General features: G+C 37.2%; 56 protein-coding genes, 3 tRNA genes and 2 pseudogenes (1 of these 61 running past the window's edge). 32 read left to right on the forward strand and 29 right to left on the reverse strand.

The window, feature by feature from the left end; genetic code table 11:
- The first annotated feature begins 448 nt into the window (after positions 1–448).
- Genes HDT10_RS06975 through HDT10_RS06995 form a run of 5 tightly spaced genes read left to right on the forward strand, consistent with a single transcriptional unit; the run spans position 449 to position 6,301 of the window.
- Complete coding sequence (locus HDT10_RS06975) at positions 449–1,594, forward strand: hydrogenase small subunit (RefSeq protein WP_290881596.1); 1,146 nt, start codon at positions 449–451, stop codon at positions 1,592–1,594.
- Between the two features lie 15 nt (positions 1,595–1,609).
- Positions 1,610–3,346 (forward strand): nickel-dependent hydrogenase large subunit, encoded by a 1,737-nt coding sequence (locus tag HDT10_RS06980; RefSeq protein WP_290881599.1) that lies wholly within the window; start codon positions 1,610–1,612, stop codon positions 3,344–3,346.
- Between the two features lie 9 nt (positions 3,347–3,355).
- Entirely contained in the window at positions 3,356–4,033 is a 678-nt protein-coding gene (gene cybH, locus HDT10_RS06985; protein WP_290881600.1) for a Ni/Fe-hydrogenase, b-type cytochrome subunit, read from the forward strand.
- 45 nt (positions 4,034–4,078) lie between these two features.
- Positions 4,079–4,615 (forward strand): HyaD/HybD family hydrogenase maturation endopeptidase, encoded by a 537-nt coding sequence (locus tag HDT10_RS06990; RefSeq protein WP_290881602.1) that lies wholly within the window; start codon positions 4,079–4,081, stop codon positions 4,613–4,615.
- Positions 4,616–6,301 carry a protein hydE gene (locus tag HDT10_RS06995; protein ID WP_290881603.1) on the forward strand — a complete coding sequence of 562 codons (1,686 nt, stop codon included), beginning with the start codon at positions 4,616–4,618 and terminating at the stop codon, positions 6,299–6,301.
- 81 nt (positions 6,302–6,382) lie between these two features.
- Here HDT10_RS06995 and HDT10_RS07000 read toward each other — a convergent pair whose 3' ends face one another.
- The 9 genes from HDT10_RS07000 to HDT10_RS07040 all read right to left on the reverse strand — a co-directional run bounded on the left by HDT10_RS07000 (position 6,383) and on the right by HDT10_RS07040 (position 14,472).
- Positions 6,383–7,057 (reverse strand): YggS family pyridoxal phosphate-dependent enzyme, encoded by a 675-nt coding sequence (locus HDT10_RS07000; protein WP_290881605.1) that lies wholly within the window; start codon positions 7,055–7,057, stop codon positions 6,383–6,385.
- Positions 7,058–7,066: 9 nt separating this feature from the next.
- Positions 7,067–8,137 (reverse strand): RIP metalloprotease RseP, encoded by a 1,071-nt coding sequence (gene rseP / locus HDT10_RS07005; protein ID WP_290881606.1) that lies wholly within the window; start codon positions 8,135–8,137, stop codon positions 7,067–7,069.
- Entirely contained in the window at positions 8,138–8,680 is a 543-nt protein-coding gene (pgsA, locus tag HDT10_RS07010; protein ID WP_290881737.1) for a CDP-diacylglycerol--glycerol-3-phosphate 3-phosphatidyltransferase, read from the reverse strand.
- Positions 8,681–8,690: 10 nt separating this feature from the next.
- Positions 8,691–9,473: an enoyl-ACP reductase gene (locus HDT10_RS07015; protein WP_290881609.1), complete on the reverse strand. Its 783-nt coding sequence runs from the start codon at positions 9,471–9,473 to the stop codon at positions 8,691–8,693.
- A complete protein-coding gene (dapA, locus tag HDT10_RS07020) occupies positions 9,470–10,384 on the reverse strand; it encodes a 4-hydroxy-tetrahydrodipicolinate synthase (protein ID WP_290881611.1) in 915 nt (304 codons plus the stop codon). The genes HDT10_RS07015 and dapA overlap by 4 nt, the downstream gene beginning before the upstream one ends.
- Before the next feature lie 8 nt (positions 10,385–10,392).
- The gene (locus HDT10_RS07025) at positions 10,393–11,664 is read right to left on the reverse strand and encodes a pitrilysin family protein (protein ID WP_290881613.1); all 1,272 of its coding nucleotides are present in this window, start codon (positions 11,662–11,664) and stop codon (positions 10,393–10,395) included.
- 59 nt (positions 11,665–11,723) lie between these two features.
- Positions 11,724–12,788 carry a dihydroorotate dehydrogenase (quinone) gene (pyrD, locus tag HDT10_RS07030; protein WP_290881616.1) on the reverse strand — a complete coding sequence of 355 codons (1,065 nt, stop codon included), beginning with the start codon at positions 12,786–12,788 and terminating at the stop codon, positions 11,724–11,726.
- A 71-nt stretch (positions 12,789–12,859) separates the two neighbouring features.
- Positions 12,860–14,137, reverse strand: a complete 1,278-nt coding sequence (locus HDT10_RS07035) for a coproporphyrinogen III oxidase family protein (RefSeq protein WP_290881619.1) — start codon at positions 14,135–14,137, stop codon at positions 12,860–12,862.
- Between the two features lie 131 nt (positions 14,138–14,268).
- A complete protein-coding gene (locus tag HDT10_RS07040; protein ID WP_290881620.1) occupies positions 14,269–14,472 on the reverse strand; it encodes a hypothetical protein in 204 nt (67 codons plus the stop codon).
- 181 nt (positions 14,473–14,653) lie between these two features.
- Here HDT10_RS07040 and HDT10_RS07045 point away from each other — a divergent pair, with 181 nt between their 5' ends.
- From HDT10_RS07045 to HDT10_RS07095, 11 genes are all read left to right on the forward strand, one after another.
- A complete protein-coding gene (locus HDT10_RS07045) occupies positions 14,654–17,197 on the forward strand; it encodes an AsmA-like C-terminal region-containing protein (protein WP_290881622.1) in 2,544 nt (847 codons plus the stop codon).
- A complete protein-coding gene (locus HDT10_RS07050; protein WP_290881624.1) occupies positions 17,197–17,880 on the forward strand; it encodes a small multi-drug export protein in 684 nt (227 codons plus the stop codon). The genes HDT10_RS07045 and HDT10_RS07050 overlap by 1 nt, the downstream gene beginning before the upstream one ends.
- The gene (locus HDT10_RS07055; RefSeq protein ID WP_290881626.1) at positions 17,877–18,635 is read left to right on the forward strand and encodes an exodeoxyribonuclease III; all 759 of its coding nucleotides are present in this window, start codon (positions 17,877–17,879) and stop codon (positions 18,633–18,635) included. Before HDT10_RS07050 ends, HDT10_RS07055 begins: the two co-directional genes overlap by 4 nt.
- The gene (gene ybeY / locus HDT10_RS07060; protein ID WP_290881628.1) at positions 18,622–19,080 is read left to right on the forward strand and encodes an rRNA maturation RNase YbeY; all 459 of its coding nucleotides are present in this window, start codon (positions 18,622–18,624) and stop codon (positions 19,078–19,080) included. Before HDT10_RS07055 ends, ybeY begins: the two co-directional genes overlap by 14 nt.
- Before the next feature lie 9 nt (positions 19,081–19,089).
- A complete protein-coding gene (locus HDT10_RS07065; RefSeq protein ID WP_290881631.1) occupies positions 19,090–19,713 on the forward strand; it encodes a metal-dependent hydrolase in 624 nt (207 codons plus the stop codon).
- Positions 19,714–19,922: 209 nt separating this feature from the next.
- The gene (locus HDT10_RS07070; RefSeq protein ID WP_290881633.1) at positions 19,923–20,705 is read left to right on the forward strand and encodes a phosphatidate cytidylyltransferase; all 783 of its coding nucleotides are present in this window, start codon (positions 19,923–19,925) and stop codon (positions 20,703–20,705) included.
- A complete protein-coding gene (gene dxr, locus HDT10_RS07075; protein WP_290881635.1) occupies positions 20,702–21,844 on the forward strand; it encodes a 1-deoxy-D-xylulose-5-phosphate reductoisomerase in 1,143 nt (380 codons plus the stop codon). Before HDT10_RS07070 ends, dxr begins: the two co-directional genes overlap by 4 nt.
- Positions 21,845–21,922: 78 nt before the next feature.
- Positions 21,923–23,338: a Do family serine endopeptidase gene (locus tag HDT10_RS07080; RefSeq protein ID WP_290881636.1), complete on the forward strand. Its 1,416-nt coding sequence runs from the start codon at positions 21,923–21,925 to the stop codon at positions 23,336–23,338.
- Between the two features lie 228 nt (positions 23,339–23,566).
- A complete protein-coding gene (locus tag HDT10_RS07085) occupies positions 23,567–26,140 on the forward strand; it encodes an AAA family ATPase (RefSeq protein ID WP_290881639.1) in 2,574 nt (857 codons plus the stop codon).
- A gap of 111 nt (positions 26,141–26,251) precedes the next feature.
- Positions 26,252–26,329: transfer RNA gene (locus tag HDT10_RS07090), tRNA-Pro, on the forward strand.
- Between the two features lie 53 nt (positions 26,330–26,382).
- Positions 26,383–26,550 carry a hypothetical protein gene (locus HDT10_RS07095; RefSeq protein WP_290881641.1) on the forward strand — a complete coding sequence of 56 codons (168 nt, stop codon included), beginning with the start codon at positions 26,383–26,385 and terminating at the stop codon, positions 26,548–26,550.
- 219 nt (positions 26,551–26,769) lie between these two features.
- Here HDT10_RS07095 and HDT10_RS07100 read toward each other — a convergent pair.
- The 3 genes from HDT10_RS07100 to rpsT all read right to left on the reverse strand — a co-directional run bounded on the left by HDT10_RS07100 (position 26,770) and on the right by rpsT (position 28,378).
- A tRNA-Ser gene (locus HDT10_RS07100) sits at positions 26,770–26,860 on the reverse strand.
- Positions 26,861–26,957: 97 nt separating this feature from the next.
- Complete coding sequence (gene prfA / locus HDT10_RS07105; protein ID WP_290881642.1) at positions 26,958–28,028, reverse strand: peptide chain release factor 1; 1,071 nt, start codon at positions 28,026–28,028, stop codon at positions 26,958–26,960.
- Between the two features lie 74 nt (positions 28,029–28,102).
- A complete protein-coding gene (gene rpsT / locus HDT10_RS07110) occupies positions 28,103–28,378 on the reverse strand; it encodes a 30S ribosomal protein S20 (protein ID WP_290881644.1) in 276 nt (91 codons plus the stop codon).
- Positions 28,379–28,459: 81 nt separating this feature from the next.
- Between rpsT and glmM the strand changes: the two genes are divergently transcribed.
- The 3 genes from glmM to HDT10_RS07125 all read left to right on the forward strand — a co-directional run bounded on the left by glmM (position 28,460) and on the right by HDT10_RS07125 (position 30,372).
- Positions 28,460–29,797: a phosphoglucosamine mutase gene (gene glmM / locus HDT10_RS07115; RefSeq protein ID WP_290881645.1), complete on the forward strand. Its 1,338-nt coding sequence runs from the start codon at positions 28,460–28,462 to the stop codon at positions 29,795–29,797.
- A complete protein-coding gene (lspA, locus tag HDT10_RS07120; RefSeq protein ID WP_290881648.1) occupies positions 29,791–30,270 on the forward strand; it encodes a signal peptidase II in 480 nt (159 codons plus the stop codon). Before glmM ends, lspA begins: the two co-directional genes overlap by 7 nt.
- Positions 30,271–30,296: 26 nt before the next feature.
- Positions 30,297–30,372: transfer RNA gene (locus tag HDT10_RS07125), tRNA-Val, on the forward strand.
- Positions 30,373–30,393: 21 nt separating this feature from the next.
- Here the strand turns inward: HDT10_RS07125 and HDT10_RS07130 are convergent.
- The gene (locus tag HDT10_RS07130; protein WP_290881650.1) at positions 30,394–31,536 is read right to left on the reverse strand and encodes a phospholipase A; all 1,143 of its coding nucleotides are present in this window, start codon (positions 31,534–31,536) and stop codon (positions 30,394–30,396) included.
- Between the two features lie 176 nt (positions 31,537–31,712).
- Here HDT10_RS07130 and HDT10_RS07135 point away from each other — a divergent pair, with 176 nt between their 5' ends.
- Genes HDT10_RS07135 through HDT10_RS07155 form a run of 5 tightly spaced genes read left to right on the forward strand, consistent with a single transcriptional unit; the run spans position 31,713 to position 37,219 of the window.
- Positions 31,713–32,477 carry an ABC transporter permease gene (locus HDT10_RS07135; protein ID WP_290881653.1) on the forward strand — a complete coding sequence of 255 codons (765 nt, stop codon included), beginning with the start codon at positions 31,713–31,715 and terminating at the stop codon, positions 32,475–32,477.
- Entirely contained in the window at positions 32,474–33,130 is a 657-nt protein-coding gene (locus HDT10_RS07140; protein ID WP_290881654.1) for an ABC transporter ATP-binding protein, read from the forward strand. The genes HDT10_RS07135 and HDT10_RS07140 overlap by 4 nt, the downstream gene beginning before the upstream one ends.
- Positions 33,131–33,153: 23 nt before the next feature.
- Positions 33,154–34,260: a capsule biosynthesis protein gene (locus HDT10_RS07145; protein ID WP_290881740.1), complete on the forward strand. Its 1,107-nt coding sequence runs from the start codon at positions 33,154–33,156 to the stop codon at positions 34,258–34,260.
- Entirely contained in the window at positions 34,260–35,963 is a 1,704-nt protein-coding gene (locus HDT10_RS07150; protein WP_290881657.1) for an SLBB domain-containing protein, read from the forward strand. The genes HDT10_RS07145 and HDT10_RS07150 overlap by 1 nt, the downstream gene beginning before the upstream one ends.
- 23 nt (positions 35,964–35,986) lie before the next feature.
- Entirely contained in the window at positions 35,987–37,219 is a 1,233-nt protein-coding gene (locus HDT10_RS07155) for a capsular biosynthesis protein (protein WP_290881659.1), read from the forward strand.
- 49 nt (positions 37,220–37,268) lie between these two features.
- Here HDT10_RS07155 and HDT10_RS07160 read toward each other — a convergent pair whose 3' ends face one another.
- The 5 genes from HDT10_RS07160 to HDT10_RS07180 form a co-directional block, all read right to left on the reverse strand.
- Entirely contained in the window at positions 37,269–37,622 is a 354-nt protein-coding gene (locus HDT10_RS07160) for a hypothetical protein (protein ID WP_290881661.1), read from the reverse strand.
- On the reverse strand, positions 37,622–38,998 hold the full coding sequence (locus tag HDT10_RS07165) for a cytochrome P450 (protein WP_290881663.1): 1,377 nt from the start codon (positions 38,996–38,998) through the stop codon (positions 37,622–37,624). Before HDT10_RS07165 ends, HDT10_RS07160 begins: the two co-directional genes overlap by 1 nt.
- Positions 38,998–40,128, reverse strand: a complete 1,131-nt coding sequence (locus tag HDT10_RS07170) for a hypothetical protein (protein WP_290881667.1) — start codon at positions 40,126–40,128, stop codon at positions 38,998–39,000. Before HDT10_RS07170 ends, HDT10_RS07165 begins: the two co-directional genes overlap by 1 nt.
- 101 nt (positions 40,129–40,229) lie before the next feature.
- Complete coding sequence (locus tag HDT10_RS07175) at positions 40,230–40,907, reverse strand: response regulator (RefSeq protein WP_290881670.1); 678 nt, start codon at positions 40,905–40,907, stop codon at positions 40,230–40,232.
- 9 nt (positions 40,908–40,916) lie between these two features.
- The gene (locus HDT10_RS07180) at positions 40,917–42,518 is read right to left on the reverse strand and encodes a HAMP domain-containing sensor histidine kinase (RefSeq protein WP_290881671.1); all 1,602 of its coding nucleotides are present in this window, start codon (positions 42,516–42,518) and stop codon (positions 40,917–40,919) included.
- 201 nt (positions 42,519–42,719) lie between these two features.
- Between HDT10_RS07180 and HDT10_RS07185 the strand changes: the two genes are divergently transcribed.
- Positions 42,720–43,040, forward strand: coding sequence for a c-type cytochrome (locus tag HDT10_RS07185; RefSeq protein WP_290881672.1), 321 nt, complete (start codon positions 42,720–42,722; stop codon positions 43,038–43,040).
- A 32-nt stretch (positions 43,041–43,072) separates the two neighbouring features.
- Entirely contained in the window at positions 43,073–44,149 is a 1,077-nt protein-coding gene (locus tag HDT10_RS07190; protein WP_290881673.1) for an alanine racemase, read from the forward strand.
- Positions 44,150–44,173: 24 nt separating this feature from the next.
- On the opposite strand, the gene HDT10_RS07195 is transcribed toward HDT10_RS07190, so the two are convergent.
- Positions 44,174–44,557: a thiamine-phosphate pyrophosphorylase gene (locus HDT10_RS07195; protein WP_290881744.1), complete on the reverse strand. Its 384-nt coding sequence runs from the start codon at positions 44,555–44,557 to the stop codon at positions 44,174–44,176.
- 22 nt (positions 44,558–44,579) lie between these two features.
- On the reverse strand, positions 44,580–45,296 hold the full coding sequence (locus tag HDT10_RS07200) for a Bax inhibitor-1/YccA family protein (RefSeq protein ID WP_290881675.1): 717 nt from the start codon (positions 45,294–45,296) through the stop codon (positions 44,580–44,582).
- 109 nt (positions 45,297–45,405) lie between these two features.
- Here HDT10_RS07200 and gap point away from each other — a divergent pair, with 109 nt between their 5' ends.
- The 3 genes from gap to hemH are packed head-to-tail and all read left to right on the forward strand — an operon-like array spanning position 45,406 to position 48,803.
- Complete coding sequence (gene gap, locus HDT10_RS07205) at positions 45,406–46,413, forward strand: type I glyceraldehyde-3-phosphate dehydrogenase (protein ID WP_290881676.1); 1,008 nt, start codon at positions 45,406–45,408, stop codon at positions 46,411–46,413.
- Positions 46,410–47,765 (forward strand): M99 family carboxypeptidase catalytic domain-containing protein, encoded by a 1,356-nt coding sequence (locus HDT10_RS07210; protein WP_290881678.1) that lies wholly within the window; start codon positions 46,410–46,412, stop codon positions 47,763–47,765. The genes gap and HDT10_RS07210 overlap by 4 nt, the downstream gene beginning before the upstream one ends.
- Positions 47,766–47,786: 21 nt before the next feature.
- Entirely contained in the window at positions 47,787–48,803 is a 1,017-nt protein-coding gene (gene hemH / locus HDT10_RS07215; protein WP_290881680.1) for a ferrochelatase, read from the forward strand.
- Positions 48,804–48,861: 58 nt separating this feature from the next.
- Here the strand turns inward: hemH and HDT10_RS07220 are convergent, their stop codons facing one another.
- The 7 genes and pseudogenes from HDT10_RS07220 to HDT10_RS07250 all read right to left on the reverse strand — a co-directional run.
- The gene (locus HDT10_RS07220) at positions 48,862–49,770 is read right to left on the reverse strand and encodes an FkbM family methyltransferase (RefSeq protein ID WP_290881682.1); all 909 of its coding nucleotides are present in this window, start codon (positions 49,768–49,770) and stop codon (positions 48,862–48,864) included.
- Positions 49,771–49,843: 73 nt separating this feature from the next.
- Positions 49,844–49,948 carry a sugar transferase gene (locus HDT10_RS07225; protein WP_290881685.1) on the reverse strand — a complete coding sequence of 35 codons (105 nt, stop codon included), beginning with the start codon at positions 49,946–49,948 and terminating at the stop codon, positions 49,844–49,846.
- A 98-nt stretch (positions 49,949–50,046) separates the two neighbouring features.
- Entirely contained in the window at positions 50,047–50,991 is a 945-nt protein-coding gene (locus HDT10_RS07230; RefSeq protein WP_290881686.1) for a thiamine pyrophosphate-dependent enzyme, read from the reverse strand.
- A gap of 10 nt (positions 50,992–51,001) precedes the next feature.
- Positions 51,002–52,219 carry a 2-oxoacid:ferredoxin oxidoreductase subunit alpha gene (locus tag HDT10_RS07235; RefSeq protein WP_290881688.1) on the reverse strand — a complete coding sequence of 406 codons (1,218 nt, stop codon included), beginning with the start codon at positions 52,217–52,219 and terminating at the stop codon, positions 51,002–51,004.
- A 2-nt stretch (positions 52,220–52,221) separates the two neighbouring features.
- A complete protein-coding gene (locus tag HDT10_RS07240; protein WP_290881691.1) occupies positions 52,222–52,620 on the reverse strand; it encodes a 4Fe-4S dicluster-binding protein in 399 nt (132 codons plus the stop codon).
- Positions 52,621–52,628: 8 nt separating this feature from the next.
- Positions 52,629–53,189 carry a pyruvate flavodoxin oxidoreductase subunit gamma gene (locus tag HDT10_RS07245; protein ID WP_290881693.1) on the reverse strand — a complete coding sequence of 187 codons (561 nt, stop codon included), beginning with the start codon at positions 53,187–53,189 and terminating at the stop codon, positions 52,629–52,631.
- A gap of 206 nt (positions 53,190–53,395) precedes the next feature.
- Positions 53,396–54,166 (reverse strand): annotated as a pseudogene (locus tag HDT10_RS07250) (type VI secretion system baseplate subunit TssG); the annotation flags it as partial.
- A 181-nt stretch (positions 54,167–54,347) separates the two neighbouring features.
- On the opposite strand from HDT10_RS07250, the gene HDT10_RS07255 reads away from it, so the two are divergent.
- The 3 genes and pseudogenes from HDT10_RS07255 (at position 54,348) to icmH (ending at position 56,773) form a co-directional block, all read left to right on the forward strand.
- On the forward strand, positions 54,348–54,494 hold the full coding sequence (locus tag HDT10_RS07255) for a hypothetical protein (protein WP_290881698.1): 147 nt from the start codon (positions 54,348–54,350) through the stop codon (positions 54,492–54,494).
- Positions 54,495–54,616: 122 nt separating this feature from the next.
- Positions 54,617–55,993, forward strand: a pseudogene (gene tssK, locus HDT10_RS07260) (type VI secretion system baseplate subunit TssK).
- A 9-nt stretch (positions 55,994–56,002) separates the two neighbouring features.
- Positions 56,003–56,773: a type IVB secretion system protein IcmH/DotU gene (icmH, locus tag HDT10_RS07265; RefSeq protein WP_290881700.1), complete on the forward strand. Its 771-nt coding sequence runs from the start codon at positions 56,003–56,005 to the stop codon at positions 56,771–56,773.
- Positions 56,774–57,102: 329 nt separating this feature from the next.
- Here icmH and HDT10_RS07270 read toward each other — a convergent pair whose 3' ends face one another.
- Both HDT10_RS07270 and argJ read right to left on the reverse strand, forming a co-directional pair.
- A complete protein-coding gene (locus HDT10_RS07270) occupies positions 57,103–57,330 on the reverse strand; it encodes a YdcH family protein (RefSeq protein ID WP_290881702.1) in 228 nt (75 codons plus the stop codon).
- Positions 57,331–57,428: 98 nt separating this feature from the next.
- Positions 57,429–57,671: the final stretch of a bifunctional glutamate N-acetyltransferase/amino-acid acetyltransferase ArgJ gene (gene argJ / locus HDT10_RS07275; RefSeq protein ID WP_290881704.1), read on the reverse strand. Its footprint extends 948 nt past the window's final position; 243 of the gene's 1,191 nt are visible here — the last part of the coding sequence; its start codon lies off the right edge, out of view; the stop codon is at positions 57,429–57,431.

Here is a 57,671-nt window from a genome sequence, read left to right on the forward strand (position 1 = left end):
TAAATCTATTTTTGGAAATTTGAAGTATAATAACGCAGGGTGTTTGCCACAGGTTCACACCCTGCGGCAAAATCTATGCCCCAATAAAGGAGCTAAGATGGAACTGCTAAGATTCATCTTGTGCGCAATTATACTGCTTTGTATAATTGTTGTCAAGGCTTATTGATTTAGCCTAACCCTGCTTTTGCAGGGTTCAAGATGAATTAACCTGTGGATTCTACTATTTCGTCATTGCGAAACTTCGTAAGAAGTCGTGGCAATCCATAATCTTAAATCTCTATAATAATTTCACAACCTCGTACTTATAAGGACAAAATACAAGAGCAAAAAGAGTAAATTTGCCACATTCCTAAAGTGAATTTCTCAATTAATTTTTATTTTGTAGTGCTTTTTAAGGCAAAAAAGGATAAATTTCGCTTAACTTTAAATCTCAAAATAAAGGAAGGTAATGGAAAGAGAACAAACTCTACTACAACAGGCTCAAGATAGGCTTGCAAATATCGCTAAAATTCCGAGCCTCAAAAAGGGGAATAGCATCAAAAAAATGCTAAAAGAAAAAGGAATCTCAAGAAGAGACTTTATGAAATGGGCGGGAGCAATGACAGCAATGTTATCCTTGCCTGCGAGTTTCACGCCATTGACCGCAAAAGCGGCAGAGATTGCAGACCGCTTACCTGTGATTTGGTTGCATATGGCAGAATGCACAGGTTGTAGTGAAAGCTTGCTTAGGAGCGATGGACCGGGCATTGCGAGTTTGATTTTTGATTATATCTCTTTAGAATACCACGAAACCATTATGGCTGCGGCGGGCTATCAAGCAGAAGAAAACTTAGAATCTGCGATAGAACGTTACAAGGGACGTTATGTCTTAATGGTAGAGGGAGGCATACCTACCGCATTAGAGGGACAATATCTCACGATTGGAGCATTTGGGAAAACAGGATTAGAAAGTGCGAAAGAAGCAAGCGCAAATGCTGAGGCAATCTTTGCGATTGGTTCTTGCTCAAGCTTTGGCGGAATCCAAGCTGCTAATCCAAACCCAACAGCTGCAAAACCACTTAGCGCAATCACCAATAAACCCGTGATTAATGTGCCCGGCTGTCCTCCAAGCGAAAAAAATATCGTAGGAAATGTAATCCACTTCTTGCTTTTTGGCACTTTACCACAATTAGACGCATTCAATCGTCCAAAATGGGCTTATGGCTTGAGAATCCACGATTTGTGCGAGAGACGCGGGCATTTTGACGCAGGCGAATTTGTGCAAAGATTCGGCGATGAGGGAGCGAAAAATGGCTATTGCCTTTATAAAGTCGGCTGTAAAGGACCTTATACCTTTAACAACTGCTCCAAACTTCGCTTCAACTCTCATATTAGCTGGCCTATCCAAGCAGGACACGGCTGTATCGGTTGTAGTGAGCCAAACTTCTGGGACATAATGGGACCTTTTGAAGAACCGCTTGCAAGCAAGCTTTACAATGCACCGCTCTTTAGTGGAGCAGACCGCACCGCAGATAATATCGGAATCACCTTACTTGGTGCAGCGGCAATCGGTATGGCGGCACACGCAATATTAAGCAATTTCAAAAAAGACTGAGCATAAGGAGAATTTATGACAAAAAGAATTATTGTAGATCCTATTACAAGGATTGAGGGGCATTTAAGGATTGAAGTCATCGTAGATGAAAACAATGTCATTACCGATGCTTATTCTAGCTCTACTTTATGGCGTGGTTTGGAAGTGATTGTCAAAAATCGCGACCCTAGAGATGTAGGCTTTATGGTTCAAAGAATCTGTGGGGTTTGCACATTTTCTCATTACAAAGCAGGCATTACTGCGGTAGAAAACGCACTAGGGATTCAGATTCCATTCAATGCACAAATGGTGCGAAGCTTGATGAATGTTTCACTTGTAATGCACGACCATTTAGTGCATTTCTATCACTTGCACGGGCTAGATTGGTGCGACATTACAGAAGCACTCAAAGCAGACCCTAAAAAGGCTTCCGAACTTGCGTTTAAGTATTCTAAAAATCCGATTGCAACAGGTGCAGACGAACTAGCCGCTGTGCAAGAAAAAGTCAAAGCCTTTGCAAGTGCGAAACAAGGTTTAGGACCTTTTGCAAATGCTTATTGGGGACACAAAACCTACAAATTCTCACCAGAGCAAAACCTCATCGTGCTTTCTCACTATCTCAAAGCCCTTGAAGTGCAAAGAGTCGCGGCGCAAATGATGGCGATTTTTGGCGCAAAACAACCCCACCCACAAAGCTTAACCGTAGGGGGTGTAACTTGTGTTGCGGATATTTTAGACCCAAGCAGGCTGGGCGATTGGCTCACAAAATATAAAGAAGTGGGCGATTTCATCAATCGTGCTTATTATGCTGATGTTGTAATGGCGGCTGAAATGTTCAAAAACGAACCAAGCGTGCTTAAAGGTTGTGGCGTGCGCAACTTCATCTCTTATGCTGAAATTCCTGTCAATCACAATGAAACGCTTTATAGTAGCGGTGTCGTGCGAGGCGGAGACATTTCTAAACTCTTAGAAGTCAATGAGGACTTAATCACCGAAGAAGCAACACACTCTTGGTATCAAAACGACAAAGCCTTACACCCTTATGATGGAGAAACCACACCGAATTACACAGGCTTCACAGATGCGGAAACTATCGGACCTGATGGCAACCCAATCAAAACAAAAGCAATTAATATGAGCGGAAAATACAGCTGGATTAAATCCCCTCGCTATAATGGTGAGCCAATGGAAGTGGGACCACTTGCAGCGATAGTGGTAGGCTTGGCTGCAAAAAATCCTCGCATTACCAAAATTGCAACACAATTCTTAGAAGATACAGGATTGCCTCTTGAAGCACTCTTTAGCACATTAGGTAGAACCGCTGCGCGTTTATTAGAGTGCAAACTCTCTACCGATTATGGCATTGAGGCATTTAATTCTTTGGTAGAGAATCTCAAAACAGGAGACCAAACCACTTGCGCACCTTATAAAATTGATAACAAAAAAGAATACAAAGGACGTTATATCGGCAATGTGCCACGCGGTATGCTAAGCCATTGGGTAAGAATCAAAGACGGCGTGGTTTCTAACTATCAAGCCGTTGTGCCAAGCACTTGGAATGCAGGACCAAAAGACGCCAAAAACCAAATGGGACCTTACGAGGCTTCACTTGTCGGAATCAAAGTGCAAGACATTACTAAACCTTTAGAAATTGTGCGCACGATTCATTCATTTGACCCTTGTATCGCTTGTGCCGTGCATTTAATGGACACAAAAGGGAACGAAATTAGCCAATATAGACTTGACCCTATTGCTATGAATTGTAAAATTTAAGGAGAAAATATGGAAACAAAATACAAAGCTGTGCTTGAGTTTTCTAAACTCACACGGATTTTCCATTGGATTAGAGCCTTGGCAATCTTTGGGCTTATCGCAACAGGATTCTATCTTGCTTATCCCTTTTTAGCCCCCAATAATTTCACGGGTGAGCCCACAGGATTCCTCTATGCTTTAATGCGTAGTTGGCATTTGATTCTCGGGTTTTTATTGATTGCGGTAACGATTTTTCGCCTCTATTTGCTTTTAACGCGAGAATGTGCATTTGAACGTCGCTCAATCTTGGATTTTTTCAATCCTTTTGTGTGGTTTGGCGTCCTAAAAAGCTACCTACTTTTTGGCGGACACCCTCATTTAAAAGGTGCTTATAATCCCCTACAACTTGCGACTTATTTAGGAGTCTTTTTCCTTATTATTGCCATTTCTTTAAGTGGGCTTGTCTTATATGCACACGTTTATCACGAGGGATTAGGTGGATTGATTGCCCCCTTAATGAAACCCCTAGAAGTGCTTTGCGGTGGAATCGCAAATGTGCGCTTGATTCACCATATTTTGACTTGGGCATTCATTATCTTTATCCCAATCCATATTTATATGGCGAGTTGGAATAGTGCGAAATTCCCAGGTGCTGGCGTGGATACAATCTTTAGCGGCGTAAAATTTGAAAAAGACGAACACGCATAATTCCTCTAGCGATTCCTTGTGAATCGCTTCTCTTGCATAAAACAAATGAAAATCTTAGTTTTGGGCATTGGCAATATTCTCTTTGGGGACGAGGGTATCGGCGTGCATTTATCCAATTTATTAAAACTCAATTATACTTTCAATGGGGAACATAGCGTAGAAATTGTAGATGGCGGGACAATGGCGCAGCATTTGATTCCGCTCATTACACAATATGATTCCGTGCTAATCATAGATTCTATTGACGCCAAAGACGCTAAAATAGGTGATGTTTATTTCTTTGATTTTTGTGCGATTCCTAATCAAATCACTTGGGCTGGAAGTGCGCACGAAGTAGAAATGCTGCAAACTTTGCGAATGATTGAAATGCTAGGAGACTTGCCTCCAACCAAAATTCTAGGCATTAAACCCTTTATCATTGGTGAAAATCCAACCTTTGAGCTCACGAACGAAGTCAAAGAAGGCGCAAAGTTAATGGAATCCCAAGCAATCACCTATCTAAAATCACTTGGCGTTCAAGTCTCTAAAACTTCGCATCAGGACTTACAAGAAATCGCCCGCTTCTCATACAAAGGATATTAAATGACTCCTCAAACAACAAAGTCGGAATCCCAACTGATTGTTGCTTTTGTTTTCCAACAAATCGCTAAACTTTATATGCCACAAAACATTCAAATTTTCTTGCTCAAAGCCCTATATTTCGCGCTCAAAAAAGCAAATCTACAAGGGCAGTTTATGCAAAATTCTCAAGATTCCTTTAGACTAGAGGTGCAAGGAGAGCAGCAAGAAATTTTGGACTTTAGCGATTCTTTACAAAACTACATTCCGCTTTCTCTGCAATGGGCGTTTAAGGAATTAGTAGTTTTAGAATCCTTTAGCCAAAACAATCTTATCCATTTAAATCATCTCTCTTCAACCAATTTCCTCACGCCTTTAGAATTGCAACAACTTTGCACGAAAGAATCTTCAGATTTTTGTAATTTATGGGGCAAATTTATAGATTTTGAACCAACGAAAATGACGCTTTTAAACAAGGGGCAGAAAAGTGAGATTCAAAATGCACAAGATTTAATAGAATCTCTACAAACCATTGCCACCTATTTAAAACAAAAAGAACGAGTATTCGTCAAAACAATTTTTGGCAAGAGAGAATTAGCACTTTTAGACGAAAAGAATCCGCCAAAGCAAGAGGAAATTGCTGATGATTTCTGCTTTATGCCCAATTCTTTAGAAAATGTTAAATTGCTTTTCAGAGTAGAAAATGAGGAATTACAAGCCCTTGCAACGCTAGAAAAACCCATTTTAAAACTTGCTCCCAAAAGCATTTTTAGCAACTTTTTCCCAAGCCCGTTTGTAAAAGTCATTTTGCCTTTCGAGCCTTATTTGGTTCTTTTAGGAAAATTTTTAGAACCTTATGCGGGCTTGTATTTGTTGCCATTAAACCAAAAAAGAGAGAATGGAATCTGTGAATTTGTCCCTCAAGATTCCAAGCCACTTACCCTAAGTGTCGCTCAAAACTTCATTGTTTTGCCTCATCGTTTCGAGACTTATCAACCCAATTCCTTAACCCACAACTTCAAACAAACAATCCTTAACGAATCGTTAGAGCGCGTAAATATGCTCTATATCGGGCGACACCAAACGCTTTTTTGGGTTTATTTCAATCAGAGTTTCAAAGAAACACTTGAATTTACCTTTGAAAGCAATCTAGGGGCAATACTTGAAACCCTCAAAACCCTAAACCACACGACACAAAATTTACTAAAAAACTTTTCCTCTCATCATTACCACTTAATGCAGACTTTGGAATCCTTGCCCAAAGACTCCGTTCTTTCGCATAATTTATTGGATTTAGTCGGAATGTGTGGTGCTTTATTGGGTTTAGGCAATGCTAGTAATCTCAAGGCTTGCGCTTCTGCTGTAATAGAATGTGCTTGGAAATTTTTAGGCAAAAAAGGTCCGCGTATAGACTTTAGATTAGAACGCAATCCAGAAGGTAAAATCGCACTTGATACTTTGCAAACCTTGCGCTCTGTGATGAGCTTTAAGCTAGCTGATGTAGAACATGAATTGCTTTGTTATGGAATCTTGGATTCCTTAGCGGAGTTTTTTGCTAATTTCAGTCGCGATATGGAGGAAAACTACCAAACAAAAGGAATCATCATCTGTGGTGAATTATTCCTCAACACACAATTTTTAAATCAATTTGTGCATTATCTACCCAAAACCTCCGAAATCTATCCTTGCGAGACAATGGAGTTTGAATGACTTTTTTTCTAAGACTTTATCTCTTTTAAAAATAAAGAAAAGATAAAATCTTGTTTTGCAATGCAAGCCATTAGAATTGCATTATTTAAACAATACGCTTCCTAATCGCACACAATTACTCCCACACGCAATAGCCAATTCAAAGTCATCACTCATTCCCATACTTAGCATTGTCGCCCCTTGAGTTTGTAACTTTTCAAAAATCTTATATGTTGTCTCAAAGCTTTTCTTAATCACCGCATTTTCATTTGTATGTGCTCCAATACTCATTAATCCACAAAGCTGGAGGTTGGGACAAGATTCTTGAATCCTAAGATACATTTCTTGCGCGACTTCTGGCATAAAACCGCTTTTGCTCTCCTCTTTGGCACTATTAACTTGTAGCAAAGTGCGCAAAGTCTTATTTTCTCGTTGCAAACGCATTTGTAATTGCTCTGCTAATTCCAAAGAATGTAGGCTTTGAAACATAAAAGGATTCAAGTTTAAAAGCGCATTGATTTTATTGCTCTGCAAAGAACCAATGAAATGCCACTCTAGCGGGAGAGATTCCAACGATTGCGATTTTGTTTTCAAGTCTTGCACTTTGTTTTCTCCAAAGGCACGTTGCCCACACGCATAAAGTGTGGCGATTTCTTCTTGCGTGGAGTATTTGCTCACCGCCACTAAGCGAACGATTCTATGTCTATCTACTGCGATTCTTGCTTTTTCTATTCTCTCTATTGTTTGGATTAAATTTTGATTGAGTTTCTCTCGCATTCTTTTCCTTTAAAAAGGCATTGTGCCATTGATAATACGCAATATATCATTATACAACCCAAGTCCCATAAGCCCCAATAGTGCAATCCACCCCGCCACACTCAAACGATAAAAGGTATTTTGTGTTGGGATTCTTTTGGTTAGCATTTCATAAAGCGTAAAAAGAATATGCCCTCCGTCTAAAGCAGGAATCGGGAGCAAATTCAAGATTCCAAGATTCACCGAAATCAATGCAGTAAAGGCAAAAAGCGTGATGATTCCAAGTTCGCTTGCTTTCTTTGTAATGCTCACAATAGAAACCACACCCCCCACCTCGCTAAGTGGCACAACACCGGAAAAAATCTTTTCAATACTTTGCAAAATCAACTTGCTAGATTCCAAAGTCTGATGCAAAGCATAGGGAAAAGAATCTAGCAATGAATAGGAGATAATACGCATCTCGCCACTAGAAATAATCCCAATCAAAGGGCGTGAAATGCTTTCACCAAAAATATTTTTGGATTCTCCCATTTTGGGTGTTAATGTTGTTTGATACTCTTTAGAATCGCGTAAAAAGACAATTTCTAATGTCCCCTTAGATTTTGCTATTTTCTGGCTTAAGGCTTCCCAAGTTTGGATTCTTTGCCCATTAATCTCAAGAATCTCATCTCCACTGCGCAATCCCGCAATCTCTGCTGGCATATTGGCTTCTACCTTGCCCACCACAGGAGCTAGCTCATTTTTACCCATTAATCCAATCGCAACGAAAAGCAAAAAGGCGAGTAGCAAATTAAAAAACGAACCTGCCGCTAAAATAATGAGTCGTTTATAGGCTTGGATTCCATACAGACTATCACTTGTCCTATCTCGCAAAGAGGGGTCAAAGTCATTCTGTCCTTTGAGTTGGACAAATCCGCCCAAAGGAATCGGACGCAAGGAATACTCTGTTTCTCCAATTTGTTTTTTTAAGATTCTTGTTTTACCAAAGCCAATGCTAAAGGCTTCCACACGCACACCAAAAAACTTTGCTGCCAAAAAATGCCCCAATTCGTGAAAAAACACCAAAAAAGAAAGCACTAAGATTGAGCCAATCATTCCCATTTAACGAGCCTTTGCATACATTCTAACATAATCATAACCAGAATAAAGCGTGAGTGCCACCGCGAGCCATAAAGTCGCATTCCCAAAAGAATAATCCATTAGCAAAAACGCAATAGCGGTAATTTGCAAGCCTGTTTTGTATTTACCAAGATTGGACGCTGCAACCTTGATTCCTTTGCTTGCGGCAACCACACGCAACCCTGTAATAAAAAACTCACGTCCAAGAATCAAAAACACTGCCCATACTTCTGCCCGATTCCACACCAAAAGCCCAATTAATGCCGCTAACATTAAAAGCTTATCTGCCAATGGGTCAAAAATCTCTCCAAAAACACTCGTTACATTAAATGTGCGTGCGATAAAACCATCAAAAAAATCTGTAATGCTTGCGACACAAAAAATCAAACACGCAAAATAATTAATCCAACTTGGGTGAATCGGGGGAGGCAATATCCACTGACCATACAAAATTAATGCAAGCAAAAGAAATGCAAGTACGATACGGAAAATTGTTAAACAATTAGGTAAGGATTCTAATTTCATACTTTTAAGCTTACTTAAAGCTTGTCCCTCCATCAACGACAATGGTCTGCCCTGTTAGCCAACTACTTGCGGTTTCATCGCATAAAAATAAACAAGCCCCTGCAATATCCTCTGGCCCTCCCATACGACTAAGCGGACTTTGTTCTACAACCTTTGCTTTAATCTCGGCAAAATCCGGAAATGCCCTAAGCGCGTCGGTTTCAATTGGACCACCACTCACAGCATTGACGCGAATATTATATTCTCCTAGCTCCATTGCGGCGTATTTTACCATTGTTTCTACCGCATTTTTAGAGTTGCCGTGTCCCGCATAATTTGGCATATATACGAGATTCCCTGTGGAGCTTAGTGAGAGGATACTCCCTCCACCCACCTTTTGCATTCTTTTGGCTGCTTCTTGTGCTCCCACGACAAAGGCAAGCACTGTGGCGGTATAGATATTATTCAATCCTTTGGGCTTCAATCGCATAAAAGGCGCAAACCCCCCTACGACACTTTTGCCATAAATAATTGCATTGCTCACAAAAAAATCTACACGCGCAAAATCCTCATCAATCTTGGCAAACAAATCTTTGTAAGTTTCAGGCTCTAAAACATCAAGAGGATAAGCTTTTGCTCGGATAGAAAATTGGGATTCCACTTCTGCGATGATTTTTTTCGCTTCTTCTTCGTTTTTGTTATAAGTAAATGCAATATTGACACCATTTTGCGCAAAACGATAGAGGATTGCCTTACCAATTCCACGCGTTGCACCACTAATAACTAAAGTTTTGCCTTTAAAATTTTCTTTCATTTTACTACCTCATATTGATTTAAAATTTTTTCAAGATATTCCATATTTTGCGGACTTGGAGCGACTAATGGCAAACGATATTCTAAGGTTTTCAAAAGCCCGCTTAAATACATTGCTGCCTTAATTGGAATTGGATTGCTTTCTATAAATAATGCTTTATTGATTGCATAAAGCTCATTATTAAGCTCTCTTGCGCGGTCATAATTATGTGATTTTAACAAAACATGCGTTAATTCGGAAATCTTATCTGGCAAGAGATTAGAAGTAACAGAAATCACTCCTACACCGCCACAGCTTAGAATCGGATAGTTAATCGCATCTTCTCCACTTGCAATACTCAAGTCTTTGGCATTCATATTCAAATCAATGACTTTTTCAATACTTCCACTTGCTTCTTTGACACCATAAATATTTGGAATCTCGTTAAAAAGTCTTAAAATTGTTTTGGTTTCAAGATTGACTCCTGTGCGTCCGGGTACATTATAGAGCATTAGAGGAATGCTCACAGCACTTGCAACTTCTTTATAATGCAAAAACAAGCCCTCTTGAGTCGGCTTATTGTAATAAGGTGTAACGCATAAAATAGCGTCTGCTCCGCAACTCTGGGCGAATTTTGCAAGTTCAATGGCTTCTTGTGTGGAGTTGCTCCCCGCCCCTGCTAGCACCTTGACATTGCTTCCCTCTTTTTGACTTGCCTTGCAAACACTCACGGCAACTTCTATGCACTCTTTGTGTTCTTTGTGGCTAAGTGTCGCACTCTCTCCTGTCGTGCCAACGGGCACAATGGCATCTATGCCATATTTGATTTGTCTTTTAATTAAAGACTCATAACTTTCCAAATCCAACGCACCCTTTTTAAAGGGAGTTATCAATGCGGTCATTGCGCCTTTGACTTGATTTTCTACTTGCATTGTTTTCCTTACTTTGTCAGAGTTAAAATCGTTGCATTGGAGCGGACAAAATATTTTTGCGCCACTGCAACAATATCTTCTAGGTTTAGGTTATCAAAATCTTGTTCAAAATGCAATAATGATTCCAAATCATCACGCACAAGATAGCTTCCAAACAGATTTGCTACTCCGCTGCTAGATTCTAACTCGTACAAAAAATTTGCGCGTAAATTGGTTTTTGCTTTTTTGAGCTCTGCAATCTTTAACTTGCCTTGTTTGATTTTTTCAATTTCTAGCAAGATTGCTTTTTCTAACTTTCCTAAACTCACACCAACATTTGCCAATCCCATAAAAATAAATAGCCCATCGTCTGTTAAATCCATATTGTAAGCATAAATTTCTGTCGCAAGCCGTTTTTTATCCACAATCTCACTTGTTAAGGGACTGCTTCTACCGCCACCTAAGATTTCACTTAATGCACTAAGGGCAATTTGGTCTTTATGGTTAAAGGGAGGGATTCTAAAGGCAAGCGTCAAAATTTCAACTTCGCTTGGTTTATGCACACTCACCCTGCGCTCACCCTCTTGCTTGGGCTCTTTGGTATGGATTTTAGAGGGAATCTCACCTTTGTTTTTAATCTTTTCAAAATGCTTTTTTACTTCTTTTAACGCTTCTTTCTCGTCTATATCGCCCGCAATCACAATCACAGCATTTTGTGGCTGATAATAAAGACGATGAAAAGCGCGAATGTCCTCAATACTCCAATTTCTAATATCGTCCATAAAGCCAATGGGTGTCCAATGATAGGAATGATAAATAAAGGCGGTATTAAAAAGCCTAAAATATAAATAACCCATTGGATTATTATCGGTTCGCCATAATCTCTCCTCTGCTACGACATTACGTTCTGGCTGAAACTCCTCGTCTTTTAAACTCAAATTCTGCATCAATTCACTAAACAATTCCAAAGACTTGCTAAGATTCTGTGCGCTAGACTTAATATAATAATGTGTATAATCAAAACTCGTTGCAGCGTTGGTAGAACCACCAAAACTCTTGACGATTTGGTCAAACTCCCCTGCTTTTAAATTTTTGGTGGATTTGAAATTCAAATGCTCTAGCATATGTGCGATTCCGCTTTTGCCCATTACTTCATTACGACTACCGACTTTATAAAATATATCTGTTGTGATGACATCACTTTGATTTTTGAGTGGGATAATCACAACCTCCAAACCATTCTTGAGTTTTGTTTGATAATGTTTTGGAAGCACAGATTGTGTAGGGCTATTCCCTGCCATTAAAACTCCTAATAAAAATAAATTAACACAAATAATCTTTAGAGCAATATGTATTAATTTCATAAATCTACGCCTATTGCTTCACCTATATGATTAAATCCATCACGTTCTAAATAGTTTTTTAACTCTAAGTTGATTTTTCTTACTAAGCTTGGTCCTTCAAAAATCAATGCGCTAAAGACTTGCACAAGGTTTGCTCCCAAGCGAATCCTTGCATAAGCCTCTTGTGCATCTGCGATTCCACCGACACTAATTAATGTAGTCTTTTGATTTTTGCCTTTTAGCATCAAAGCAATTTGCTTCAGCATTTCACGACTTTTTGGGGCTAACACTTTTCCGCTGATTCCCCCTTTGTCTTGAGGTTGCGCCACAAGACTATAATCCAAAGTGGTATTGGTAGCAATGATACCCTTTGCTCCACTACTGATTGCGGCTTCAATCAAACCTAATGCAGAATCTATTTCTAAATCTGGAGCAATTTTCAAATAAATTGGCTTGGGATAAACCTCACAAATCTTGCCCAAAAGCTCTTGAATGAAATCATTATTTTGTAATTCGCGCAAATTTGGGGTATTGGGAGACGAAAGATTTACGCTCAAATAATCACTTGTTTGTGTGAAATTCTGTGCTAAAGTCAAATAATCTTTCAGTGCCTCTTCTTGAGGTGTGGCTTTATTTTTGCCAATATTAACTCCTAATGGAATCGCAAAGGGAGAAAGGGACTTCAATCTTGCATTGACTACATTCATGCCTTCATTATTGAATCCCATCGCATTTTGGATAGATTCCTCTTGAATATGCCGCCAAAGGCGTGGTTTGTCATTGCCACTTTGGGCAAGAGGCGTTACTGCCCCCAACTCTAAATGTGAAAATCCAAACGCACAAAGAGATTCTATCATTGTGGCATTTTTATCAAAGCCTGCCGCCAATCCAACAGGATTATAAAATCGCATTCCATCAATCTCTTGGTTCAAAATAGAATCATTGATACAATGTCTGTAAGACAATAAAGGTAACAAAGTTGGAATCTTTGGGGCAATTTTGCCTAAAGTTTCTATCATTGTATGGGCAGTTTCTGGATTAGTTTTAAAAAGAAAAGGACGTAGAGTCTGATAGCCTAGCATTTCCACCTCATTTAAAAAATTCTAAAATTATAACATTTTTTGATAAAGTTTAAAAACTTTTCTTTAATCCCTTACATATCTTCTTCTTTTAGCATAGCACGAGATTCTTCACGCACGCGGTCCATACCGATATAAAATTCTTTCATCATAGATAAAAAGAGATATTTTCCTTTTTGTGTTGGATAATACGCATTGCCTTGCTTGAAAATATTACCACTTAGACGCAAAAAGGCGATTTCCTTAAATAAATCTTTTTCTAAGTCCGCTCCATAAAGGGTTTGGAATCGCTCTATACTTGCCTTACCACCAAAAAGCTCCACCATTAAACGATATTGCAACTGCGCCTTTTTGGAATATTTACGCTCTCTTGCTACGCCCATTTGTCCATTTTGGATTCTTTGCGCATAAGTCTTGAGTGAAAAAGTATTAATATATAATGTGCCATTTAAAAAACTAAAAGAACCCGAACCAATACCGACATACTCTGCATTATCCACGACATATTCATCAAAGATTTCACTTCCTTTGTGTGAAAATGCCCAACTAGATAGGGGGATAAAGCCTGAAGCAAGCGTATTGAGAATCTGCGCATAAAGTCGCGCCTCATTTCGCAAATCCACTTCCCCAATGGAACGTTTAAGAGCACTTTTAACAGAGGGTGAGGACATCAAGGGATAAGTTGTGAGCTGATTTGGTTTTAGGGTTTGAACAATCTCCAAATCCCTTGCAAGCATTTCTTGTGTTTGATTAGGAAAATTAAAGATTAAATCTATATTTAAAATAGGCAAGATTCCTATTGCCTGCTTTAGTTTCTGACTTATTTCCTCTCCACTACCAAACTTCTCATAGCGTCCAATCTTGCGCAAAATCCCATCATCAAAGCTCTGCACGCCAACAGAAAGCCTATCTATCCTACCTTTAAATTTCTCTAAAGTCTCTCTTTGCAAATGATTAGGGTCAGATTCGCAAGAAACTTCTTGAATATGAAAAAGCGATTTGGCTAAATCAAGCGTCTCGCATAATTCATCGGGCAAAATAGAAGTGGTCCCTCCTCCAACATAAATTGCGCTAAAATCATATCCCAAATCTTTTACCATTTGCATTTCTTTGCGTAGATTCGCAAAATAAGCATGTGCCTTTTCCTCTTGAAACAAGAAACGATTGAAAGAACAATAAGTGCAGAGTGTGGCACAAAAGGGTATATGAATATAAAGTAGATAATTTTTGTTTTTTTGCGGATTGGGTGTAGGAAGCTGGTTAAGCTCACTTTTTTGCAAACACAAATAATGCTTCGTAGCGTAACGCATTACATTATTCACAAGTTTAGTTGAAAAATTTTGTTGTATCATCAAGAATCTATGCTCTATCAATTTAAAATTTTAAAATAAAATCGGCGATTATAAAAAATGTTTTGTAAATAAGAGATAAATTTAAGATTTTTAAGAAATGAAGTCAGTTAAAGCACAAAAGTGCTCTAACCTTATGCCATAACGTCTAATTTATTTGCACTTGGCTGTGGAGCTTGTGTAGATTCTACTGGGGCTTGAGTTTGCAAATTTGCTTGTGTGTTTTGCATTCCATTGATGAGAGAACCCATTAAAGCTTCCTCACTTTGTATTGCCTTTTTTAAAACATTCAAATTACCACTTGCTACCACAGAACCGCTATCAATTCCTGAAATCATAACAGACTCCTTTCTGTTTATTTGTCATTCTTGCATAAAAGAATCACAAATTATATATCGGCAATTTTTACGATTTTATAAAGAATAAAAACTTTATTTTATTTTTGTTTCGTTTTTATAAATTTAATTTTGCTAAAATTGCGTCATAAATATTTATATTTCTCCAAAAAAGGCAAATCCAATGAAAAAAGTTTTAAAGATTTTTGGAATCTTAATCGTCTTGCTTTTACTTCTTGTGGGTGGTGTTTTAGCTTGGCTCTTTTCAAGCAGTGGAAACGAATTTTTGAAAAACAAAATCACACAAATTGCAAACGAACAGGCTCCTATTGGCTTAGAATTTACGCATTTTAAACTAGGATTCAATAAATACGCTTTCAGTCTAACGGACAAACAAAAATCTCAAATTGCGCTAAGCGGGGATTATTCGCTTTTTACCCTCAATACCAATGCGCAAATCCACGCAGTCATCAAAGACTTAAAACCTTATGAACCACTCATTGGCATTAAACTCAATGGTGGAATCAGTCTGAATGGAGATGTAATCAAAAAGGGCGGAGACATAGATGTAAAAGCCGACATCACTGCATTTAATAGTCTTATTAACGCGGATATAACGCTAAAAGATTATAACCCAAGAAGATTATTTATCACGAGCAAGAATGGTATCAATGTGGAATCTTTGCTTGCCTTTTTAAATCAGCCCAAATACGCAAGTGGCAAAGTCTTACTTGATGCAGATTTGGACATTTCCAACCTAAGTGCGCCAACTGGAGGATTCCAAATCGCTTCCAATGCACTCTCGCCAAATACCTCACTCCTCAATAAAACCTATGGAATCATCTTACCCAATGAGCCTATTAAGCTTGCGATTAATGGTAAGGCACAGAAAGATTCTATCATCACAACTCTACTTGCTTCCTCTAGCTATCTTAATCTTGATTCTAACAATCTGCGCATAAGCTTGAGTGATTATGCAACCAATGGTGATATTCAAATAAAACTTGATAAAATTGGCATTGGCGGAATCACGCTCCAATCTCCTATGCTTGCAAAGATTAATCTAAAATCAAGCAAAATCACTAACCAAGAGGCAACGCTTGCTTTAAGTCTCCTTACAAATCCTATCTTAGCGCACACAAGCCTGCCAAACTACACGCCAAAAGATTTAACAATCAGTGCGCAAGACTTAAGCTTGCAAGAAATCTTAAATCTTGTTGCACAATATACTAATACCGCCCCCTATAATGCAAGCGGTGTGGTTAATCTCAATGCCAAAGTAGATAAAATTGATTTGAATAATCTAAATTATAATTTAACTGCAAAACTAAGCAGCACGATTGCAAGTTTAGAATATCAAGGCATACAGCTTGCAAACAATAATACTTTCAATGCGGAAGTCAGCGGGGATTCCAAAAAGCTCAAAGTGCGCACACAAGGCGATATGTTTGACGCTAAGCTATTTGCCGATATTGCCTTGCATAACTACGCACTAGATAATGTAGAATTAGATATTAATAGCTTAAATCTGCAAAAACTCGCCAAATTATTTAACTACAATATAGAAGGGCAACTCAATGCAAAAGCAAATCTCAAAAACTTTAAAGATTCTAACTTTGATGGAGACTTTGAGATTAATTCCAAGCAAATCACCCTTGCCAAAGCCACACTTAACGCATTAAGCGGAATGAACTTCAAACAAGATATTTCCTTGGCACTTAGCGGAAATGGAAACCTTAAAAATGGAAATGGAAGTGCGCAAATTAAAGCCAATGGAAAGGATTTGAATCTTGAAATCAGTAATGCAAAAATCAACCTACCCAATAATGCTTATAGCGCAGACTTTGATTTAAACACACCAGAAATTGCAAATATCAATCCACTAGAAATGACACTCAAAGGTGCGCTTTCCCTCAAGGGAAGTGCGGCACTTAAAAATGAGATTCCGAGTTTTAGCTTGCAAAACAGAGACTTCGGTGCTTTAGACATTCAACTTGCAAATGAAAAACTCACCCTCAATGGCACAAATTTAGATATGAAGAAAATAGCTCATTTCACAAATAATGAGAAGTTCATCAAAGGAGGAATCCTCAACGCAAATGCAAATTTAACAATTAAAGGAAGTGATTCTGCAACGATTTTGAAAAATCTCAATGGAATTGCGGAGCTCAATGGCAAAAATTTAGAAATTTATAGTATAGATATTGACGCTCTTGCGAGCAACTTTGAAAATGCTAGCAATGTTAGTTTGCTAGATATTGGTGCATTCGTGCTTGCAGGTCCTCTAGGTCTTGCAGCAACAAAAGGTACAGATGTCGGTATGTTAGGGTTTAGCGCAGTAAAAAGCTCTCAAAGTATCGTCAAGGAATTAGAGGCAAAATTTAATCTCAATAATGGAATCGCAACAGCGCAAGATGTGGCTTTTACCACAGGGAAAACTAGATTGGCTGCGATTGGGGCTATCAATCTCAATAACAACGCCTTTCAAAACTTTACCATTGGCTTATTAGACGATAAAGATTGTGCAAAATATTCTCAAAAAATCAAAGGCACACTAGATAAGCCTAAAATTGAAATCACACAAACCACCATTGAAACAGCTGTGAATCTCGCCACTTCAATTTTAGGAAAAATTAAAAAGGGAGCACAGAATGTCGCCAAACCCGTAATCGGAGAAACAGGCAAATGCGAACCCTTTTATCGTGGAAGTGTTAAACACCCACAATAATGAAAAATTCTGCACTCTATCGTTTCATTCTAACTCAACCCCAGAGTGCAGAAACTAAACTATTCCTACTCGGAATCGCATTGCTCGTCCTTTATGTAATTGCCGTTTTGATTTGCCTATTACTCCAAAACGGCATAGGGGAAGATCTCCTAAGTATTAGTTTAAGCTCGCTAATTTTTGGGCGAGCTGCTGGAATCTCTTTGTCTCTAGCATTAGGATTTAATACTTTTTGGGCTACAATTTTAAATATTTATATTGAAAATGCGATGGTGATAATTCTTTATCCGCTTTTTGTATGGAGCATTCAAGGAATGAGCACTTTTAAAAGGGCAGAAAAAGTCTTTAGCTCTATCTATGAAATGGCACAAAAATACGAAAAATCACTGAAACATTATGGAATCATTGGGTTATTTGTCTTTGTATGGTTGCCTTTTTGGATGACGGGACCCATTGTAGGCGCAGCAATTGGATATTTTATGCGCTTAAATGTTTGGCTTAATCTCTTGGTGGTTTTAAGCGGGACAAATCTTGCGATTCTTTGCTGGGCGTATTTGCTTGAATGTTTGGATTCTGAACTCAAATATTTTGGACAAAACACAATGTGGGTTTTGCTTGGCATATTCATTAGCCTCGCAATCTTTGGCTCATTATTTGCAAAATTTAAGCAAAAAGGAAAAAAATGAAATTAATTTCTTGGAATGTCAATGGCTTACGCGCTTGTATAAATAAGGGTTTTATGGATTTTTTTCATCACATTAATGCCGATATATTTTGTATTCAAGAATCCAAAATGCAGCAAGAACAAGCTGATTTTACCTTTTCAAACTACCAAGAATATTGGAATAGCGCAGAGAAAAAGGGTTATTCTGGCGTTGTGATTCTAAGCAAAGCTAAACCCCTTAGCATTCAATATGATATGGGGATTTCTCACCACGACAAAGAGGGGAGAATCATTACTGCACAATACAATGATTTTTATCTCGTCAATGTTTATACACCAAATTCCAAGCGAGAATTAGAGAGGCTAGATTACCGAATGCAATGGGAAGATGATTTCTTGAAATTCTTAAAAAACCTAGAAAAAAACAAACCCGTGATTGTCTGCGGAGATTTAAATGTCGCACACCAAGAAATAGACTTAAAGAATCCTAAAAGCAATCGCAGAAATGCGGGATTTACTGATGAGGAAAGAGGGAAAATGACTGCTTTGCTTAATGCAGGATTTACTGATACTTTTCGTTATTTTTATCCCACTTTAGAGGGGGCATATAGTTGGTGGAGCTATATGGGAAAGGCACGAGCCAATAACACGGGGTGGCGGATTGATTACTTTTTATGTTCCAAAGCACTAGATTCCAAACTCATTGACGCAAAAATTTATCCTGAAATTCTAGGAAGCGACCATTGTCCTGTGGGGTTAGAAATTGAAGCACATTGACATAGACAATCAAAGCAATTTTACACCGACAAAGACACTTTTAGCACTTTTGGATTCTATCTTGCAAACCCTCTTGCAAGACTTGAATTTACCCTCAAAATCTTGTGAATTGCTTTTCGTAGATAATGCAAAAATTGCGAGCATTAATGCGGAATTTCGCGGTGTCCGATTTCCTACTGATGTGCTCTCTTTTCCATTAGAATCAGAGTTTAGCCCAATTTTGGGCAGTATCATCATCTCGGTAGAATACGCACAAGAAGTGAGCCAGAAGCTAAAACACACCCTAGAAGAAGAGATTGCCCTACTCTTCATTCACGGAATCTTGCATTTGGTAGGCTTTGACCACGAAACAGATAATGGAGAGCAAAGAGCAAAAGAGGAAGAATTGGTCATCAAGTTTCATCTCCCCTCAAGCTTAATTGTTCGCACACAATCACAGATTTAAAGGTTTTGTATGTTAGGTAAAACACATGTTAGTTTCGGACTTGGACTTGGTGCGTGCGGAATCGCAAGCTTCAATGCACTTTCTAGCACACCCTTAAGCGGTGCGGATTTGGGAATCTTTTATGGTGCAGTTATGCTAGGTTCGCTCTTGCCCGATATTGATGAGCCCAACTCTCTACTTGGTAAAAAAACCTTAGGAATTTCTAATTTCATTAAATCCATTTGCGGACATCGCGGCTTTACGCATAGTCTTTGTTTCATTGCCTTACTTGGAATCTTGCTCTTTCTCTTAAGTCTTTTAGACGCAAAAGTTTGGAATGAGATTCCTCTTGTTGCAGATTTTACCAAAGCATTTGGTAGCACAATAGAATCGCAAAGTATAGAAGTTTTTTGTATTGGTTTATTGCTTGGCTGCGTTTTCCACCTCATCGGCGATATGATGACATTAAGTGGCGTGCCACTCCTCCTACCCTTTAATAATCGCAATTATCACATTACCCCAAGCTTTATGCGATTTAAGACAGGCGGAATCCCGGACAAACTCATTACCGCATTGAGTTTAGCGGTGTTTGGATATTTAAACTTAGAACTATTAGGCTTCAGCACGAATCTCAAAGGATATTTTCCTCTGTAAATTACCCTTGCTTTCTTATACTAATTACGCGTGCGATAAGAGAAAAAGAATCCAAAACGTGGCGCATTATAAACCCTATCATCATTCAAAGGCATCATGGCTTGAGATTCCAATGCCTCCTCATTTGACTTTCAAGCACTTTAAAAGTTTTTTGAGCTATAATTCAAGCTTTGAATTAATTTAATTTTAAGAAATTTTCGGGGACTTTTATGCTTAAAAACTCAAAATTTATTGAACCTACACGTCTTTATACGGCATTTTTTATGCTGATTGCTCTTGTTTTGGTGATTGTCTTTCATCACCCTTTCCTTTTGTGGGCGGTACTTGGCATCGCATTTATCATCGGCTTTTACGAAGCTTACAAACTCTACAATCAAGACACTCCTAACACCCTATTTTTCATCTTTGCTTTCTTGGTGTGGTGCAGTGTTTATCTTTTGGAATCTCCTTTGGGTGTTTTTATCGCATTGGTTTTCTTGGGTGCATACCAAAGCTACACCAAAAAGGGCAAAATAGAACAAATGCTTCCTTTCATCTATCCTACGATTCCATTTATCTTTTTATATTTGCTCTATTTAGACGATTCTATCAATGCGCTGATTTGGCTGATTGTCATCGTGGGGCTTACCGATAGTTTTGCGTATTTTGGAGGCAAAATGCTAGGAGGCAAACTCTTTAGCAACCCTGCTTTTTGCCCCACTTCACCCAATAAAACTAAAGAGGGGGTTTTAGTCGGTGTTGGAATCGCAACTCTAGTCGGTTCATTGGTGGGGCTTGGGGTTTGCGGATTTTTCACTTCTTTAATTCTCACATTCTTTACAAGCCTCTCAAGCGTATTTGGTGATTTATACGAAAGCTACCTTAAGCGTCAAGCAGGAGTCAAGGACAGCGGCTCTATCTTGCCCGGACACGGAGGAATCCTTGACCGCTTAGATGGTTATTTTTTCGCCGTCATTATTCTCTATGCTCTCTTGCGGATAATTAAGCAATGATTGTTCTTGGCTCTAGCGGTTCTATCGGCGTTAATACTTTAGAAATCGCCAAACGTTTTAAACTAGAAATTGAAGTGCTAGGCGTAGGAAAAAATATCACTCTTTTAAATACACAGATTTTAGAGCATCGTCCAAAGGCAGTCGTGATTGCCAATGCCCAAGATATTCCCAAAATCACACCAGAGTTTCAAGGAGAAATCTATATCGGCAAGGAGGGAATCCTCAAGGCAATCAAAGATTCTAAATCCACTTTAGTTATCAATGCTCTTACGGGCTTCTTAGGCTTAGAGCCGACACTCTATGCAATTGCTTGTGGCAAAACAATCGCATTAGCAAACAAAGAAAGTCTAGTTGCGGGGGGAAACTTGATTGATATTTCAAAGATTATTCCTATTGATAGTGAGCATTTTAGTCTAAGCTATCTCTTGGGATTCCGCAACTCCTTGCGCCCTTTTAGGAATCTCTACATTACTGCGAGCGGTGGGGCATTTCGTGAGTTGGATTTAGATGCGATTCCATTGCAAAACGCAGCCAATGCACTCAAACACCCCAATTGGCAAATGGGCAAAAAAATCACGATTGATTCTGCGACAATGGTAAATAAACTCTTTGAAATCTTGGAGGCTTATTGGCTTTTTAAAAGCAAAAACATTGACGCACTCATAGAGCGTAACTCTCACATTCACGCTCTTGTAGAATTTTGGGACGGCAGTGTCGTAGCGCATTTTGCCAACGCAAATATGCAATTACCTATTGCCTATGCAATCACTCTTGGGCTTGGATTGCCAGAATCCTTTTTGCGCCAATTTGACGCTCCAAAAGAAACTTTGCCCAATCCCATTATAGAACCTTTAAATTTTCAAGACAGAAATTACACTTTCCAAAATATTTCAACCGCTCGCTATCCACTATGGAGTTTTAAGAATGCGTTATTAGAAAACCCTAAGCTTGGCTTAGTGCTCAATGCCGCCAATGAAATAGCTGTGGAAGCATTTTTGCAAGATTCCATTCCCTTTGGCGCAATCACACAAATCGTGCAAGATTCTATGCAAACTTTTGACAAAATTACTTTTAAGAGCAAAGAAGAAATCATTGCCCTAGACCAAGAAGTGAGACTCTACGCGAAACGCAAACTCTAATTCCTATTTATTTTTTTCTCATTATTTATTGATTTACATTTTTTTGAAATAATATCAACAAAATTTTAAGGAGCAACAATGAAAGCTAAAACTTTATTTTTAAGCGCGTTACTCGCAGGCAATGTTTTCGCCTTTGAAGTCGCGGAATTACCAAATATCAAAGAAAGAGAAACCCCGGATGTTTCACAAACTAGAATCTATTCTTATTATAATGCTATCAAGGAAGCTAAGAACGCGGTAGTGAATATCTCTACACAAAAGAAGATTAAAGCACCCAATCTCCAAGCACACCCCTTATTGAATGACCCATTTTTCAAGCAATTCTTTGGAGACGCCTTTGGTGCGATGATTCCAAAAGACCGCATAGAAAGAAGTCTTGGTAGCGGGGTAATTATTTCTAATGATGGTTATATTGTAACGAATAATCACGTCATTGATGGAGCAGACAAAATCCTAGTTTCCTTGCCTGAAAGCAACAAAGAATTTGAAGCTAAAGTCATCGGCAAAGATTCCAAAAGCGATTTGGCTATTATTAAAATCAATGCCAACAATCTACCCTTTTTGAAATTCTCCTCTAGCAATGACTTGCAAGTCGGCGATGTCGTGTTTGCGATTGGTAATCCTTTTGGCGTAGGTGAAAGTGTTACACAAGGCATTATCTCTGCCCTTGATAAAAGCGGAATCGGAATCAATGATTATGAAAACTTTATCCAAACAGACGCTTCTATCAATCCGGGCAATAGCGGAGGCGCACTTGTAGATAGTCGGGGTGGATTGATTGGAATCAATACGGCGATTCTCTCTCGCACAGGTGGAAATCACGGAATCGGATTTGCGATTCCATCAGAAATGGTTAAACGCATCTCTAAAGCACTGATTGAAGATGGCGTGATTGAACGCGGATATTTGGGTGTTAGTATTCAAGATGTCAGCGGAGATTTGCAAGAAGTATATAAAAACCAAAAAGGTGCGGTAGTCATTGGGATTGAAAAAGATTCTCCTGCGGATAAAAGCGGCTTAAAAGTCTGGGATTTGATTATCAAGGTGAATAATAAAGAAATCAAAGGCGCAGCAGATTTAAAAAATATCATCGGTACTTTTAATCCAAAAGAAAAAGTAACGCTAACGATTCTTAGGGACAAAAAGGAGCAAACTCTTAGTCTATCGCTTGCGAAAACACCCAATGAAGCACAAAAAACAAGCACGAAAGAAAATAGTGGAATTGCAGGGCTTGAAATTAGCGCATTGAGTGCAGACATTAAGTCAAAATATGGAATCCCAAACAATATTCAAGGAGTATTTGTTGCGAATGTCCAAGCCAATAGCAGGGCGGAAGAATTGGGCTTCAATAGTGGAGATATTATTATCCAAATTGAAAGCTTTATGATTAGCGACATTAAGAGTTTCCAAGACGCAATGAATCGCTACAAAGGACAAACTAAACGTATGCTCATTAATCGCAGCGGGAGAATCTTTAGCATCGTAGCAAAATAATAGAATCTCTAGTATGAGATTTTCAATTAACAAATTTTAATCATCTTATCTCCTCCTAACTTTTCACGATACAATTTCTTTCTTTTTGGGATTCCAAGACGGAATCCCTTTAATTCTTAGTAAAATTATTTAGAAAATCTTAGTAATTTATCATTATGAAACTTGACAATATAAGACTAAAGTTATATAATTTTGAGAAATTTAATCCAAACTCACAAGGAGTCTTTTATGAATATTTTAGAAAAATTAACCAATACCCTACAAGAAACTTTAGAGCAAGGGGCTTCTCTGGCTCTACACAATAAAAATCAAGAAATTGAACCTATCCATCTTTTTTGGGCAATGCTCACAAACACAAATTCTTTGCTTAATCAAGCTCTTAATCGTTTAAATTGCGACAAAACTGCGGTTGAACTTGAAGCAAAAAGCCTTGCGGGCAATTTGCCAAAAAGCAGCCAAGTAGCAAAAGAGAGTCTAAAAATCTCACGCAATCTTAGCGATATTCTAAATCTCGCAGATGGCTTAGCAACTAGTAATGGAGATTCTTATATCGCATTAGACACTTTTATTTTGGCTTCTTTGCAAAAGGATTCCATTAAACAGCTCTTTAGCAAATATTTAGATATAAACGAACTCAAAAAAACTTTTGAAACAATGCGTGCGGGGGCTAAAATTGATTCGCAAAGCGGAGACGAAAACTTAGAGAGCTTAGAAAAATTTGGTATTGATTTGACCAAAAAAGCCTTAGAGGGCAAGCTAGACCCTGTGATTGGCAGAGATGAGGAAATTACACATATGATGCAAATCCTCATTCGCAAAACCAAAAACAATCCGATTCTACTAGGAGAGCCGGGCGTGGGTAAAACAGCAGTAGTAGAGGGACTTGCACAAAGAATCGTCAAAAAAGAAGTGCCGACTTCCTTGCAAAACAAACGCGTCATTGCTTTAGATATGAGTGCTTTAATTGCAGGTGCAAAATATCGCGGGGAGTTTGAGGATAGGCTGAAAAAAGTCATAGATGAAGTCAAAAAAAGTGGTAATGTGATTCTATTCATTGATGAAATCCATACGATTGTAGGAGCGGGCGCAAGTGAGGGCAGTATGGACGCGGCTAATATCCTGAAACCCGCACTTGCAAGAGGAGAATTACACACAATTGGCGCAACCACTCTTAAGGAATATCGTAAATACTTTGAAAAAGACGCTGCCTTACAACGTAGATTCCAACCCGTAACCCTCAATGAACCCAATGTCAATGAGGCTTTACAGATCTTACGCGGAATCAAAGAACGATTGGAGGCACACCATAATGTTACAATCACTGATGGCGCGCTTGTCGCAGCTGCAAAACTCTCAAACCGCTACATTACGGATAGATTCTTACCCGATAAGGCGATTGACTTGATTGATGAAGCAGCCGCAGAACTCAAAATGCAAATTGAATCTGAACCAAGTGAGCTAGCAAAAGTCAAACGCGAAATAGAATCACTGCAAGTGGAAAAAGAAGCTCTTTTAATGGAAAAAAGCGACAAAAATAATATGCGTATTGAAGAAATCAAAAAAGAAATTGAGAACAAAAATGAAAAGAAAAAGGGCTTAGAAGCGCAATTTGAAAGTGAAAAACAAGTCTTTAATGATATTGCAAACATTAAAATCAAAATTGATTCTCTAAGGACAGAAAGCTCCCTTGCCAAACGCAATAGCGATTTTAACAAAGCCGCTGAAATTGACTATGGAAAGATTCCAGAATTAGAAAAAGAATTAGAATCGCAAAACGAAAAATGGAGAAAAATGCAAGAGGCAGGCACTCTGCTCAAAAACGCCGTTCTGCCAGAATCTATTGCCGCAGTGATTAGCCGATGGACACAGATTCCAATCAAAAAAATGCTTCAAGATGAAAAAGACAAGATTCTAGGCATTGAAGAGGAATTAAAAAAAGATGTCATAGGGCAGGATAAGGCACTGCACGCGATTGCAAGGGCAATCAAACGCAATAAGGCGGGCTTGAGTGAGTTTAATCGCCCGATTGGAAGCTTTTTGTTTCTAGGACCCACAGGAGTGGGCAAGACAGAATCCGCTAAGACACTCGCAAGATTCTTGTTTGATAGCGAAAAGAATCTCATACGCATTGATATGAGCGAGTATATGGAAAAACACGCAGCAAGTCGCCTTGTGGGCGCACCTCCGGGATATGTAGGCTATGAAGAGGGAGGACAACTCACGGAGGCAGTGCGCCGCAAACCTTATAGTGTCGTGCTCTTTGATGAAATAGAAAAGGCTCACCCCGATGTTTTTAATATGCTTTTGCAAGTCCTTGATGACGGACGCTTGACCGATAACAAAGGAGTTACGATTGATTTTAGAAATACGATTATTATTTTAACAAGTAATATCGCAAGCAGCGCAATTATGGAGTTAAAAGAGGAAGAGAGCCGCGAAAACGCAGTTAAGGACGCGTTAAAAAACTATTTCAAACCAGAATTTTTAAATCGCTTAGACGATATTGTCATCTTTAATCCGCTTGGATTAGAGCAAATCACACATATTGTGGATATTTTGTTTAAGGCGATAGAGAGAAAAGTGCAGGAGCGAGAGATTCGCATTACACTTGAGCCAAGCGCAAAAGAATTGATTGCCAAGATAGGCTTTGACCCAACTTATGGAGCAAGACCTCTTAAACGCGCACTTTATGAGGAAATAGAAGACCGCTTGGCAGATTTGATTTTGGAGGGTAAAATCAAAGAGGGAAATCAAGTGATTTTTTATGCACAAAATGATTCTATCCAAACACGCATAGAATAATTAATGATTCCACTCCACTGATTTTAAAAATTGGGGTGGAATCTTGGTTATTTTCATTTTATTTTTAATATTTTTTAGCTACCATAGTAACTTGATTTATCTTTCTTAAGTCGGAGTATAGCGCAGCCTGGCTAGCGCACACCCTTGGGGTGGGTGAGGTCGTGGGTTCAAATCCCGCTACTCCGACCATTCTTATATTTATTTTTCATTCTCTTTTATCTTATCCAAATTCTTGCATTCCTATGAGATTCTACAATTGTGCACAAAAAATCCGTATCCTAGCGTCTTTCTATCCCTCTATCATTGCGAGATTCTATGCAATAGAATCGCAACAATCTATAATCTTGCAGGTTTTTAATTTCACAACTTCAGTCGTTGCGAGAATGCGTGGCATTCGTGGCAATCCATAATTCTGCTGGATATTCTGCTGTCATTGCTAAGCCTTTATAAAAGGCTGTGGCAATCTATAATTACACCTTAAGATTCCATCCAAATTACGCAAAATTACAAATTACTTCATTCTTATGAGAGCACAGGTGCAATAAAATGAACAAATGCGAGACTCTTTGCAATAATAATGTAACTGCCGATATATTTAAAGTGATTGGAAATGTAAAAGTTGATTTAAGTGGCGGACAGAGAGAGATTCGAACTCTCGGTAATCTTGCGACTACGCATCCTTAGCAGGGATGTGGTTTCAGCCAACTCACCCATCTGTCCTTAGTTAAAAAGAGGTATAATTATATCTTTTTTAAGTAAAACAAAACTTAAATTAAGCTTTCTGTTGCACCTAGATTCGGCGTTACCTCAACTTAACTTAGGCAATTCCGCTATTTTGCAAAGCCTCCGCTTGAAAATACGCCACAATCGGGTCAATCACCATATCCAAATTACCGCTTAGCATAATCTCTTCTAAGCTATACAATGTCAAACCTACACGATGGTCTGTCAAACGATTCTGTGGATAATTGTAAGTCCTGATACGCTCACTTCTATCGCCACTCCCTACTTGAGATTTTCTCTCTTGGGCATTTTGTTCCATTTGTGCTTCTAATTCTGCTTCATAGATTCTAGCTTTTAAAATCTTTAATGCCTTGTCTTTGTTTTTGTGTTGAGATTTCTCATCTTGCATAGATACGCTAATGCCTGTGGGAAGATGTGTAATCCTCACTGCAGAATCCGTAGTATTGACACATTGTCCTCCGTGCCCACCAGCACGAAAGACTTCAATCTTTAAATCATTGGGATTAATCGTAACTTCTACATCATCAACTTCGGGCATAATTGCGACCGTTATGGCGGAAGTATGAATGCGTCCTTGCGATTCCGTCTCTGGCACGCGTTGCACACGGTGTGTGCCCCCCTCATATTTGAGTCTAGAATATGCCCCTTTGCCTTTAATGAGCGCAATCACTTCCTTATATCCGCCGACATTGTTTTCACTAGAGCTAATGATTTCTACTTTCCACGATTTTAACTCCGCATAACGCACATAGGTGCGAAACAAATCGCCTACAAAAATTCCCGCCTCATCTCCTCCTGTTCCCGCACGCAATTCCAAATAAATATTCTTATCATCATTGGGGTCTTTGGGAAGTAAGAGAATCTTAATCTCTGATTCTAAAATTTCATTGCGCAATTCCGCTTCTTTGATTTCTTCTTTTGCTAATTCCCCTAAATCCTTATCGTCCAACAAAGATTTATTGTCCTCAATAGTCTGGAGATTCTTTAGATATTCGCGTGATTTTTGCACGAGTTCTTCTAAATCACTTTGTTCTTTGCTAAGTTCTGTAATGCGTTTAATATCTTTTAGAATCTCTGGTTGGACAAGCAATTTGCTAATTTCATCATAATGATTAATAAAAGGCTGGAGTTTAGAAGCTAACATTTAAGAAACTTGAAACTAGAATAAAAATCAACTGACTTCTAAAGTAGGCTTTAGCAAGAATCGCAAACGCAAATTTAAGCGTTTGCTAAAACAAGTTTTTTGACTGAAGCATTCAGGCGACTAACTTTTCTCGCTGCGGTATTTTTTGTCAAAATTCCTTTACTGACATAGCTATGGAAATTTTGATTAATTTGCTTAAAGATTTCTTGAGCTTTGCTAATATCTTTTGCCGCAACTGCTTCACTTAGGGCTCTCGTCATATTTTTGATTCTTGTTTTATAATAACGATTGCGTTCTGTGCGCACTTTTGTCTGACGAATACGTTTTTGTGCAGATTTGTGATTTGCCATAGTAAGTGTTAATCCTTTTATAAAATTTTTAAGCTATAATTTTATCTAATTTTTTATTAAAAGCAAATAAAAGGTATTTTGATGAAACTTTTTGGGACTGATGGCGTAAGAGGCGAGGCTGGAGTGAAACTTGACGCATTTTGCGCATTAAAGCTTGGAATCGCGGCGGGAATTTATTACCGCGAACATTCTAAAACAAATAGAATCTTAGTAGGCAAAGATACGAGGCGCAGTGGATATATGCTTGAAAATGCTCTTGTAAGTGGGCTTACAGCTGTTGGGTATGAGGTGATACAAATCGGTCCAATGCCAACCCCTGCGATTGCTTACCTCACAGAAGATATGCGCTGCGATGGCGGAATTATGGTTAGTGCAAGCCATAACCCTTTTATGGATAATGGCATTAAATTTTTTGGACGCAGTGGATACAAACTTGACGAAAAAGACGAAGAAAGAATTGAAGCCATTTACAACGATTCACACCAACTTGAAAATGCACAAAAACGTGGAAAAGAAGTCGGCTCTAGCAAGCGAATTGACGATGTCGTGGGACGCTATATTGTGCATATTAAAAATTCCTTTCCCAAAGACTTATCTTTACACGGAATCCGCGTTGTGTTAGATTGTGCCAATGGCGCAGCCTACAAAGTCGCACCAACGATTTTTAGCGAGCTTGGCGCAGAAGTCTTTGTCATTAATGATGAGCCCAATGGTTTCAATATCAATGAAAATTGTGGTGCGACACAACCTCTTATGCTCCAAGAAGAAGTGCGCAAAGTGCGTGCAGATATTGGGTTTGCCCTAGATGGGGATGCCGATAGGCTTGTCGTAGTAGATGAGAAGGGGGAGGTTGTGCATGGCGACAAACTCATCGGGACTTTGGCACTTGCCGCCAAAGAAAACAAAACACTCAAAAACAACACTGCTGTCGCAACAATTATGAGTAATTATGCCTTAGAAGAGTTCTTAAAGGAGCATAAAATCGGGCTAATACGTTCTAATGTGGGAGATAAATATGTCCTAGAATCTATGCTCGCACAAGATTTAAACTTCGGCGGAGAGCAAAGCGGACACATTATCTTTAGCGATTTCGCAAAAACAGGCGATGGCTTAGTCAGTGCCTTGCAAACAATTGCTTACATTTTAAAATCCAAAAAACCTGCGTCTAAAGCCCTAGATTGCTTCAAACTCTATCCACAAATTCTAAAAAACTTAAATGTAGATTCTAAGCCTGCATTAGAATCCTTAGAGGATTATAATACTTTACTAAAAACCATAGAATCCTACAATATTAGACATTTAATCCGATATAGTGGCACAGAAAACAAACTACGGATTCTACTAGAGGGTAAAGAGATTAAAAAATTAGAAAAAATGATGCAAGAGTGCGAAGCATATTTCAAGGGTAAAATTTGTTAGCTAATCGCAAAGAATGGCTTAATTTCGCACTAGCAATGCTTGCTATCTTTGCATTAGACCAAGCTATCAAATGGAGCTTTATTTTGCAAGGCTATCAAGCGGGTGATACAATTTACTACACCGATTTTATTTCGCTTCTTTTAGTCTATAACAAAGGTGTGGCATTTTCTATGTTTGCATTCTTGGGAGATTGGCTGAAATTCTTGCAAATTCTACTTTTAGGGGGAATCTTGGTTTATTTATGGAAACATCAAGAACTTATCCAATCCCATTCTCTCGCACTTGGAATCATCTTTGGAGCAGGATTCTCTAATGTTCTAGACCGCTTCATTCATAGTGGGGTGGTAGATTATATTTTTTGGCATTATAAATTTGAGTTTGCCATTTTTAATTTCGCAGATGTAATGATTGATTTAGGGATTCTTTTGATTCTTTATCAAACTTTTTTAAGAAAAGATAAAAGTGTGTCGTGATAGAATCGCATTTCTATTCAATATTTGGTCGCGTAGCTCAGTTGGTAGAGCACTACCTTGACATGGTAGTGGTCGCTGGTTCAAGTCCAGTCGTGGCCACCATTAAAATTACTCCAAATCCTCTTAACGATTAAACAAAATCCCAATGCCAAAACGATTAATAGAATTGTTATAATCCCGCAGACTCTCCCCGTATCCATTAAAAAATTGCAAATATAGATAGAGATTCTTATAAATCGGATAGGAATAATCTAACAAAATCGCACCTTTATTTTCTTGTCGCAAATTATTGCGCAAAGTTGCGCTAAAGAGATGTTTATCCCATAAATATGCAAAGGATAATTCACCATATCCTAGATATTTCGTGATGTCTGGATTATCATCTTTTTCTGCATTTTCTGGGATTCTATACCAAGTCTTTAAAGCCATAATAAAATTTTCATAACTATAAATTCCTTCGGCAAAAAGTCTATCCCAACTGCGTGAGTTCGCCAAATCCCCTCCGTTACTCTGATGTAAATAGCCAAAATTGATATGGTCAAAAAACCATTGGTTATCTTTTGGAAAATAACTCAAATACAGGCTCGGCTCATAATTGCTTTCACGAAAAGGTCGCGAATCATAATTATCATAAAGCTGCCAAAAACTCTGCTGCGTATAAGCAAAATACAAATCCAAATCCCGCATAAACAAATCTTCTAATAACATTTTTTTGATGCTGATTTGAAATTTTGTCTCCACTTGTTTGCGTTGATTTGGTTCTTTAGCACTGCTCACATTCGCAGGAATAATATAATTAAACTTATAAGGTTCAAAGCCCAATAATTCCCCCATAAATTTATTGCGTTCAAATCGCCCTTCATAGAGTGTTTTTTTATCAGAAAAAATCGTTTGTGTATCCTTTAAATCCATATCGGAATCTTGACTTAGAGATTCTCGCTTTAAAGAAGAGATAAGCTGACTTTGGTAGATTTCATCTGATGAGTTCGCTTGCACATCAGCGGATTCTTCCTCTTGTGGCATTATGAAAGTAACATAAATTTTTTTATCTTTTGGAATCTTTAATGTCAGCTGATTCGTTTCTATTGGATTAACTTCTATTACTTCTAGTGTCTGCATCTTTTCGTCTAAAATCAGCACCTTAAGATTTTCACCCCCTTTAAACTCCAAAGAATCTAATGGATTGTTTTTAGAGTTATTTCCCCATAGATTAGACATTAATACGAGCATAAAAATAGTGATTTGCAGAATCTTATTTACAACCATACCGCACCAAAAATTGAAAAATTTATGTTATTTGATAATTTGTAACCACTTATAACAAATTTTATTTTTTTTGTCAATTTATGCTTAATTCAAGCAAACTTCTTTTACAATTAGCACTATATTTACTTAAGTATTTTGGCGATTTTATTTTTAAAGAAAAAGGATTCGTTTAGAGAATGACACACGTTGTAGAAGCATTATTTTTGCGGGAATTAAAAACACGTTTTGGCAAAAATAAACGATTGGGATATTTTTGGGTCATTGGAGAGCCGATGACACATATCATCTTTTTTCTTATTATTTTTGTAATGATTCGTGCAAGATCTATCCCACAAGTTCCCGTAGAAATGTTTTTGATTACAGGCTTTGTGCCATTCTTTATGTTTAGAAATATTGTTACACAAATTATGGCTGGAGTGCAAGCCAATCGTGCCTTAATTGCTTACAAACCTGTCAAGCCTATCCACATTTTTATTGCGCGCGCACTGCTTGAAATCTGCATTTATTTTACAATTTTCATTCTTTTTATCATTGGGTTTGGCTGGATTTTGGATTTACCAATTCTACCAATAAACTTTTTAGAAGTTTTCATTGCGTTTCTTGGTTTAGCTTCTTTAGGGTTTGCATTAGGTGTCTGCCTAGCTTTTTTAGATACAGAAGTAGAATACGCAAAAATCTTTATTAATTATGGAATCAATATTTTATACTTTGGCTCTGCGGTTTTATACCCGCTTTGGATTCTGCCTAACCGCATTGTAGAGATTCTAATCTACAATCCTGTTTTACAATTTTTGGAAATGTTAAGGAGTAATTATTTTTCTGGTTATCCTTTAACGCAAGGGATTGGCTTTCTCTACCCTTTTGCTTTTACAATTATTCTGCTCTTTATTGGACTTTGGTATTATTATTTTCGTTATAAATATTTAGGACAAATCAAATGATAAAACTTGACCATATCACCAAGTCTTATCCGCTCAACAAAGGCAGACATTATGTATTTAAAGATTTTACCTTTGAATTTCCTGATGATTGCAGCGTTGGGCTTATGGGGCGCAATGGAGCGGGTAAATCTACCCTAATGCGAATCTTGGGTGGAATGGATATGCCCGATAAAGGCAAAGTCATCACGGATAAAAAAATCTCATTCCCTATCGGGCTTGGCTCTTTCTTTCAAGGGACACTTAGTGCGAAAGATAATATCAAATTTCTTGCACGCGTTTATGGTTATAAAGGAGATGCTTTAAAGGAGAAAATTGCTTTTGTGGAGGAATTTGCTGAAATTGGTAAATTTTTTGATGAACCAAGCGGTATTTTGTCATCAGGAATGCGCTCACGCGTCTTATTTGGAATGAGTATGGCGTTTGACTTTGATTATTATTTGATTGATGAGGCAGGAGCAGTAGGAGATCCTGCTTTCAAAAAGAAAAGTGAAAAATTATATCAAGAAAAGCTAAGCACTTCCAAAGTAATTTTAGTCTCTCATAGTGTTTCAGAAATCAAAAAATGGTGTCATAAAATCATTCATCTTCAAGACGGCATGGTAAAAGTTTATGATGATGTTGATGAAGGCATCAAGGCATATCAAGGGAAATAAATATGGCTTCCTTAAAATCTCTTATGCGACGACCTAGCTTACAGAAAGCTTCTCCATTCTTTAAAAGCTTCAAAGTTGTTTATTTGCTGATGCTTTTTGTAATTTGCTATTACTTAGTGATTGCAGTAGATCGCTATGTCAGCTCTATTACTTTAAGTGTCCGCTCTATCAACAATGATATTACACCTATCAGCGGATTAGCCTCCTTGGTGGGAGTAAATTCCGGAGCGAGGGAAGATGTGCTGTTTTTAAAACAATACATCCACTCACTTGATATGCTCAATATCCTTGATAAAGAAATCCAACTTAGAACACTTTATGAATCCCAAAAAAAAGACCCATTTTTTATATTGCCTAGCAACGCAAGTCAGGAGGATTTCTTAAGATTTTATCAAAATAGAGTGAAAATCACGCTTGATGATGCTTCAGGTTTATTACAAGTTGATGTGGAGGGATTCTCTCCACAAGATGCACAGACGATTGCGCAAGCCATCTTAAAGGAATCGGAACGTTTTGTTAATGAGATTTCGCATAGTGCGGCGAGAGAACAAATGATATTTGCCGAACAAGAACTTCTCAAAGCAAAAACGCGTTTGCAAACTGCCAAGAATGAACTTTTAGCTTTCCAAAATCGTTATGGCGTTTTTGACCCACTAAAACAAGCCGAAGCTAAAGCCAACCTAACCACAGGAATTGAAAGCAAAATTGCCGAAAAAGAAACACAATTAACAACTATGCGAACCTATCTTAACGAAAATGCACCACAAATTGTGATGTTAAAATCCGAAGTCAATGCCTTAAAACAACAATTAGCCAAAGAAACTTCCAAAATCGTTGCCTCTAGCAACTCCAAACAACTCAATGATTTGGCAGCAAAATTTCAAGATTTGACGATTGAGGCGCAATTCGCTCAAGATACATATACTGTGGCACTCACTTCTATTGAAACAACAAGAATAGAATCTAGTCGCAAAATCAAACAACTCGTGGTGATTCAAAATGCAAATGAACCACAATCACCAGAGTATCCCAAAAAACTATATAATATTATTACTATTTTTGTGATTCTGTCTATGGTTTATGGTATCATCAAACTCATCGTAATGATTATAGAGGAGCATAAATACTAATGAAAAAATCTATTCGAACACTATTCATTTGTCTTTTTTTCACATATTTTGCAGAGGCGGTTGATGTTTCATCTATTTCAACCAATATCCAAATACCAGATCAAACACAAGAAACTTCGCAAGAAGCAAACACGAATCAGATGATGCAAACTCAAACCCAGCAAGCCGATATGACTACAAATACGCAGAATCCTACGTTGCCTCAACTCCCTTTAGTTTTTGGTGCGCATTTGTTTAATGGCAACTTCACGCAAGCCTCTCAATCACTCTATAATCCAGACTATAAAATTGCAGTGGGTGATAAAATCAATTTCAGAATGTGGGGAGCAGTAGAATTTCAACAAGAGCTTATGGTAGATTCACAAGGCAATGTATTTGTACCAAGTGTGGGCGCAGTCAATCTATTGGGCGTCAAAAATGGGGATTTAGTCAAGGTTTTAAAATCAAGTGTTGCTAAAATTTACAAACAAAATGTTTTTGTCTATGCAGATATGAATGTCTATCAAAATGTTTCAGTTTTTGTTACCGGAAATGTCAATCGCCCCGGACTCTATCAGGGGTTAAGCTCGGATTCTGTTGTGCAATACTTGGATAAAGCCGGTGGCATTAACTTAGAATACGGAAGTTTTAGAGATATTGAAATCTTGCGTAACAATAAAATCGTATTAAATGTTGATTTATACGACTTTCTCCTTAATGGCAAAATGCAATTATTCCCCTTTCGAACAGGTGATGTTATTTTGGTCAAAAATGTTGAAAGCTATGCCTTTGCAGAGGGTGATGTGCAAAAACCCTTTAGATTTGAGCTCAAAGATAGCATTAAAACACTGCAAGATTTAGCAATGACAGCAGGAGCAAAACCAATTGTAACCAATGCAGTTGTGCGTTCTTATTTGCCCAACCATACGATAGATATAGCCTCTTATAGCAAAAAGGACTTCCAATCTGTGCTCTTAAGAGTGGGTGATGAAGTGGAATTTCGTCCAGATTATAATGCAGACAATATTCATATTACCATAGAGGGAGAACATAGTGGTTTGCACTCTATGGTTGTCAAAAAGGGAACGAGTTTGGCTGAAGTCGTCTTAAAACTTAAACCCAACGCTCAATCCAATATAGACGCAATCCAACTCTACCGCATAAGTGTCGCACAAGCACAAAAGAAACTCATAGAAGCACAACTCAAAGAACTTGAAACGCTTGCCCTCACTTCTTCTTCAGTTACCGCTCAAGAAGCAAATATGCGTGCAAGCCACTCTAAAATGGTGTTAGAATTTATTGAACGCGCGAAAAATGTCCAACCAAAAGGTCAGGTTGTCTTGGAAAACAAACAAGCCTTTACAAGAACGATTCTTGAAGAGGGTGATATTATCAATATACCTGCGCAAACAAATCTTGTATTGGTGCAAGGGGAAGTAGCAGTGCCCGGAGCTTTCACCTATGAGCCAAAGAAAAGCTTGCAAGACTACATTAAGTTAGCGGGAGATTTCACGGAGCGCGCAAACAAAAAGAGGATTCTAGTCATACGTGCTAATGGCAAAGCCGAACGTTATAGTAGATATTCTGGTGCGACAATGCAGCCGGGAGATTCTGTGCTTGTATTACCAGAGATAGAAACAGGACGTGGATTGCAAGTTACAAGTATCTTGACACAAATCTTGTATCAAGTTGCCATTGCTACGAAAGTCATCTTAGACCTTTAAAAAACGCAAAAGTGGAATCCTAAATGCGGCTAGAAGAAGCTATTTCACACTTTAAAGATTCTAATATTCTACTTTTGCAAGGACCTGTGGGACCATTTTTTTATCATTTAGCGCAAAAACTTAAAAAGAATAATAATCAAATCTTTAAACTCAATTTCAATGGAGGAGATTTGCTCTTTTTTCCTTTGGGCGCACAAAGTTATTGCGGAGACCTAAAAGGCTTCAAAGAGTTTATCAAGCAATTCTATCTTGCAAATAATATCCAAAAAGCCTTGATGTTTAACGATTGTCGCCCCTTGCATAAAATTGCGATTGAGGTTGCCAAAACTCTTAAAATTCCTTGCTTTATTTTTGAGGAGGGTTATATTCGTCCAAATTTTATTACTTTGGAAGTTGAAGGTGTCAATGCCAATTCTACACTTCCCAAAGACCCAAGAGTCTTTCTTAACTACCGACCCAAACAAGAAGATACAAATTATAAAGAATACAATGTAATCCATTCCTTTGGTAATATGGCTTGGTTTTCTTTTCTTTATTGGTTTGCAGCCTTTTGGTGTGGATTCTATTTCAACAATAAGCTACACCATCGTAGCTTAAGTGGTTTAGAAATGTTTCCTTGGTTTCTTTCGCTTTTTAGAAAACAACTCTACAAATTGAGCGAAAAAGAAGATATTGAATTTGTTTTAGAATCTAAAAAGCAATACTTCGCTTTGATTCTACAAGTGCATAATGACACACAAATTAAAAACCACTTTAAACCTAAAAGAATTGAAAATTTCATAAAAAATTCCATTCGTTCATTCGCGCAGCATTCAAAACCCCAACATTTCCTAGTCATCAAACACCATCCAATGGATAGAGGATATAAAAACTACAAAATTTTTATCAAGCGATGTGCAAGAAAGTTCAATGTCAGTCAAAGAGTGATTTATCTACACGATATTCACTTACCAAGCCTCCTGCACAATGCACTAGGTTGTATTGTAATCAATAGCACCACCGGACTTTCAAGCATTTTACACAAATGTCCAACAAAGGTATGCGGTAGTGCATTTTATAATCTTGAGGGGCTAACTTTTCAAGAGCCTTTAAATAAATTTTGGAGAGGTGCAAAGAAGTTTAAAATCAACCAACAACTTTTCGCAAATTTTAGAAAATATCTTATAGACCACAACCAAATCAATGGTAGTTTTTATGGAGTATTATCTAAAATCCCCCCCCCCCACAACCATAAAACTAAATCACCGCCAAGTTAAATAAGCTTTACTCGTTGCACCTCTATATGCACAAAGTGATTGTAAATTTTTATAATTGTTTGCCAATCGTTTGTTCGTTCAAACGCTTTTTCAATACCAAATCAATGATGGCTTGTTCCCTTGCGTTCGCACGTTTGCAATGGTCTTTTTGAAAACAATCTGTAATTCTTATCACAATTTTTGCCCATTTCTTTTCACGTTCGCGCCACGCATGCGAAGAAACAGATTCCCACGCATAACCATTAAATAAAGTTGCATTGACAAAGTGGTCTAAAGCCCTCACTCCCTGCCGCACACGCGAAACCTTACCAAAAGTCCCTACAATCACAATAAGCAAATAGCCAATAATCATCAAAGGAACGAGTGCGCATAGCAATAAAGTGCCTGCTAACTTTTCTTTCATTAAATTTTTCTCTTGGTAAAATAAATCTGCATTCCATTTGCCGAACGAATCGTCAAACGTCCTACGACATCAGGGACAAAATCCTCTCGCAATTTCAGCTGATAAGCTCTTAAAATATTGGCTAAAATCAAAATTGCCTCTTGTATAGCAAATCCTTGTCCAATACAAATGCGCTCACCCATTCCAAAGGGCAAATAAGTATCCTTTTGAATCGCGCTTTTGTCTTCAAAACGACTAGGATTAAACTCGTGTGGATTTTTCCAATAACTCTCGTGTCTTTGAATGAGCCAAGGAGCAACTACCACGCCATCTCCTGCTTGAATAAGCTTGTTTTGAATCTTGACTTCCTCTTTTGCTGTCCTTGCAAAAAAACCAACAGGAGGATAAAGACGCAAAGATTCTTTAAAAATATTAGAGACATATTTTAATTTGCGCAAATGCTGCAAAGTTAGAATCTCCTCACCTGCGACTTCACAAATTTCTTGATAGGCTTTTTCCTGTTCCTTTGGAGAAATACTCAAAATATACAGAGTCCAAGTCAAAGCACTCGCAGAAGTCTCGTGTCCTGCCAAAAACAACATTGCAACTTGGTCTAAAATTTCCTCAAAGCTAAATCGTTTGCCACTTTCTGGTTCTACTACTTCTAACAATGAGGCTAAAATATCCTCGTATTCGCTCTTATTCCCTGCACTCACCGCATCATAACGCGGTTTGATGATTTCTGCCAAAACTCTACGAATCGTCTCCCCCGCCCTCTTGCGTTTGTTCTCTCCTAGCAAATAAGAAATCCACTCTGGAATACAAAACATTTTACGAATTGCTGTATGCACGGTCTGTTCTTGAAACACTACAAAAGCGTCTAACACTCCTTTTCCGCGCACCTCATCTAATTTTTGCGATAGAATCGTGCGAAAAATCACATCAGCGGTTACAAAAGTCATCACTTCATCTACCTCTACGATTCCACCATTAGGATAAAGTGCGAGCTTTTTCATCATATCCTCTACGGCTTCACTCATCAAGCCAAAGACTTTTGTAATGCGTGCCTGCTCAAAACTCGGACGCAGAAGTTCTCTTTGCTTCTGCCACACTGCGCCATTCGTTGTAAAGATACTTTCCCCAAGCAAGGGCTTTAAAAGCTGGTGCAACCAATTACTTTTGGGAAATTTTCGCACTTCCTCCACCATTATACGATGCACATCTTTAGGGTGATTGGCAATATAAAGATTGAATCCTGGCATTTGGACTTGTCCTGATTTCATCTTATAACTTTTTTCATACAATCCATCAAGCCAAGAGCGACGTTTGAGAAAAAATGTTGTAAGCAAGCTTGCTTTATTTTTATGTGGTTTAGGAAAAAACGGACATTGCCCCATTAAACACCCCTTATCTTGGATTCTAAAGTATTTTTACCACCAACAAAATTAAAAAAATCGTATGCGCCCAAAATCTCATTAGAATATAAATATAAAAAGTGTGCTAAATACCAATTATAACGTATTTTTTTGTAAGTTTTAGGAGTAAAAAGCTGATGAAATCTAGGGGATAAAAACTGCGGCTTGAATCTCGTAGAAATTCCAGAGGCGCAAAAAAAATCAAGCAGAGGGAAGCAAGCCCCATCAATCTTAGCAGTAAAGTCAAACCACACAAGAGGTGTATCGCCAAGAGTTTTTAAGTCAGCTTTAAACTCTTGGTTATCTCTTTGAAAACTCGCAAGAGGGATACATTGCCCAAGTGTCAGAATCTTAAAGGTGCGCAAATCAAGCTTTTGTTCTTGTGCGATTCTAACGACTTTTGCTGCAATACTAATTAATAGAATCGTTCCTACGCTATGCGCACAGAAAATCAATTCATAGTTTTTGGTCTCTTGATTTTTTTGCAATGTTTTAACAATCACATCACTAAATTCATCTATCAGAAGTTGCGCCTCCGCAATCTCGCCTGTCGCATACTTGGCACAAAAAACATAAATATTTGACAACCAAAAAACTGCAAGCTTCTGTCCTAGATACAAAATTATCTTTGTTGCAATCCATACACAAAGAAGCGCACAGGCAATTGCAACAAAAAGATTCCACGATTGAATGGCTTCAAACAAATAAAAGATTCCGACAAAACTAAGTGCGTAACTCAAACAGAAATATAAAATCGGATACAATCCCGCAATTAATTGTGTCCTAGATTGTTTGGCAACATCTCTGATAACACCAGAGAGGACATAACATCTAAAAGAATAGATAAAATCCAACACAAAGTCAAATAAGTTTTTTGCCCAATATTTCTTAACAACCTCGTCCCATTGCAAAAAATGATAATTCACTTGAGATTGTTCGCCAAAAATCACGCAATAAGGAATCTTATTCTCCTGATTACAAGGGGAAAGATTTAAATTTAATCCATTGAGATGGTTTTGCTTATAGAGATTCCGCTTCAAAAGCATATAATAGTAGCGATAACTACGTGGATCATAACCTGCGAGATAAAATACATCTTTTCTATTTTCCATTCTGCTTTCTTAAACTAATCTTAACTTATTGATACTTTTTGCCTGAATTATAATCTTTAATGAATCAAGAACACCTAAAATAATCCAACTTCTCACCTTTTTTAAGATTCCTCTTTGTATTGTGAAATATCGGGCTGAAATTTGTAAATCTTGTTTTTCAAACGCACAAGCAAACCTGTATCAATCAGTTGGTGAAATGTTTTGACTACTGTGGGCTTGCTCACACCTACTTCCTGCACAATATCCTCATAAGAACCATAAAAAATATTTTCGCTATCGCTATGCTCAATGAGATACTTGATAATCTCAATTTTCTTACCACCAACAAACACAGAAATCGCATTCAAAAGAGCATTTTTAGCACGCAACTCACTCGCTTGATATTTGGGCAAAGTTGCACGAAAAATTGTTTTTAATAATTCCTCTACATCAATTGGTTTTAAAATATATCCCTCTACTCTTAGCTCAATGCAATCTAGCAAATAACGCGTTTCTGTATGTGCGGTTACCACGATGACAGATAAATCCCAAAGCGGATTCTTACGAATCTCTCGGATTAGCTCTATACCATTAAGCTTGGGCATTAAAATATCTGTAATAATCAAATCAACATTTTCATTTTTTAGAATCTCTAAAGCCTCTTTCCCATTACGCGCAATGAGAAGCTTATCTACATAATCCTCAAGCACCATAGAAGCAAATTTCAATATATCTTCTTCGTCTTCAACATAGAGAACTTTTAAATTTTTTAAAATCTTCTCATCATTTTTTGACAGCATACTCTCTCCTTACTCTTCACTTCTAAGTGGAATCGTGATGATAAATTGTGCCCCACAAGTGCCGTCTTTGACGGGACAATCTAGCATACATACTTCTTCTTTGCATAAATTCAATTTATCATTATAGCGCACATTCCGCACTTCAATGCTACCTTGCATTTGTTTTTCTATAATTTGTTTGGACATATATAGCCCGATTCCTGTGCCGACTGATTTATGCTTGGTTGTGAAATAGGGTTCAAAAATCTTCTGAATATCCTCTAGTTTCACACCTCCCCCATTATCTGTAAAGAGAATCTTAACACAACCTTTAGATGAAAATTCTTTCATTGCTCCATCATTTTCCATACTGACGACAATATAAATCCTAGCAGGAGAAATCAAGCGGTCTTTTAAGACATCTTCAGAGTTTTTGATAAGATTCAAAATCACTTGTGAAAAGGCATTTTTATAGCCATAAAGCTCAATATGCTCTGGACAATCCACCGTAACGCTAATTTCATTTTGTTTCAAAAACGCATTGACGAGCGAAAGAGAATCTTGGATATTTTCCTTTAGGTTAAAGACTTCTTTGTCGCTAGAGGAATGGAAGAAGTTACGAAAATCCTCAATTGTTTGGGACATTGCCTTAGCAATTTTCAAGCCATCATTGACTTGCAAATCAATAAATTCTTGTGTTAGTTTTCCATTTTGGGACTTCACCTTAAATGTCTGAATCAACAACATCAGCGCATTTAAAGGCTGCCGCCACTGATGCGCAATATTGCCAATCATCTCTCCCATACTCGCAAGCCGTGCTTGCTGATACATAATTTGGTCTTTTTTACGGCTCTCAAGCACTTCTTGTTCTATTTTTTCTTGTAGAGAATTATTGAGATTCTGTAATTCCTTAGTCTTTTCTTGCACTCTTTTCTCCGACATTGCATACAGACTTTTGATATTGCGCAAAATCAAAAAACTAAGCAAAATTGTCGTGAGCATAATCAAGCACATCATCACCAAAACGACTTTATGCACAACACTAAAGAGTGTATTATTGCGCTCTTTTTTAATCTCTATGAAACGCGAGCTTGCATCAATCATTCGTGAAATTTCTTGATTAAGATTCTCTGCACTCTGCTTGGAAATCTCCTCTTGATTGGGAATTTCTTGTATAACATTTTGTAACAAAACAAGATATTCATTAATCACGCTATTGAGATGATTAAGATTCTCTTTAAAATTAGATTTTTCGTACAAGTTTAGGTTTTCTTTGCCAAAAAGATAATAGATTTTTAACAAAAAATGCGTGAAATAACTTTCGCTTAAAAGATTGCTCTGTAAGTTTTGATAATTCGTCCATTGCGTGATAATGGCTTCTTGAGTCTTTACAATCTCTCTTTCCTTACCCCTTATTAATAATTCTTGGGCGTCATTGACACTTTTACGCAATCCCTCCAAGCTAATGAGGGATTGGCTATATTCAGCAAAAAGGACATCATAATCGTATTTTAAACTAAAATAATAGACATAGGAAACAACCGCCAAAGAAAGCAACCCTGAAGCAATATTAAACACCAATACGCGCGCTTTTGCCTCTAGTGTCGTCCCAAAAATCTTAAATATTTTCAAATATCTAATCCTAAAAAAACTTAAAGAATAATTTGTGCGACATTGTAACACTAATTTTTAGGATTCCATATAAAACGCCAAGCAAAAATCATTAAAACTCACAATTTGCAAAAAATTTCAACAAATCTTGCAAAATTTTTAGAATGGTTTTATATTAAAAAGATATGATTACAAATATCTTAATCATAAAGGAGTTTAACTATGAAAAAGATTTTACTAGGAATTGTATTAGCAGCTGGCTGTTTAATGGCAAGTGATGGTGCGGCAATTTATAAAAAATGTGTCGCGTGTCACGGAGCAAATGCTGAAAAAGTAGCTCCCGGAAGTAAAGGTGGTGTAACCATCGCTGGAATGCCAAAAGAAAGATTGGTAGAGCAACTCAACGGCTATGCAGCAGGAACTGCGGATAATGGTGGTGCGAAAGCAATTATGTATGCAAACATGAAAAACTTTAAACTCACTGACGCAGATATTGATGCAGTAGCAGATTACATTTCTAAGCTTCCTGAAGCTAGCAAATAACCCTTTCCCTCTTGGAGAGGGGGTTTTCTTAGATGCCTTATCTACAAATAGATTCTAAAAAGTTTCTACATAATTATCAAGTTATTTTAAATACTATCACCCCGAAAAACCCCGAAAAAATCGCTATTGTCCTAAAAGACAATGCCTATGGACATGGAATCAAAGAAATTGCTGAACTCTCTAAACGCGTCAATATCACAAGTGCCTTTGTTAAAAATGCCCACGAAGCCTTATATGTCGCGCCCTTTTTTCATCACATTACGATTCTATATCCCTATTCATTGCCTTACGATTCCTCTTTCAAAGAAGCACTGCAATCCCCCAAGATTTATTTCTCCGCATCAAGCGTAGAATCCCTACAAAACTATCCAAAAAATACCAATATTGAACTCAAAGTCAATAGCGGAATGCACCGCAACGGAATCACAAAGGAAGAGCTTAACCAAGCGTTTCAAATCATTAGCAAAAATCATTTGAATCTCAAGGGGATTTTCACGCATAATGGATTCGGTGATGATTTAGGTAGCGAATTTTACACACAAAATATGGAATTTTTGGCAATCAAGCAAGAATCTTTGCGGCTTTGTGCGCATTATAAAATCCCCAAGCCACGATTCCACTCTTTAAATTCCTCTGGTGCTTTTCGCACTCAAGAAACACAAAAACATTTACCACAAGAATTACAAGATGACCTCTTTCGCATTGGAATCGCATTCTATGGCTACTTATGCCAAGATTCTGCTTTTTTTACTCCAAACCTCCAACCCATTGCTGCACTTTTTGCGCAAAGAATCTCTACTTTGAATCTTAAAGCAGGCGCAAGAATTGGTTATAGCGGCACAAGTACTTTAAAAGACGATAAGATAATCTCCACTTATGATATTGGCTATGGTGATGGATTGTTCCGAATCCACGAAGATATGGAGATTTTCAGCGCGGAAGGGTTTAAAATTCTGCCTCGTTCCTCTATGGATTGTATCAGCATAGAATCAGCACAAGAAGAAGTCTGTATTTTTAATGATGTGCGCCCATTAGCCCAAGCATTTCGGACGATTCCCTATGAGATTCTCGTGCATTTGCACGCTTATATTCCTAAAGTCGTCATCTAACAAACTGGTATAAAAATAAAAAGATTATTTGAAAATTTCTAAAAGCACTTGCTTCTCTAAATCATAAAGCCTATAACGAATCCCCTTAAATTTCTCACTCTCTTGAATGGAATCTAGCTTCAAAATCTCTTCAAGCACGCGGGCAGATTCTTGTGCGCGTTTAAAATTCGCAATAAAAACACTTTGGAGATTTTCACGATTTTGTTCCTCTTTGGTAGAGGGCTTTAAAACATCATTTTCGGAATCACGCGTATTGAGCAACTCCAAATAACATTCTAAAGAACATTGATGACGAAGTGTCTTGAGATCAAGCGCAAAGGATTGATGCTGGAATCCATAACGCAAAATATCCTCAACCACGCGAATCCCTTCGCGCAAGCGATTGAGGTTGGCATCTATAATGCGCAAACTGCGCAAAGGATAGCCTAGATTAGTCTCTGGAACTAAAGATTCCAAGGAGTTGAAGCAAAGAAATGAATAAATTTAGAAAATCTAAATAGAGGCTAACAGCCGCCATTACAGGGCTATCATACAAACCGCGCACGATATTTTGTGTATCATAAGCGATAAAGATACTAAACAAAATTGCCCCCACTCCTGCTAAAGCGACTTGTAGAATCGGACTCCCCAAGAATAGATTAATCAAAGAGCCCACAACAACTATGATAAGTGCAATAAATAGCATTTTGCCCATACTTGCCAAATCTTTTTTTGTGCGCAAGGCAAAAATACTCATCACTCCAAAAATTGCGGTCGTAAGCAAAAATGCCTGCGCTACAATTGCTGCTCCACCTGGCAAGCCTAAGATTCTACTAAGAATCGGGGTTAAGGTTAAACCTGTTGTGAAAGTAAAAGCAAAAAGCAAGACTAAATTAATCCCTTCTTTTGCCCTAGCAAACATTAAGCCAAATAATAAAGCAAATTCTAAAATCACAAAACCGATGTAGTATTGTGAAACCAAATCTCCAAATGTAGAGATTCCGACATACGCTCCAACCGTTGCCGCAAGTAAAGAACCTGCAAAAAGCTGGTAAGTTTGCTTTACAAAACTAACAAGCGCAATATCACTTTGCTCAAAAGCTTGATTATTTGTATCCACTTGATAACCATCATAATTATTTAGGGGTTTTCTATCATATAATGACATTGTGTAATCCTTGTATTTTAAATTAAACGCGGAATTGTATCCAAAATTTATTGAGAATTGCATTAAATATGCTACAATTTTGCCTTTATTAAATAATTATGGAAACAAAATGAAAAAAATTAAAATCTTCATTAATGGATTTGGCAGAATCGGACGTTGCATTGCGCGCGTTGCACTCTGTGAAATGCAAGATAAGATTGAAATTGTCGGCATTAATGATATTGCAAATCCAGAAATTCTAAGCTATCTCTTAACACACGATTCTGTTCATCACAATACACAAATCCAGTGCGAAGAAAGAAATCATTTGATTTTTAATGGCACAAAGATTCCTTTTTCACAGAGCAAAACACCACAAGAAATTGATATTTTAGGTGCAGAAGTTGTTATTGAAGCAAGTGGCTTATTTTTAACACAAAAAGAAGTAGAATCGCATTTGCAAAAGGGAGCTAAACGCGTGATTTTTTCTGCTCCTGCCAAAGATGACACCAAGACTTTTGTGCTAGGTGTAAATCACAAAGACTATCAAGGCGAGCAGATTATCTCTAATGCAAGCTGCACCACCAATGCGCTTGCTCCCGTTATAATGTTGCTTGATGAAGCTTTCGGCGTAGAAAAAGGAATCTTAACCACCATTCATAGTTATACCAACGACCAAAATCTTATTGATGCAGCACATCGTAAAAATGATTTTCGCCGCTCCCGCGCAGCCGCAGTCAATATCATTCCAACCACAACCGGAGCAGCCAAAGCATTGCATTTAGTCTTGCCCCAAATGAAGGACAAATTACACGGACATAGCGTGCGTGTGCCTGTACCCAATGTTTCTATGGTGGATTTAAATATTAACCTACTCAAAAACACCACCAAAGAAGAAATCAATGCAATTTTCAAAGAAGCAGCCACTAATAAACTGCAAGGAATTTTGGGAATAGATACGCATTTCGGCGTTTCGCAAGACTTTATTGGTTGCCCTTTGAGTGGCATTGTAGCACTTGATTTAACCTTTGTAGTTGGGGGAAATATGGCAAAAATTATGACTTGGTATGATAATGAATGGGGCTATTCGCACAGAATCTTGGAAATGGCGCACTACATTCTCAAGGATAGAATTTGAAAAGCATAAAAACTTTAATTTGTCTTTTGCTTGGCGTATGCTTATTAAATGGAATCGCAATGGCAAAAAAACAAAAAGCCAACATAACAATAAAGGAAACTACTCCTAAAAAAAATACCCCCTTTGATATTTACGAATTAAAAGGCAAACAAGATGGAATCACATTATTAGTCATTGGAGGAATCCACGGAGATGAGCCGGGTGGATTCTTTGCCCCTGCGCTATTAATGGACTTTTATCAAATCACGAAAGGCAAAGTGATTGTCGTGCCAAATTTGAATCCAGATAGTATTTTAGCCTTTAGACGCGGGGTTTATAAAGATATGAATCGCAAGTTCGCAGTTATTAAACGCAATGACCCAGACTTCGACAATGTCCAAACTATCAAAGAGCTTATCACGAATAAAGAAGTAGATTTTATCATTAATCTACACGATGGGCACGGGTTCTATCGGGAAAAATGGGAAAATTCTATTTTCAACCCTAAAGCTTGGGGGCAAACTTATGTGATTGACCAAAAGACTTTAGACAATGTGCCTTTTGGGGATTTAGATTCCATTGCCAAGCAAATAGAATCCAAGCTAAACCAACGTTTGCACTATGATTTTCACACCTTTGGTGTGCGCAACACAGAAACAAGAATCAAAGACGAAGAGCAGCAAAACTCCCTTACATTTTTTGCTATCACGCATTTAAAACCCGCTCTAGCAATCGAAACGAGTAAAAATATCACGGAATTACCCCTTAAAACACTCTATCAACTAAGCTCCATTGAAGCATTAATGGAAATTTTGGGCATTAAGTTTGAAAAAAAGATTGAATTAAACTTGGAAAATGTCACACAAAAGGTTAATGACTTTGGCAGCTTAAAAATCAATCATAATGTTACATTAGATTTAAGCGGAATCCGAAGCATTATCAATTTCGCACCACTTTTATCACAGAATAATGTCTTTGACTTCACCCACCCATTAGGACGCGTCAAAAAAGTCAAGGAGGGATATGAAGTTTATATCGGGCACAAACGAATCAGCCTTTTAAAACCTGATGTTTTCCCTATGCAATGCAGTTTGCAAACCACAGGAATAGAGCTAGATGGCAAAAAGGTAGAAGCAAACTTCGGCGAGACTTTGGATTTCCAACAAGATTTCTTGGTGCGCAAGCAAGAGGGAGTGCGCATTAATGTCATCGGCTACTCCAAAAAGGGCGTCATTAGTGAGCACGATATTTTAATCAATAAAACGAACATTGACAAAAGATATTCCCTAGACAAAGCACATAGCATCTTCCGTGTAGAAGTCTATCAGGGCAAAAATTTCTGCGGTATGATTAACTTACGCACCAAAGAATAAATCTGCATTGGAGAATCACAAATGCTAGAATCCAATACAATACAAGATTCACAATCTAACAATACCTCATTAGAATCTCATTATAAAACCGCTATCGTCCTTCTAAATATGGGAGGACCTAATTCACTTTTTGAAGTCAAAACATTTTTGCAAAATATGTTTGCTGACCCCTATATTTTGCCTATTAAAAGTGATTTTTTGCGCAAAATCATTGGGAGTTTTATCGTCAATAAACGTTTAGAGGAATCCCAAAGCAACTATCAAAAAATTGGTGGAAAATCTCCTCTTGTCGCACATACCTTTGCACTTTGTGAGAGACTAAAACAACTCAATCCTCAATATTATTATACTTATGCGATGCGCTATACTCCGCCTTTTGCCACTACAATCGTGCAAGAACTTAAACGAAAAAATATTAATGAAATCGTGCTTTTTAGTATGTATCCGCATTTTAGCCATACGACAACAACTTCTTCAATGCAAGATTTTTTTCGCGCTTTAAAGGAAAATCATTTTGAGCCAAAGATTAAAATTGTCAATCGTTATTATCAACAAGAATCCTATAATTATATGATTATAAAACGAATCCTAGAGGCACTCAATAACAAGGATTCTAAGGAATTTCATCTTATTTTTTCCGCACATTCCTTACCGCAAAGAAATATTACCAAAGGCGACCCTTATCAAAAGGAAATTTTAGAAAATATTGAAATTCTAAAGTCAATGCTAACAAAAAACAAAATAGAATTTGCAAGCATTAGAATCGCTTACCAATCTAAAATTGGTCCTATCAAATGGCTAGAACCAAATTTACAGGAGATTCTGCCATATTATCAAAACAAAAAACTACTGATTTATCCTATTGCCTTTACGATGGATAATTCTGAAACAGATTTTGAGCTTTCTTATCAATATAAGCTTGAAGCACAAAAACACAATATCCAAGACTATCGTGTCGCAAAATGTCCTAATGATTCCAAAGATTTTGCAGCTTGCATTTTAGAATTAATCCAAAATGCAGAATCTTTCAAGCAATAAATTAACATTGATTAAGAATTAAGTTTATGAGGATTTACGAATCTGCAAAATATTGCTGCTACATCCAATCTAATAAAATATTTTCTATTTTGTTTTCCTTTATTTTATCGTTAAGATTTTGCATTTTCTCCACACCATCAATAAAAAATCTCTCGTGAGCTTCGCACACAATATAATCTATCCTTTTCCAAAGCCCCTGCTCAATGATTTTATCCAAAATCTCAAACTCCGCACCCTCCACATCAAGTTTGACTAGATAAATGCGTTGGTTGCTCTTCAAAATCTCCCAAAGAATCTCTGTTAAGTCCAACACCTCCACTGCATAGCCTCTCTTACCGTCACCGCAATGCTCAAGACGATTCCCATTACTTAATAGCCCATATTCCAAAAATTGAGCTGTGTAATTCTTATCTGAAATCGCATTGGGATATAAAACCACATTTGGATTCTTTTGATATTTCTTTTGCAAAAATGCCGCAAGATAAATATTCGGTTCAAAAGCATAAGATATCCCGCCACATTGCAAAATTATGTCTGTAATCACGCCTTTATGTGCTCCGCCATCAACGCAAATTAGGGGCATTTTAGATTCTTGTGTTTTGTGAAGTAATTGATAAAAAATAAAATAATATTTTCTTGGCACATAAGCATTTTGCAAACACAAATCCAAATATCCGATTCCATTAGAATCGCAAAGAGCAGACTTGATTAGGTTTTGAACATTCGTGATTCTTTGGATTTGATTTTGCAGATTTGTAATTACCGTTGCATTCGCCTGTTTTAGTTCCCATTTGACTCTCGCCTCTGCCTTTAGTTTTGGAATCCTAAGCACAAAGTAGAGCAAGCCTCCACACCACCAAAATTTACAAGCGTTAAGAAATTCTTCTCCCAAACGATAGCCAAGTTGATTTTGAATCTCTAGGGCTTGAGGATAATCTTTTAAAGACTTTAGAGTTGGATATTTCAAGAGGGGGGAATCTTGAATTGCTCGCTGATAAGCTTTTATTTCTTTTTTATGATTTTTAACGACTTTTAAGATTCTAAATAAAAGTCCCCCCCCCCCGCTGACTACTCTTTATCATCTCCTGTCCTAATTTGTAGGCAAGATGATTTTTTACTCTCTCTACCGCATTTTCTGGCTTCATTTTATTTCCTTTAAAAAATAACTTCAGTTAGGTTTATCTCTCAAACCCAAAATATTACAAAATCGCAAAGCTGTAAATTCAGCCTTGCCTTTATAACTCTATACTTTTGCTTCTTCGCGTCGTTGCAAATATTCCCAATATTCATTCACATTTTTTTGCCATTGCTCAATGATATGTTCATTCTCTGGCTTAAATAAATGTTTAAACCTTGCTTGAGCACCCAAATAATCACGTACAGGCACGATATTTTTAGGGCGATAGGTGATTTTCAATTCTCTTCCATTGATAATTTCAAAAAGTGGAAACACGAGTGAATCTACTGCCAAATCACTCATTTCAATGGTTTGATTGGAAGGGAATCTCCATTCTGTGGTGCAGGCACTCATTGCGTTAATAAAAGTTGGTCCCTCTGTTTCAATAGCGGTTTTGATTTTTTTGCTCATATCTTTCCACTTATTAGGAGCAACTTGCGCGACATAAGGAGCTCCGTGTGCTGCCATAATGAAAAGCAAGTCTTTTTTCTTATCTTTTTTACCATAACTCACGCGTCCCGCTGGAGTCGTTGTCGTCGAAGCACCAAAAGGAGTGGAGCTACTTCTTTGTCCTCCTGTGTTTGCATACACTTCATTATCCAAACACACATAGGTAAAATTATGCCCACGTTCAAAGCAACCACTAATAAATTGGAATCCAATATCGTAAGTAGAGCCATCTCCACCAAAAGCTACAAACTTAGGTTCTTTGTCGCTATAAAGTCTATTTTTGCGTTTCAATGCCTTATACATTGCCTCTGCGCCCGCAATTGCCGTAGAGCTATTTTCAAATCCAATATGAATCCAAGGTGTGTCCCACGAAGTATAAGGATAAACCGCTGTGCTTACCTCCAAACAACCCGTAGAAGTCGCAATCAACAAGGGGTGATTCGTAGCATTCAAAACTTCACGCACAATCATTCCATGCGCACAACCCGGACACAAAAGATGCGCACCTTCAAATCGCTCACTTGCTTTTGAATATTGTTTCAAATTTTTAATTTCACTCATTTCGCACTCCTTAATTAAATCCGAGTTTTGGACCTCTAAGTCCGATAAATTGTTGTGTTGCGTGTGTTAGCTTGCCCGCTTTTGCATCTGCTTGCAACTCTTTGAATATTTCTTGCAAGTGGCTTTGGGTTAAATCTCTTCCGCCCAATCCGTAAATATAATTACTAACAACAGGCTTATTAGAACCATGATAAAGAGAAGCAACGCCTTCATTATAAAGCATTCCCATTGCACCTGCTGGCAAACTTCTATCCAAGAATGCCACTGCTTTGACTTTACTTAAACTTTCACAAAAAGCTAAATAAGGGAATGGTCTAAGCGAACGAATGCTCACAACCCCTGCTTTAATGCCATTTTTCCTCGCTTCTTTTGCAGCAATTCTTGCAGATTCCACCGTTGTGCCAAGTGCTACAATCGCAACTTCTGCATCTTCCATATCATATTTTTCTACGATATTATACTTGCGTCCCGTTAATTTGGCAAATTCTTCAAAAGTCCTTTCAATGACTTTGGTAGAATCCATAATTGCGTGATGCAATTGTGCTTTATGCTCAAAATGCCAATCTTCTTCTGTTTGTGCGCCATAAGTCGCTGGGCGGTCAAAATCTAACATTGCATTTTTAGGTTTATAATCACCAATAAACTTATAAGCCTCTGCGTCTTTTAATGGGCGCACACTTTGTGCTGTATGAGAACAAATGAATCCGTCTTGATGCACCATCACAGGCAATCGGACATCATAATCTTCTGCGATTTTAAAAGCCATAAGGTTAAAGTCATACGCTTCTTGTGGATTATAGGTGCATAAATTTATCCATCCCGCATCACGTCCTAAATACATATCTGAATGGTCTCCATTAACATTTAATGGACTTGCAAGGGCACGATTAACAACATTTAACACAATCGGCAAACGCATACCTGAAGCTTGGTAAAGCACTTCAACCATCAAGGCAAATCCTTGAGAACTCGTTGCTGTTGCTACACGTCCGCCGGCTGCTGCTGCACCCACACAGCCACTCATTGCTGCGTGCTCGGATTCTACCATTACAAACTCGCCATCAATATAACCATTAGATAAAAAAGTTGCATAATTTTGCACAATAGGTGTAGAGGGTGTAATAGGATAAGCAGAGACAACATCAATCTGCGCTTGTCTCATTGCGTGGCTTGCCGCCATATTGCCGTCCCAAACTTCCACTTCTTGTAATTCATAAACTTCTGCCATTATTAATCCTTTTTCTTTTCTTCTTTGAGAGGCCATTTTGCAAGTGCATTTTCATTGCTCTCATAATCACTAAACATCAAAAGTGATTTTGGATTAGTTGGACACACATCTACGCACACGCCACAGCCTTTGCAATGCACATAATCTACGCCAATCATTTTTTCATCTCTAACTAAGATTGAAGAATCTGGGCAATACACCCAACAAAAATAACAATTAATACAATGTTCTACATTATGCACGGGTTTTTCTACACGCCAATGCGCCACACTTGCTATATAGGAACTATCTTGACGATATTTCCTAGAATCCGCGTGCTTCTCCACCATCTCATTTCCGCTTTTATCAAAAGGAAACAACACTGAACCTGCTTCAAATTCGTTCCAGCCTTTATAATCCATTTTTACTCCTATTTTACTTCATTGTATGCTTTTCTAATCACTTCCATATTGGCATCAATAATTTTTTGTGGAAGTTTTTTACCTAATACCTTTTTAAAAGATTCTAAGAAAAACTCTAATTCAAGCGCACCTGAAATTTTCAAAAACGCTCCAAGCATTGGTGCATTGGGAATTGATTTGCCAAAAGCTTCTAGTGAAAGCCCGATACAATCCAAAATATAAACCTCTTTACCCTTAAGCTCTGGCTTAGATTTCAAAAATTCTTCTTTACTTAAATGCGTTGTGATAATATATTTTGTAGAATCTTTTTCATTCGCACAAATGTCTGTAATATACACTAAACCCGGGTCAATGACTAAAATATAATCTGGATTCATAAATTTTTCGTGATTCAAGATTGGATTTTCATCAATTCGGTTATACGCTGTCATCGCTGCACCCCTTTTTGCTGAACCATAAAATGCAAAGGCTTGCACTTCCTTGCCCGTTCCTGCAATCACATCTGCTAAACCTTTTGCTCCGGTTACTGCGCCTTGTCCTGCACGGCTATGCCATCTAATCTCAAGCATAATGCCTCCTAAAATTTAATTTTAAAGTTACAAGTTTAATTGTAAAGAAATCGTGCTTAAAAACATTATTTTTAAAGTTGTAAAATTATAAAAAATCTTTCAATGTGTAAAAATAACCCATATATTAAAAAATAGGTAGAATCTCAAGAATAGAAGTTTTTATTGTTTTTAAATGTCTCTTTTAAAATTACGGGTGTGAAAAACTCTTATTCATGCATTTTGATACACATCAAATGGTATTTTTTCTTAAAATTCCCCAATGCTAACCCCCAACCAAGTTTTGCCACACTTTCATCGCCTAAGATAAAATTCATTTTTTCATTATGATTAATACGCAAATACAAATCAATGCAAAATTGATGATTTGTAAGAAATAATATGCTTTCTTTGAGTTCTTTATGCTTGTTTTGATTGGGTAAATATTCTATGGCTTTATAATATTCAATATCTTTGATATAAATACCTATCTTGCTCTGATATGAAAGAAATTTGTTACCCAAAATAAAATTTTTACCCAAAATGTTATTTTTAAAACCTAATTTGTTTTTTTGAAAAGGAGCAATAAGAATCTGATGCGGAAGATTCTCAATAATATACAATTTGTTGCGCAAATTGAAATTACTCTGTAACACTTTTTCTATATAGTATTTAGGGCGAGAGGAGCTTAAAAGCAGAGGCGCAAAAGGCAGATAATTTTTAGCAATTTCTTTATCATTAATGCCCAACATAGAAAATAAAATTTTTGAAATAGAATCACTGAAATCTTCTTTAAAACCTCTAGGATAATTCTTTAAACTCACACTTTCAAAGAAAAGCCAAAGTATGTAATGGTTAAAAAAATCAAAAAATAGTGTCCATCCCGAACCTCCATCTTCATTTCTTGAGAGTTTATCAAGCATATAGGAGGGAAGTTGCGATGTATTGCCTTGCAATCCCATAAAATTTACCATTATTTCAATTAAAAATTCTTCGTTTTCTTATTATGCTTTTTGCTGTTTGGAGCTTGCTCAAACACTGTAGATGTAAGAATTAGTAACATTGAAAAATCAAATCTCAATAAGAGAGCTGATGATGTGCCTCTTACTATTATCATTTACAAACTTAAAAACATTGAAAAATTCAAAGAAGCAAGTGATAAAGATTTGACTACTAGGGAAGATGGTGCTCTTCGGTAAAGACAAAATAGATTCGCTCAAACTGCAAATTGCTCCAAAGAGTGAAATTATAGCCGTAAAAGTTGAAGATGAAGAAGTGCCTTATATTGGTATTTTAGCATTATTTGCTAATGATGATACAAAAAAGTAACCAAAGTTTGGGTAAGCACAAAAGATGCAAGTGGATTCTGGAGCAACAAAACATTAAATTTTGAAATCACTCAAGAAGGAATCAAAGTAATTCAATGAACTTTAGATTAGGATAAAGGCACTATGGCAAATCAATTAAAAGTTGCTTGGTTTAATGGCTTAAATATTGATAAAATTCATTTTGAACAACAAGAAAGATATTTTCAGAGAAATATAGATGTAAAAACTATTGAAGCATCAAGCCATCTCTATGGAATTATTGATTTAAAATTTTCCAATGAAATGCTTATGCAAGGCAAGATTGCACTAGAAAAGATTTCTGGAATCGCTAAAGATGGGAGTGTTTTTAATGCCCCTGAACAAGATTTACTTCCAGAATCTTTAGAAATCAATTACGAATCGTTAGAAAATTCAGTTATAGTCTTAAAGATTCCCGTAGGCACTGCTAGTATCGCTGATGTCGCCTTACAAAACAATTTTCCTAATTCCAAATACCTCGCTTTGAGAAGCATTATTGCTTCAAGAATTTATGATGACCATAACGAGAATATTTCAAAGGAACTAGTAGATGAAAAAGATTTGCAAAATACAACCTTTACCCAAGAAAAAATTAATTTAACCGTTGCAAGCCTAAGGCTACAACTTGGAATTTTAGGCAGTGCAACTCCTGATGAGCTGGAGATTCCTATTGCCAAAATTAAAAACATAGATTCAGATAAAAAAATAGAGCTTGAAGAAAATTTTATTCCCACTTGTATTCATATCAATAAATTTTCTATTATCAAGTCTTTTTTAGAAGAAACACTATATTCTATCAAGCGACACAAAGAAATACTTGGGGAAATTTTTAAGGGTATTGACCAAACAAAAAACACTTTAGATTTTAGCACTTATTTGTCTTTAAATCTTCTTAAAAAATGGTTTTTAATTTTTTCTTACCTTATCTACAAAGATAAACTACATCCTGAATATTTATATGAAAAACTTATTGAATTTCAGGGAGAACTCGGAGCATTTGGTGTTGAAAACTCTTTTTTAGAATTTATCCCTTACCGACACGATAATTTAAATGAAACCTTCTTTCCTTTAATTAATAATATAAAGATTCTATTTGCAAAAATTACTTCTCCAAGATATTCAATGGCAAAACTTATAGACAATGGGAATGGTTTCTATGACTTGTTATTTGATAATGCTGGAATTTTAGAAGAAGCTGAACTTTTTTTAGCTATTAATGCTGATGTCAATCACGAATATTTACTAAAAAACTTCAAAACGTAAAGCAAAATTAAAAACATAGTAGCCACACAACTTAAAGGGTTAAATATTATTCAGATTCCAAATATTCCTTCAGCTATTCCTTATCTAAATGGCTATGTTTATTATAAACTAGACAAAAAAGACGAATTGTTTAAATATTTTCAAGGAGAGAGTGTCATAAGTATTTACCTCACCCATAACATTAAAAATCCTGACATAAAAATGTGGGCAGTGTTTTAAGGAAACAAAATGCAAGAACAATCCAATGCAGAAACGCAAGAACTTAGCTTGCTTCTAAGCTCCGATTTAAGTGGTCTTAAAAATAATAAAGTGGTTGATTATTGTTTAGAGATTCTTTTACTCTGTTTTAGGCTATCTAAGGTAACCTTACTTGATACAAGCACCATAGAATCTCTTAGAGAAAAAATGATTAATAATATTTTGACTTGGAGCTCCAAACTTAGTGCCTTAAAAGAATATGATGAAAAAGACATTATTAGGCTTAGATATTGCCTTTGTGTTTTTATTGATGAAATGTTAATGAAGAATGAGCTTTTTATGAATAGCTCTTGGGCGAATAATACCTTAACCGTGCGTTTATTTGATGAAACTTTAGGAGGAGATAATTTTTATGACATCACATCTTCTTGGCTTAATAATCCTGCTAAAAATAAAGATTTCTTAGAATTTGTTTATGCTTGTCTTGTGTTAGGTTATAAAGGCAAATATTCAAACAATAAAGATGTTGAGGAGAGAATTTTGCTTTTTTGCAATAATATAGCCTCTTCCCTTACTCCATTATATGATATTGATGAAGAGCTAGCCTTTACAAAAGCTTATAATGGAATCATTAAAGAGAACCCTTGGCAAAACTTTCAAAGAATGTATCTTAAAAAAATTCTGATTGCTTTACCTCTATGTATTGTTATAGGAGTTTTTATCTATGCTATATTTGACCTTGAAGTCAATAATACACGAATACAGAACAATGTAAGTGAAATTATCAATCCTTTTAATTAATACAATTTTAAATCATATTAGAATTGCAAATCTTTTTAGTTGTTAAACTTTTTAAGAGGGTTATGTGAAGAAAAATTAGTCTTACTTACAAAAGCAGCAGAATATAAATTTAATTATATCTACACACAGACGAAAAACTACAAATTTGGACAAGAGAGATACAAAACCACAGGAGCACAAAATTCCAGACAGACTTAGTTTTTTTTGAGAGGTTTTATTCGTGTTACCAGCCATTCCTGTATTTTAAATTCTATTGTAAGACTTATTCCTAATGTTTTAATAGCCTAAGTAGTTAAATAAGAGGTAAGCCCTTATAAAAGGGCTTTGGATTATTTTTTATTTTCTTTGATGTATTCCATCACCATTGCATACGCTTCATCTTTGAGCTCTAATTTTTTGCGTTTGAGTTCCGCTAGCTCCATACTCGTTGCGTGCTCTCTACCCTCTGAAATGTCTTGAATCTTTTGGTCTAAATCATTGTGCTCATCAAAAATCTTAGCAAAATGCGCATTTTCTTGCTTTAGGACACTAATCTCATCGCGGTATTCGTGTAACATAAGCTCTCCTTAAAGATAAATTATTGTCAAATTATAGACAAAATTGCCTTAATAGTTGCCACTTTTATAAAATTTTAGGCAATCTTGCTTCAATTCTTTTAGGAACGATAGTCTGCATTGATTTTAACATACTCGTGCCCCAAATCGCACCCATAGGCGACAAAAGATTCTGTGCCCTTACCAATTTCGCAAATAATTCTAAAAGAATCTTGTTTCAAGACTTCTGCAGCCCTTTTTTCATTCTCGCTATCAAAGTAAATTATACCTTGCTTATAGACACAGATTTCACCGAAATAAATCTCTAATGTCTTAGGGTCGCACTCTATTCCACTTGCTCCAAT

The organism is Helicobacter sp., assembly GCF_014799995.1.
Classification (GTDB): Bacteria; Campylobacterota; Campylobacteria; order Campylobacterales; family Helicobacteraceae; genus Helicobacter_D.

What these genes read in the sequence shown, in the direction of transcription:
- icmH (WP_290881700.1), top strand. Translation starts at nt 56,003, where the DNA reads ATGCAAGAACAATCCAATGCAGAAACGCAAGAACTTAGCTTGCTTCTA.
- dapA (WP_290881611.1), bottom strand. Translation starts at nt 10,384, where the DNA reads ATGCAAGTAGAAAATCAAGTCAAAGGCGCAATGACCGCATTGATAACT.
- HDT10_RS07225 (WP_290881685.1), bottom strand. Translation starts at nt 49,948, where the DNA reads ATGAAGCCAGAAAATGCGGTAGAGAGAGTAAAAAATCATCTTGCCTAC.
- HDT10_RS07095 (WP_290881641.1), top strand. Translation starts at nt 26,383, where the DNA reads ATGAGATTCTACAATTGTGCACAAAAAATCCGTATCCTAGCGTCTTTC.
- HDT10_RS07190 (WP_290881673.1), top strand. Translation starts at nt 43,073, where the DNA reads ATGCCTTATCTACAAATAGATTCTAAAAAGTTTCTACATAATTATCAA.
- HDT10_RS07035 (WP_290881619.1), bottom strand. Translation starts at nt 14,137, where the DNA reads ATGATACAACAAAATTTTTCAACTAAACTTGTGAATAATGTAATGCGT.
- HDT10_RS07165 (WP_290881663.1), bottom strand. Translation starts at nt 38,998, where the DNA reads ATGGGGCAATGTCCGTTTTTTCCTAAACCACATAAAAATAAAGCAAGC.
- cybH (WP_290881600.1), top strand. Translation starts at nt 3,356, where the DNA reads ATGGAAACAAAATACAAAGCTGTGCTTGAGTTTTCTAAACTCACACGG.
- HDT10_RS07140 (WP_290881654.1), top strand. Translation starts at nt 32,474, where the DNA reads ATGATAAAACTTGACCATATCACCAAGTCTTATCCGCTCAACAAAGGC.
- gap (WP_290881676.1), top strand. Translation starts at nt 45,406, where the DNA reads ATGAAAAAAATTAAAATCTTCATTAATGGATTTGGCAGAATCGGACGT.
- HDT10_RS07150 (WP_290881657.1), top strand. Translation starts at nt 34,260, where the DNA reads ATGAAAAAATCTATTCGAACACTATTCATTTGTCTTTTTTTCACATAT.
- HDT10_RS07025 (WP_290881613.1), bottom strand. Translation starts at nt 11,664, where the DNA reads ATGGCAGGGAATAGCCCTACACAATCTGTGCTTCCAAAACATTATCAA.
- HDT10_RS07185 (WP_290881672.1), top strand. Translation starts at nt 42,720, where the DNA reads ATGAAAAAGATTTTACTAGGAATTGTATTAGCAGCTGGCTGTTTAATG.
- HDT10_RS07155 (WP_290881659.1), top strand. Translation starts at nt 35,987, where the DNA reads ATGCGGCTAGAAGAAGCTATTTCACACTTTAAAGATTCTAATATTCTA.
- HDT10_RS06990 (WP_290881602.1), top strand. Translation starts at nt 4,079, where the DNA reads ATGAAAATCTTAGTTTTGGGCATTGGCAATATTCTCTTTGGGGACGAG.
- HDT10_RS07065 (WP_290881631.1), top strand. Translation starts at nt 19,090, where the DNA reads ATGTTAGGTAAAACACATGTTAGTTTCGGACTTGGACTTGGTGCGTGC.
- HDT10_RS06980 (WP_290881599.1), top strand. Translation starts at nt 1,610, where the DNA reads ATGACAAAAAGAATTATTGTAGATCCTATTACAAGGATTGAGGGGCAT.
- HDT10_RS07070 (WP_290881633.1), top strand. Translation starts at nt 19,923, where the DNA reads ATGCTTAAAAACTCAAAATTTATTGAACCTACACGTCTTTATACGGCA.
- HDT10_RS07200 (WP_290881675.1), bottom strand. Translation starts at nt 45,296, where the DNA reads ATGTCATTATATGATAGAAAACCCCTAAATAATTATGATGGTTATCAA.
- rseP (WP_290881606.1), bottom strand. Translation starts at nt 8,137, where the DNA reads ATGGGAATGATTGGCTCAATCTTAGTGCTTTCTTTTTTGGTGTTTTTT.
- dxr (WP_290881635.1), top strand. Translation starts at nt 20,702, where the DNA reads ATGATTGTTCTTGGCTCTAGCGGTTCTATCGGCGTTAATACTTTAGAA.
- HDT10_RS07085 (WP_290881639.1), top strand. Translation starts at nt 23,567, where the DNA reads ATGAATATTTTAGAAAAATTAACCAATACCCTACAAGAAACTTTAGAG.
- HDT10_RS07160 (WP_290881661.1), bottom strand. Translation starts at nt 37,622, where the DNA reads ATGAAAGAAAAGTTAGCAGGCACTTTATTGCTATGCGCACTCGTTCCT.
- HDT10_RS07045 (WP_290881622.1), top strand. Translation starts at nt 14,654, where the DNA reads ATGAAAAAAGTTTTAAAGATTTTTGGAATCTTAATCGTCTTGCTTTTA.
- pyrD (WP_290881616.1), bottom strand. Translation starts at nt 12,788, where the DNA reads ATGCTAGGCTATCAGACTCTACGTCCTTTTCTTTTTAAAACTAATCCA.
- HDT10_RS07270 (WP_290881702.1), bottom strand. Translation starts at nt 57,330, where the DNA reads ATGTTACACGAATACCGCGATGAGATTAGTGTCCTAAAGCAAGAAAAT.
- HDT10_RS07000 (WP_290881605.1), bottom strand. Translation starts at nt 7,057, where the DNA reads ATGCGAGAGAAACTCAATCAAAATTTAATCCAAACAATAGAGAGAATA.
- rpsT (WP_290881644.1), bottom strand. Translation starts at nt 28,378, where the DNA reads ATGGCAAATCACAAATCTGCACAAAAACGTATTCGTCAGACAAAAGTG.
- HDT10_RS07135 (WP_290881653.1), top strand. Translation starts at nt 31,713, where the DNA reads ATGACACACGTTGTAGAAGCATTATTTTTGCGGGAATTAAAAACACGT.
- glmM (WP_290881645.1), top strand. Translation starts at nt 28,460, where the DNA reads ATGAAACTTTTTGGGACTGATGGCGTAAGAGGCGAGGCTGGAGTGAAA.
- HDT10_RS07230 (WP_290881686.1), bottom strand. Translation starts at nt 50,991, where the DNA reads ATGAGTGAAATTAAAAATTTGAAACAATATTCAAAAGCAAGTGAGCGA.
- pgsA (WP_290881737.1), bottom strand. Translation starts at nt 8,680, where the DNA reads ATGAAATTAGAATCCTTACCTAATTGTTTAACAATTTTCCGTATCGTA.
- HDT10_RS07050 (WP_290881624.1), top strand. Translation starts at nt 17,197, where the DNA reads ATGAAAAATTCTGCACTCTATCGTTTCATTCTAACTCAACCCCAGAGT.
- HDT10_RS07170 (WP_290881667.1), bottom strand. Translation starts at nt 40,128, where the DNA reads ATGGAAAATAGAAAAGATGTATTTTATCTCGCAGGTTATGATCCACGT.
- HDT10_RS07235 (WP_290881688.1), bottom strand. Translation starts at nt 52,219, where the DNA reads ATGGCAGAAGTTTATGAATTACAAGAAGTGGAAGTTTGGGACGGCAAT.
- HDT10_RS07055 (WP_290881626.1), top strand. Translation starts at nt 17,877, where the DNA reads ATGAAATTAATTTCTTGGAATGTCAATGGCTTACGCGCTTGTATAAAT.
- HDT10_RS07240 (WP_290881691.1), bottom strand. Translation starts at nt 52,620, where the DNA reads ATGGATTATAAAGGCTGGAACGAATTTGAAGCAGGTTCAGTGTTGTTT.
- HDT10_RS07145 (WP_290881740.1), top strand. Translation starts at nt 33,154, where the DNA reads ATGCGACGACCTAGCTTACAGAAAGCTTCTCCATTCTTTAAAAGCTTC.
- prfA (WP_290881642.1), bottom strand. Translation starts at nt 28,028, where the DNA reads ATGTTAGCTTCTAAACTCCAGCCTTTTATTAATCATTATGATGAAATT.
- HDT10_RS07255 (WP_290881698.1), top strand. Translation starts at nt 54,348, where the DNA reads ATGGTGCTCTTCGGTAAAGACAAAATAGATTCGCTCAAACTGCAAATT.
- HDT10_RS07175 (WP_290881670.1), bottom strand. Translation starts at nt 40,907, where the DNA reads ATGCTGTCAAAAAATGATGAGAAGATTTTAAAAAATTTAAAAGTTCTC.
- HDT10_RS06975 (WP_290881596.1), top strand. Translation starts at nt 449, where the DNA reads ATGGAAAGAGAACAAACTCTACTACAACAGGCTCAAGATAGGCTTGCA.
- HDT10_RS07040 (WP_290881620.1), bottom strand. Translation starts at nt 14,472, where the DNA reads ATGATTTCAGGAATTGATAGCGGTTCTGTGGTAGCAAGTGGTAATTTG.
- HDT10_RS07130 (WP_290881650.1), bottom strand. Translation starts at nt 31,536, where the DNA reads ATGGTTGTAAATAAGATTCTGCAAATCACTATTTTTATGCTCGTATTA.
- HDT10_RS07245 (WP_290881693.1), bottom strand. Translation starts at nt 53,189, where the DNA reads ATGCTTGAGATTAGATGGCATAGCCGTGCAGGACAAGGCGCAGTAACC.
- HDT10_RS06995 (WP_290881603.1), top strand. Translation starts at nt 4,616, where the DNA reads ATGACTCCTCAAACAACAAAGTCGGAATCCCAACTGATTGTTGCTTTT.
- HDT10_RS07015 (WP_290881609.1), bottom strand. Translation starts at nt 9,473, where the DNA reads ATGAAAGAAAATTTTAAAGGCAAAACTTTAGTTATTAGTGGTGCAACG.
- hemH (WP_290881680.1), top strand. Translation starts at nt 47,787, where the DNA reads ATGCTAGAATCCAATACAATACAAGATTCACAATCTAACAATACCTCA.
- HDT10_RS07080 (WP_290881636.1), top strand. Translation starts at nt 21,923, where the DNA reads ATGAAAGCTAAAACTTTATTTTTAAGCGCGTTACTCGCAGGCAATGTT.